This window comes from Hyphomonas sp. ske169, assembly GCF_056850855.1.
The window spans coordinates 1987410-2045080 of record NZ_CP096146.1 but is presented as its reverse complement, the minus strand read 5'-3'; the positions used below and the strand labels follow the sequence as shown (position 1 = coordinate 2045080).

At 57.0% G+C, this 57671-nt stretch carries 55 protein-coding genes (2 of these 55 cut by a window edge); 25 read left to right on the top strand and 30 right to left on the bottom strand.

Annotation, left to right across the window (positions count from 1 at the left end; all coding sequences use genetic code 11):
• Positions 1 to 819 carry the 3' portion of an O-antigen ligase family protein gene (locus tag MY069_RS09945; protein ID WP_482793628.1) on the top strand. It extends 465 nt beyond the left edge of the window, so only the last 819 of its 1284 coding nucleotides appear in the window; its start codon lies off the left edge, out of view; the stop codon is at positions 817 to 819.
• Positions 816 to 1634 (top strand): glycosyltransferase family 2 protein, encoded by an 819-nt coding sequence (locus tag MY069_RS09940; protein ID WP_482793627.1) that lies wholly within the window; start codon positions 816 to 818, stop codon positions 1632 to 1634. Before MY069_RS09945 ends, MY069_RS09940 begins: the two co-directional genes overlap by 4 nt.
• Here the strand turns inward: MY069_RS09940 and MY069_RS09935 are convergent.
• Genes MY069_RS09935 through MY069_RS09920 form a run of 4 tightly spaced genes read right to left on the bottom strand, consistent with a single transcriptional unit; the run spans position 1623 to position 6026 of the window.
• On the bottom strand, positions 1623 to 2651 hold the full coding sequence (locus MY069_RS09935) for a DUF4340 domain-containing protein (RefSeq protein WP_482793626.1): 1029 nt from the start codon (positions 2649 to 2651) through the stop codon (positions 1623 to 1625). The genes MY069_RS09940 and MY069_RS09935 overlap by 12 nt on opposite strands.
• Positions 2648 to 4540 carry a GldG family protein gene (locus MY069_RS09930; RefSeq protein WP_482793625.1) on the bottom strand — a complete coding sequence of 631 codons (1893 nt, stop codon included), beginning with the start codon at positions 4538 to 4540 and terminating at the stop codon, positions 2648 to 2650. The genes MY069_RS09935 and MY069_RS09930 overlap by 4 nt, the downstream gene beginning before the upstream one ends.
• Positions 4537 to 5304 carry an ABC transporter permease subunit gene (locus tag MY069_RS09925; protein ID WP_482793624.1) on the bottom strand — a complete coding sequence of 256 codons (768 nt, stop codon included), beginning with the start codon at positions 5302 to 5304 and terminating at the stop codon, positions 4537 to 4539. The genes MY069_RS09930 and MY069_RS09925 overlap by 4 nt, the downstream gene beginning before the upstream one ends.
• On the bottom strand, positions 5301 to 6026 hold the full coding sequence (locus tag MY069_RS09920) for an ABC transporter ATP-binding protein (protein WP_482793623.1): 726 nt from the start codon (positions 6024 to 6026) through the stop codon (positions 5301 to 5303). The genes MY069_RS09925 and MY069_RS09920 overlap by 4 nt, the downstream gene beginning before the upstream one ends.
• Before the next feature lie 356 nt (positions 6027 to 6382).
• Here MY069_RS09920 and MY069_RS09915 point away from each other — a divergent pair, with 356 nt between their 5' ends.
• Entirely contained in the window at positions 6383 to 6721 is a 339-nt protein-coding gene (locus tag MY069_RS09915; protein ID WP_482793622.1) for a DUF2794 domain-containing protein, read from the top strand.
• On the opposite strand, the gene MY069_RS09910 is transcribed toward MY069_RS09915, so the two are convergent.
• Positions 6722 to 7399 (bottom strand): ChrR family anti-sigma-E factor, encoded by a 678-nt coding sequence (locus MY069_RS09910; protein WP_482793621.1) that lies wholly within the window; start codon positions 7397 to 7399, stop codon positions 6722 to 6724. It abuts the gene before it with no gap.
• Between the two features lie 99 nt (positions 7400 to 7498).
• Positions 7499 to 8077, bottom strand: coding sequence for a sigma-70 family RNA polymerase sigma factor (locus tag MY069_RS09905; protein ID WP_482793620.1), 579 nt, complete (start codon positions 8075 to 8077; stop codon positions 7499 to 7501).
• A 180-nt stretch (positions 8078 to 8257) separates the two neighbouring features.
• Here MY069_RS09905 and MY069_RS09900 point away from each other — a divergent pair, with 180 nt between their 5' ends.
• The 9 genes from MY069_RS09900 to MY069_RS09860 all read left to right on the top strand — a co-directional run bounded on the left by MY069_RS09900 (position 8258) and on the right by MY069_RS09860 (position 20827).
• Positions 8258 to 8758, top strand: coding sequence for an invasion associated locus B family protein (locus MY069_RS09900; protein ID WP_482793619.1), 501 nt, complete (start codon positions 8258 to 8260; stop codon positions 8756 to 8758).
• Between the two features lie 98 nt (positions 8759 to 8856).
• Positions 8857 to 10104, top strand: a complete 1248-nt coding sequence (locus MY069_RS09895) for a hypothetical protein (RefSeq protein WP_482793618.1) — start codon at positions 8857 to 8859, stop codon at positions 10102 to 10104.
• A gap of 267 nt (positions 10105 to 10371) precedes the next feature.
• Positions 10372 to 15438, top strand: a complete 5067-nt coding sequence (locus tag MY069_RS09890; protein ID WP_482793617.1) for a hypothetical protein — start codon at positions 10372 to 10374, stop codon at positions 15436 to 15438.
• Between the two features lie 80 nt (positions 15439 to 15518).
• Positions 15519 to 16178, top strand: a complete 660-nt coding sequence (locus MY069_RS09885) for a phosphoribosylanthranilate isomerase (protein ID WP_482793616.1) — start codon at positions 15519 to 15521, stop codon at positions 16176 to 16178.
• A 21-nt stretch (positions 16179 to 16199) separates the two neighbouring features.
• Positions 16200 to 17411: a tryptophan synthase subunit beta gene (gene trpB, locus MY069_RS09880; protein ID WP_482793615.1), complete on the top strand. Its 1212-nt coding sequence runs from the start codon at positions 16200 to 16202 to the stop codon at positions 17409 to 17411.
• On the top strand, positions 17408 to 17731 hold the full coding sequence (gene cutA, locus MY069_RS09875) for a divalent-cation tolerance protein CutA (RefSeq protein ID WP_482793614.1): 324 nt from the start codon (positions 17408 to 17410) through the stop codon (positions 17729 to 17731). Before trpB ends, cutA begins: the two co-directional genes overlap by 4 nt.
• Complete coding sequence (gene trpA, locus MY069_RS09870; RefSeq protein WP_482793613.1) at positions 17731 to 18558, top strand: tryptophan synthase subunit alpha; 828 nt, start codon at positions 17731 to 17733, stop codon at positions 18556 to 18558. Before cutA ends, trpA begins: the two co-directional genes overlap by 1 nt.
• A 35-nt stretch (positions 18559 to 18593) precedes the next feature.
• Positions 18594 to 19580 (top strand): acetyl-CoA carboxylase carboxyltransferase subunit beta, encoded by a 987-nt coding sequence (locus tag MY069_RS09865; RefSeq protein ID WP_482793612.1) that lies wholly within the window; start codon positions 18594 to 18596, stop codon positions 19578 to 19580.
• A gap of 5 nt (positions 19581 to 19585) precedes the next feature.
• Positions 19586 to 20827: a bifunctional folylpolyglutamate synthase/dihydrofolate synthase gene (locus MY069_RS09860; protein WP_482793611.1), complete on the top strand. Its 1242-nt coding sequence runs from the start codon at positions 19586 to 19588 to the stop codon at positions 20825 to 20827.
• Here MY069_RS09860 and MY069_RS09855 read toward each other — a convergent pair.
• The 4 genes from MY069_RS09855 to MY069_RS09840 form a co-directional block, all read right to left on the bottom strand.
• Complete coding sequence (locus tag MY069_RS09855) at positions 20824 to 21609, bottom strand: SDR family NAD(P)-dependent oxidoreductase (protein ID WP_482793610.1); 786 nt, start codon at positions 21607 to 21609, stop codon at positions 20824 to 20826. The two genes, MY069_RS09860 and MY069_RS09855, sit on opposite strands and share 4 nt — an antisense overlap.
• A gap of 101 nt (positions 21610 to 21710) precedes the next feature.
• On the bottom strand, positions 21711 to 22706 hold the full coding sequence (locus MY069_RS09850; protein WP_482793609.1) for an MBL fold metallo-hydrolase: 996 nt from the start codon (positions 22704 to 22706) through the stop codon (positions 21711 to 21713).
• Between the two features lie 94 nt (positions 22707 to 22800).
• Positions 22801 to 22935, bottom strand: a complete 135-nt coding sequence (locus tag MY069_RS09845) for a hypothetical protein (protein ID WP_482793608.1) — start codon at positions 22933 to 22935, stop codon at positions 22801 to 22803.
• A gap of 136 nt (positions 22936 to 23071) precedes the next feature.
• Positions 23072 to 23650: a TetR/AcrR family transcriptional regulator gene (locus MY069_RS09840; protein WP_482793607.1), complete on the bottom strand. Its 579-nt coding sequence runs from the start codon at positions 23648 to 23650 to the stop codon at positions 23072 to 23074.
• Between the two features lie 70 nt (positions 23651 to 23720).
• Here MY069_RS09840 and MY069_RS09835 point away from each other — a divergent pair, with 70 nt between their 5' ends.
• The gene (locus MY069_RS09835; RefSeq protein WP_482793606.1) at positions 23721 to 24089 is read left to right on the top strand and encodes a hypothetical protein; all 369 of its coding nucleotides are present in this window, start codon (positions 23721 to 23723) and stop codon (positions 24087 to 24089) included.
• Positions 24090 to 24161: 72 nt separating this feature from the next.
• On the opposite strand, the gene trxA is transcribed toward MY069_RS09835, so the two are convergent.
• Genes trxA through MY069_RS09800 form a run of 7 tightly spaced genes read right to left on the bottom strand, consistent with a single transcriptional unit; the run spans position 24162 to position 34320 of the window.
• The gene (gene trxA / locus MY069_RS09830) at positions 24162 to 24479 is read right to left on the bottom strand and encodes a thioredoxin (protein ID WP_482793605.1); all 318 of its coding nucleotides are present in this window, start codon (positions 24477 to 24479) and stop codon (positions 24162 to 24164) included.
• Between the two features lie 54 nt (positions 24480 to 24533).
• Positions 24534 to 28097, bottom strand: a complete 3564-nt coding sequence (gene addA, locus MY069_RS09825; protein WP_482793604.1) for a double-strand break repair helicase AddA — start codon at positions 28095 to 28097, stop codon at positions 24534 to 24536.
• Positions 28090 to 31065 carry a PD-(D/E)XK nuclease family protein gene (locus MY069_RS09820; RefSeq protein ID WP_482793603.1) on the bottom strand — a complete coding sequence of 992 codons (2976 nt, stop codon included), beginning with the start codon at positions 31063 to 31065 and terminating at the stop codon, positions 28090 to 28092. The genes addA and MY069_RS09820 overlap by 8 nt, the downstream gene beginning before the upstream one ends.
• Positions 31062 to 31784: a nucleotidyltransferase family protein gene (locus MY069_RS09815; RefSeq protein WP_482793602.1), complete on the bottom strand. Its 723-nt coding sequence runs from the start codon at positions 31782 to 31784 to the stop codon at positions 31062 to 31064. Before MY069_RS09815 ends, MY069_RS09820 begins: the two co-directional genes overlap by 4 nt.
• A complete protein-coding gene (locus MY069_RS09810; protein WP_482793601.1) occupies positions 31781 to 32869 on the bottom strand; it encodes an aminoglycoside phosphotransferase family protein in 1089 nt (362 codons plus the stop codon). Before MY069_RS09810 ends, MY069_RS09815 begins: the two co-directional genes overlap by 4 nt.
• A complete protein-coding gene (gene tsaE, locus MY069_RS09805; RefSeq protein ID WP_482793600.1) occupies positions 32859 to 33305 on the bottom strand; it encodes a tRNA (adenosine(37)-N6)-threonylcarbamoyltransferase complex ATPase subunit type 1 TsaE in 447 nt (148 codons plus the stop codon). The genes MY069_RS09810 and tsaE overlap by 11 nt, the downstream gene beginning before the upstream one ends.
• Positions 33292 to 34320 (bottom strand): PLP-dependent transferase, encoded by a 1029-nt coding sequence (locus MY069_RS09800; protein ID WP_482793599.1) that lies wholly within the window; start codon positions 34318 to 34320, stop codon positions 33292 to 33294. Before MY069_RS09800 ends, tsaE begins: the two co-directional genes overlap by 14 nt.
• A 156-nt stretch (positions 34321 to 34476) precedes the next feature.
• Here MY069_RS09800 and MY069_RS09795 point away from each other — a divergent pair, with 156 nt between their 5' ends.
• The 4 genes from MY069_RS09795 to MY069_RS09780 all read left to right on the top strand — a co-directional run bounded on the left by MY069_RS09795 (position 34477) and on the right by MY069_RS09780 (position 37909).
• The gene (locus MY069_RS09795) at positions 34477 to 35718 is read left to right on the top strand and encodes an NAD(P)/FAD-dependent oxidoreductase (protein ID WP_482793598.1); all 1242 of its coding nucleotides are present in this window, start codon (positions 34477 to 34479) and stop codon (positions 35716 to 35718) included.
• A 15-nt stretch (positions 35719 to 35733) separates the two neighbouring features.
• Positions 35734 to 36054, top strand: a complete 321-nt coding sequence (locus MY069_RS09790) for a 2Fe-2S iron-sulfur cluster-binding protein (RefSeq protein ID WP_482793597.1) — start codon at positions 35734 to 35736, stop codon at positions 36052 to 36054.
• A gap of 139 nt (positions 36055 to 36193) precedes the next feature.
• A complete protein-coding gene (locus MY069_RS09785; RefSeq protein WP_482793596.1) occupies positions 36194 to 36988 on the top strand; it encodes a thioesterase family protein in 795 nt (264 codons plus the stop codon).
• 33 nt (positions 36989 to 37021) lie between these two features.
• On the top strand, positions 37022 to 37909 hold the full coding sequence (locus MY069_RS09780) for an ROK family protein (RefSeq protein WP_482793595.1): 888 nt from the start codon (positions 37022 to 37024) through the stop codon (positions 37907 to 37909).
• On the opposite strand, the gene MY069_RS09775 is transcribed toward MY069_RS09780, so the two are convergent.
• The 5 genes from MY069_RS09775 to atpH all read right to left on the bottom strand — a co-directional run bounded on the left by MY069_RS09775 (position 37902) and on the right by atpH (position 43176).
• Positions 37902 to 38303, bottom strand: a complete 402-nt coding sequence (locus MY069_RS09775) for a F0F1 ATP synthase subunit epsilon (protein ID WP_482793594.1) — start codon at positions 38301 to 38303, stop codon at positions 37902 to 37904. The genes MY069_RS09780 and MY069_RS09775 overlap by 8 nt on opposite strands.
• A gap of 105 nt (positions 38304 to 38408) precedes the next feature.
• A complete protein-coding gene (atpD, locus tag MY069_RS09770) occupies positions 38409 to 39995 on the bottom strand; it encodes a F0F1 ATP synthase subunit beta (protein ID WP_482796695.1) in 1587 nt (528 codons plus the stop codon).
• Positions 39996 to 40158: 163 nt separating this feature from the next.
• Complete coding sequence (locus MY069_RS09765) at positions 40159 to 41040, bottom strand: F0F1 ATP synthase subunit gamma (protein ID WP_482793593.1); 882 nt, start codon at positions 41038 to 41040, stop codon at positions 40159 to 40161.
• 32 nt (positions 41041 to 41072) lie between these two features.
• The gene (gene atpA / locus MY069_RS09760) at positions 41073 to 42608 is read right to left on the bottom strand and encodes a F0F1 ATP synthase subunit alpha (RefSeq protein ID WP_482793592.1); all 1536 of its coding nucleotides are present in this window, start codon (positions 42606 to 42608) and stop codon (positions 41073 to 41075) included.
• Positions 42609 to 42615: 7 nt separating this feature from the next.
• Complete coding sequence (atpH, locus tag MY069_RS09755; protein WP_482793591.1) at positions 42616 to 43176, bottom strand: ATP synthase F1 subunit delta; 561 nt, start codon at positions 43174 to 43176, stop codon at positions 42616 to 42618.
• A 224-nt stretch (positions 43177 to 43400) separates the two neighbouring features.
• Between atpH and MY069_RS09750 the strand changes: the two genes are divergently transcribed.
• Complete coding sequence (locus MY069_RS09750; protein ID WP_482793590.1) at positions 43401 to 44234, top strand: hypothetical protein; 834 nt, start codon at positions 43401 to 43403, stop codon at positions 44232 to 44234.
• Positions 44235 to 44594: 360 nt separating this feature from the next.
• Here MY069_RS09750 and MY069_RS09745 read toward each other — a convergent pair whose 3' ends face one another.
• The gene (locus MY069_RS09745; protein WP_482793589.1) at positions 44595 to 46205 is read right to left on the bottom strand and encodes a class I adenylate-forming enzyme family protein; all 1611 of its coding nucleotides are present in this window, start codon (positions 46203 to 46205) and stop codon (positions 44595 to 44597) included.
• Between the two features lie 164 nt (positions 46206 to 46369).
• Here MY069_RS09745 and MY069_RS09740 point away from each other — a divergent pair, with 164 nt between their 5' ends.
• The 5 genes from MY069_RS09740 (at position 46370) to MY069_RS09720 (ending at position 49686) form a co-directional block, all read left to right on the top strand.
• Positions 46370 to 46879, top strand: coding sequence for a DUF2975 domain-containing protein (locus tag MY069_RS09740; protein ID WP_482793588.1), 510 nt, complete (start codon positions 46370 to 46372; stop codon positions 46877 to 46879).
• The gene (locus tag MY069_RS09735) at positions 46879 to 47100 is read left to right on the top strand and encodes a helix-turn-helix domain-containing protein (protein ID WP_482793587.1); all 222 of its coding nucleotides are present in this window, start codon (positions 46879 to 46881) and stop codon (positions 47098 to 47100) included. The genes MY069_RS09740 and MY069_RS09735 overlap by 1 nt, the downstream gene beginning before the upstream one ends.
• 65 nt (positions 47101 to 47165) lie before the next feature.
• Positions 47166 to 47840 carry a crotonase/enoyl-CoA hydratase family protein gene (locus tag MY069_RS09730; RefSeq protein ID WP_482793586.1) on the top strand — a complete coding sequence of 225 codons (675 nt, stop codon included), beginning with the start codon at positions 47166 to 47168 and terminating at the stop codon, positions 47838 to 47840.
• Positions 47841 to 47902: 62 nt separating this feature from the next.
• Positions 47903 to 49117, top strand: coding sequence for a cytochrome P450 (locus MY069_RS09725; protein ID WP_482793585.1), 1215 nt, complete (start codon positions 47903 to 47905; stop codon positions 49115 to 49117).
• Positions 49090 to 49686, top strand: a complete 597-nt coding sequence (locus tag MY069_RS09720) for a histidine phosphatase family protein (RefSeq protein WP_482793584.1) — start codon at positions 49090 to 49092, stop codon at positions 49684 to 49686. The genes MY069_RS09725 and MY069_RS09720 overlap by 28 nt, the downstream gene beginning before the upstream one ends.
• Before the next feature lie 20 nt (positions 49687 to 49706).
• On the opposite strand, the gene MY069_RS09715 is transcribed toward MY069_RS09720, so the two are convergent.
• Entirely contained in the window at positions 49707 to 50453 is a 747-nt protein-coding gene (locus MY069_RS09715; RefSeq protein WP_482793583.1) for a TSUP family transporter, read from the bottom strand.
• A 168-nt stretch (positions 50454 to 50621) separates the two neighbouring features.
• Here MY069_RS09715 and MY069_RS09710 point away from each other — a divergent pair, with 168 nt between their 5' ends.
• Entirely contained in the window at positions 50622 to 51926 is a 1305-nt protein-coding gene (locus tag MY069_RS09710; RefSeq protein WP_482793582.1) for an acyl-CoA dehydrogenase family protein, read from the top strand.
• A 441-nt stretch (positions 51927 to 52367) separates the two neighbouring features.
• Here the strand turns inward: MY069_RS09710 and MY069_RS09705 are convergent, their stop codons facing one another.
• The 3 genes from MY069_RS09705 to MY069_RS09695 are packed head-to-tail and all read right to left on the bottom strand — an operon-like array spanning position 52368 to position 53697.
• Complete coding sequence (locus MY069_RS09705; RefSeq protein WP_482793581.1) at positions 52368 to 53114, bottom strand: glycosyltransferase family 2 protein; 747 nt, start codon at positions 53112 to 53114, stop codon at positions 52368 to 52370.
• Complete coding sequence (gene zapA, locus MY069_RS09700; RefSeq protein WP_482793580.1) at positions 53111 to 53422, bottom strand: cell division protein ZapA; 312 nt, start codon at positions 53420 to 53422, stop codon at positions 53111 to 53113. Before zapA ends, MY069_RS09705 begins: the two co-directional genes overlap by 4 nt.
• Positions 53422 to 53697, bottom strand: a complete 276-nt coding sequence (locus MY069_RS09695) for a DUF4164 family protein (RefSeq protein WP_482793579.1) — start codon at positions 53695 to 53697, stop codon at positions 53422 to 53424. The genes zapA and MY069_RS09695 overlap by 1 nt, the downstream gene beginning before the upstream one ends.
• A 112-nt stretch (positions 53698 to 53809) precedes the next feature.
• Between MY069_RS09695 and tkt the strand changes: the two genes are divergently transcribed.
• Entirely contained in the window at positions 53810 to 55774 is a 1965-nt protein-coding gene (tkt, locus tag MY069_RS09690) for a transketolase (protein ID WP_482793578.1), read from the top strand.
• Here the strand turns inward: tkt and MY069_RS09685 are convergent.
• The 3 genes in view from MY069_RS09685 to MY069_RS09675 are tightly spaced (at most 29 nt apart) and all read right to left on the bottom strand, a layout consistent with a single transcriptional unit that may run on beyond the window.
• Complete coding sequence (locus MY069_RS09685) at positions 55771 to 56643, bottom strand: hypothetical protein (protein WP_482793577.1); 873 nt, start codon at positions 56641 to 56643, stop codon at positions 55771 to 55773. The two genes, tkt and MY069_RS09685, sit on opposite strands and share 4 nt — an antisense overlap.
• A gap of 29 nt (positions 56644 to 56672) precedes the next feature.
• A complete protein-coding gene (locus MY069_RS09680) occupies positions 56673 to 57449 on the bottom strand; it encodes a HupE/UreJ family protein (RefSeq protein ID WP_482793576.1) in 777 nt (258 codons plus the stop codon).
• A 12-nt stretch (positions 57450 to 57461) separates the two neighbouring features.
• Positions 57462 to 57671, bottom strand: the final stretch of a protein-coding gene (locus tag MY069_RS09675) for a ZIP family metal transporter (RefSeq protein ID WP_482793575.1). The gene runs 624 nt beyond the window's last position; only the last 210 of its 834 coding nucleotides appear in the window; its start codon lies off the right edge, out of view; it ends in the stop codon at positions 57462 to 57464.

Sequence of the window (57671 nt, the reverse complement as noted above, 5' to 3'; positions counted from 1 at the left end):
CCAGTGAGCGAAATGCCGCAAAACATCATGCGAAACGCCAATGCGTTTTTGATGCTTTTACCGTTTTTGCTGGCTTGGCTGTGGCAGCGCGGCCCCGCACCAAAATCAACCTATATGGCGATTGCGCTTGGGGCTGTTTCCTTCCTGGCATTTGCCCTCACCGGCACCCAGACCGCTTTGATGGGCGTCGGTCTCATGCTGGTCACGATGGCAATCGTAAAACGCTACCAAGAAGGCGGGTTCAAGATCATATTTGGTACCCTTGCCGCCTATGTCCTAGCCGCGCCCCTGATTTTCTCGGGCTTGATCGCACGGCTGCGCGACCTTGGCATTCCGCTGCCAAAATCCTTCTTTTCGCGGTCTTATTCATGGGAGCTGGTCGGCACCAAGATCGCCGAGTCGCCGATTATCGGACATGGGCCCGAAGCCTCGCAAGGGTGGCAAGACAAATTTGGGGATCACCCAGAATGGCTCGCTGATGCCAGCGCGCGCTATGGGGCCGAATATGCTTGGGAAGTCTATCGGGTCATACCCAGCCACCCCCACAATATGTCGCTGCAAGTCTGGGCCGAGACAGGCTTGATCGGCGCCGCGCTGGTTGCCGCTTTTTTGGTCTTTCTAGGCTGGCGCTTGCCGCCCCCTTCGGCATGGACCTCAATCTCGCGCTATGCTGCTGCGGGCCTGATTGGTGTCTGTGTCGCGATTTGCAGTTTCGCCTACAGCATGTGGAATGAGGCCTTTTGGGGATCGGTAATCTTGGCGGCGGCGGTGATTTATTTACAAGCCCGCCATGACGGACAGACCAGCGAGGCGGCATGACCAGTGTTTCCGTCATTGTCGTGACTTATAAAACAGGCGTGCGGTTGAAAGAGTGCCTCTATGCGCTCAGCGCCGATCCGGATGTGGGTGACGTGGTCATTGTCGACAATGGCAATCCGCCGGACATGCTAGACTGGTTGAGGGCGTTTGAAGCCAAATGCGACACAGTCAGTCTGATCACGGGACATGGCAATATCGGCTTTGGCGCTGGCGTAAATCTCGGGGTTAAAACCACCGCGCAGGAGCAAATCCTGGTAATTAATCCAGATGCCGTGATTCGGCGCGGGTCAGTTCCATCGATGCAGAGCGTTGCTGCAGTCCTGCCAACCCCCTGGATTGTTGGCGGAAAAATCTTCGATCTGTGGGGGCACGAGACTCGCGGTGCCCGGCGTCGAGAATTGACCCTCTGGCGCGCCGCAGCCAGCCTGGCGGGGATGAACACTTGGACTCTAGAACAAACACCGCCGCCGGAGCACGCGGTTGAAATGCCAGTTATTTCCGGCGCGTTCTTTCTCACCTCAAAAGCCAGTCTGGCGGTGTTGGACGGATTTGATGAAGCCTATTTTCTGCATGTCGAGGATGTGGATCTCTGTCGCCGCTGCCGCGAAGCGGGCGGCACTGTGATGTATGATCCAAACGCGGGTGCGCTGCATTTTGGATCGACCTCCGACGCCTCATCAAAAACGGTGGCGAAGCATAAAGCCGATAGTTTGGTGACGTATTTCAGGAAGTTCGCGCGGTCGCCACTTGAGAAAATGCTGGTAGCGATCGCGATGCCCGTTATGCGGATCGGCATGCGCTTATCAGGGCGCTAAGGGCGCGGGCTCAACAATGCTGGTCACGCTAGGGGTTAAGTCCTGGAAATCATAATCTGAAATCCGAAACGCCCAACCCTCGGCCTTGGCGTTGATGGCCTCTGCGCGCCTTGCCCCTTCACCAGCTTCAACCGCGCGGAGGGTCACCCAAAACCCGTTCGGCTCGCGAAAGGCCTGTAAATCAATCTCGAGCCCATCAAAGGTCTCGCTGATATGCCGCGCGATTGGCGCATTGATCAAATCTGCGGCCGGTTTCACATCTTGAGGTGTCAGGCGCGTGATGGCTAAAGCGGTAGATGAGGCCGCAAGGCGAGAGATCAGACGATCATTCTGGTTGGGCGGCGCCGGCCGGAAACTGCGCGCATCATTACCTTCCGCGCGCCGCAAGTAGAGCGATCGATTCGACGAATCTGTAATACGAACTGAGCGGATCGCAGCTGGATCTATTTCCGCTATGCTGAGATCCAACCATGCGCGGCGATTGTAGAAGGGCGGCAGCGACCCATCCGCACGGAACGTCTGGGTCTCGCCGGGATTGCGGACGTATAGATCTTCATTTTTGCGCCCGATGACCACGCTTTGAGTCAGCGCATTCTCTGGACCAAAGACTTCCAAAAGGACGCCATTGCCGCCCTCGGTCGGATCCCCAAGTCCGAGCCGGTCATGCTTATACGGATCATCGGTTCGGCGGACATCAAAGCTGAGCGTTTCGAGCCCACCCGCTAGCTCCGCAATACGATCTCTGCGCACTGGATAACCGCCAGTCTCTGCCATCACCCATCCCGCCGCCGTGCGTTCCAGCGTGTAACTTTCATCCGCCAATGTGAACCGAATGCGCTGGGCCTCGGCGCGTTGCGCCCCAAAACCCGCCAAGATCGGCTCGCCCATGCGATTATGGGACGCGCTTGGCGGACTTGTGGTTAAGTGGGTCAGGCCGAGTAAGACCCAAAGTCCGACCGCGACAACAAGCAAGATCAGAACAGATTTCCGGCGGCTATTTTGATGGATCCTGCTCATGCTTCCGACCCTCTCCGTTGCCGGAAAAACAGAAGCAATCCCAAAGCGCCCATGAGCAGCGGCCCGGTCAGTATGGTGAATAGACGCAGCTGCAGTTCAAGTTGATCGATGTCAGATCGAAAATCCCGTTCGATTTGCCGCAACCGGCTCCGCGTTGTGACGATGTCGTCCCGCAAGCGCGCAAGCTCGTCGCGTTCGGCTTCGCTGAGTTCGGCATTGATATCGCCATCAAAGAAGCCGCCCGTGGCGCCAACCGTTTGTAATTCCTCAAGCCTCTGCTGCGACACAGCGAGGCGGCTTTCGAGACGCGCTTGCTCACTGAAGAATTGTGCTTGAGCTTCTTCTCGCATGCGGTCGACCGTTTCCATAGCCCGCCGCCCCGGGGCGCGGGCGCGCAGACTCATTAATTCAGAGCCGCCCGAGAGGCTATCAAGCGCGTTCAAGATGAAGGTCGCATTGTCGGCAAACGCGATACCGCTTTGCAAGTCGAGATAGAGGCCGTCATCAAGCATATCAGCATCAGACAGGATGATGATATCTGCATCCACAGCGCTAGTGGTCATATGCGGCGGCGCTTCCGCGGCAGCAGCGCGCGCAAGTTCCGCATAGATCGGATCATCTGGAATATCGGGCAAAGGCGCACCGTCTGGAAAAGCGCTAATCAGGGGCCCAGAAACCCGGACAGCCAGGGGCGCAGGCCCAAGATCGCTGGCTTGATACAGCCCAATCGCGTCACCAGCAGAAATCTCAACAGCGGCGCGCTCAGCTGGAATGGCGCTGGGGGCAGGGCCTGTTTGCATCAAAATTTCACGCGTGCCCGGCGCTCCATCGGACAAGATCAACCGACCCGGCGCGCCGAGATTGACCGTTCGGCCAAGATCCGCGGTGACAATGCTGTCGCGCGACATCAAGCTTGGCGGCACCGCCAGAAAGAGCGGGTGTTGCAGAACCGTGGTCCGGCCCTCACCGGCATCTGCCTCAATCGAAAGCGCTGTTTCCGTGTCAGCGACCGCATCATCGGCGAGGCGCACGCCCCAGACCGCAACAAAGTGATCTAAATCAGATCGGATCTGGCGGTTCGTCATATTGAACGGCCCCGTGCCTTGCGCCGTCTTCGCCGCAGGATCGAGCAGGATCAGCGCCCGGCCGGTCCGCAGGATAAATTGGTCTATCTGCCAGAGCTGCCAAGGCGTCAGTTCTGGCGGATGGACCAGCATGAGGACATCGATTTCACCGGGCAGCTCGACGAAATTCTCTTCGATCAGCTCAACCGTGAACGTCTTCGCCATTTCGCGGCGCAAAGAATAGCCCGCCTCATCGGTCAGCGCGCTCATACCGGGCAGTGTGGACAGTAGGCCCACGCGCGCCGGTTCTGGCCGATCGAGCCGGGCAATCATGCGCGTGACATCATATTCGAGACTGGTCTCTTGCTCAGGCGCCAAAAACGGGATGACGCGCTCATCATCAACCGCATTGCGACCGATCAGACCGAAATACAGCGGGTCGCCGCCATTCGTGTCGACCGCGACAAGGCCGGCAGCCAGAGCCTCGTCCTCGGCTTCAGAGAAGGGTGCAGGATCAATCTCGCGTAAGCGAATATCGGCGCCGCCAAGGGTCGCATAAGCTTCGAGCAATTCGCGGACCCGCACGGCATAAGCGCGAACGGCTGGAAACTCTTGGCCGACGCTGCGCGTGTAAACAAATGTAAGATCAATCGGTTCTGACAAGGAGGACAGGGTCGATTTGGTGCCATCTGAAAGCGTGTAGAGATTGTTCTCAGTGAAATCTGCGCGGGCACCAGCCAACATCGATTGCGCGAGCAAGTTCGCGGCGGCGAAGATTGCCGCCAACAAAAAAGTCGCGGCAATAAGATAACGGCGCGGGCTCATTGAGCACCTCCCCGTCTGTGGCCGATAAACAGCGTGTTGAGCGTGATGCACACCGCAATAAAGCCAAAATAGAAAAATAGGCCGCGCAGCTCGAGCACGCCGCGCTGGGCGGTTTCAAAATGCGTGACGAAGGAAAATTGCGCGACGGCGTCTCCAGCTTCAGGTCCGAGGGCGCTTGCAATCGCGCCTGAAACAAGCGGCCAGCCCGCAGCGGTTAGAATGAACGCCACCAGCACACCGATAATGAAGGCAAGCACCGCGCTTCTGGTCAAAGCCGACACCGCTGCACCAATGGCGAGATAAGCCCCGGCCATGATCAGGCTCATGAAATAGGTCAGCGCAATGGCTGGATTATCGGCCGGGCCGAGCACATTCACGGCGATCCACCAGGGAAAGGTCAAAACAAGCGCCAGTGCCGCGACCGTCCATGCCGCCAGGAGTTTGCCAATCACCAATCCTGACAGACTGACCGGTAAAGACAGTAATAGTTCTGAAGTGCCTTGGTTGACCTCGTCGGCCCAGAGCCGCATCGCGAGCGCCGGCATGAACAACATGAAGAGCCAAGGATGCCAGTAGAAGAAGGGGCCAAGATCCGCCGCGCCCGTATCGAAGAAGCGGGAAAGATCCCAGGTAAAGATGCCGAGCACCAAGAGAAAGATCGCGACAAATACATAAGCTAGCGGCGTCGCGAAATAGGCAGAGATCTCGCGCCGCCAAGCCGCGCGGATGCCGGTAAACAGTCCATGCCAATCGATCGCGATCATGACGCGACCACGCGACTATCAGCGAGATCAATAAACGCTTCTTCCAGTCCGCCCGGTTTGCTTTTCGCCAGATTCTCCGGCGTTTCATCAGCAACCACACGGCCTTTGTCGATCACAATCACGCGCGAACACATGGCGGGCACTTCGTCCAAAGTGTGGGTTGAGATCAGGATCGCTTTTTCCGGTGCCATTCGCGCCACCAGCGCCCTCACGGCGCGCTTTTGGATCGGGTCGAGGCCATCAGTTGGTTCATCCAGCAAGAGCACTGGCGGATCATGGATCAGCGCCGCCGCAAGGCCGACCCGCCTACGATACCCTTTAGAGAGCGAAGCAATTCGTTGTCCTGTCACATTGGCGATCCGGGCATCGGCAATCACGCGATCGACAGCGTTCTTTCGCTCACCACGTTTCAAATCATGCGCATCGGCCATGAAGCGTAGAAATGTGAGCGGCGTCATATCGCGATAAAGCGGCGCGCCTTCAGGGAGGTAGCCAATTTGGCTCTGCGCCGCGCGACGGGCTGAGGTAATCGAATGACCATTGACGATCGCGTCGCCAGTATCGGGCTCAAGCACGCCAGCAATCATTCGCATTGTTGTCGATTTACCCGCGCCGTTCTGGCCGAGAAAGCCGAGCACTTCGCCTTTCTCCAAAGCAAAGCTCAAGCCGGCCACTGCGACATGATCTTCAAACGCTTTTTCCAGATTTTGAAGCTCGAGCATTTATGGGTCGCAGTCTGTTACCAGAAGTCGGTTAACCTCATTCGTTAGCGCAGGCCAGTAAAGGGATCACCAAGCACGTGCAGCTAAATTTCTGTTCATGCATAGCGAACCATTCTCTTTTCGGAGCGCGGTCTTTAATGTTTCGTTTGTAGGAAATGTGTGTCGAGCGGCTCAAAACAGTCGCCCCGGGGGGCTGGGGGGGCTGATGGGTCCGGAAAGACTGCTAGACTTCGCCGCCCGACAATTGCAAACTGATCGTAATCGGTGACCGCGGCAAGGCGTGAATTAGGCAAAACTGCCCAATTCCGTATTAAAAAAGCGTCACGACTTTGGTAACTGTAACGAATACGCGCTTCATGAGCAAAATAACGCCTCTCAAAAAAACGCAGCGAAAGCCAAAAATCGCGTTCCAACGCAGCGAAATGAACCTAATTCTTGATGTCTATGGCCGCTTGGTCATGTCTGGACAAGCCAAAGATTATGCAGTTGGGGCGCATAAGGACCAGGCGGTGTTTGCGATCTTCCGGCGACATGCTGAGACCCCAAATTGGACTGTGGTAAAGACACCCGCACTCGCGCGCATGCAAGGTGCCTATTCTGTGCTCGGGGCGCAAGGACAGATTTTGAAACGCGGGCGCGACCTCAAACAAGTGCTTACTGTGTTTGAGACCCGAAAATTTGAGATTGTTCGCTAATTACTGTCCGACCAGACGTTGGATCAGGCCCATCACACCGGTAAATTTCAACCCGCCATCTCGCACGGCAAGCGCATAGCAGACACCATCCATGTCGCCGGTCGGCTGATGGATATCTTTCGGGCCTTTAAGGCTGATATCACCAGGCCCAAACGATCCGCTTTCATCACTGAAGCCGCCTGAGACCACTAGGGTAAACTCGCTGCCTTTATGACTATGCTTGGGAACCGTGCAGCCGGGTTCAATTCGGTAGAGCTCAACTTCCGCATCGCTTCCGGCCTCGAGTTTGAGGCGACGAATGCCTTGGGTTAGGCCTTGCCATTTATTGGTTTGGAAGGAAGTCAGCGCGGTTTCCCGAAGCGGTTCTGGCAGGTCGAGAAGCTCATCGAGGCCTTCTCCCGCCATGTGCACAGCTTGGGCACGCGCATCGGGACGACCATCCGCCTCGAACGCATCAATCATCGCAAACGCTTTATCCATCGCGTTCGCGCTAACCGCGACGCGTTGTTCGGTTTCCAAGAACACGCCAGCAATCGTCTCAGCCCGCGCGACAGCGCGCGCGACTTCAGGACGCAAAGCCGATTGGGTTTCCACCAATAGACAAAACGCTGGGTCTAAGCAGCCTGCGCCATAGCTGCTATAAACTTCGCCAAAATCGTTGATTGTCGCTTTGCCCATTGGCGTCGCGCGCTCCTCGAAACTATCCCTCAGTTTTGGCGATATTGTCGGATCAAGGTTATCGTCAAGCAAATGCAGCTCCAGATTGCAGTCATATACTCAGTGATCGCGTTCCAAGGAGCCACGCAAACGCATGAAAGCAAGCCGAATACGCGACTTCACAGTGCCTAGTGGCAACCCAAAGGTCTTTGCAATTTCAGAGTGTGAAAGCCCTTCATAGAAAGCAGCCTTCAGGAGGACGAGTTGTTCCTCTGGTAGCGTTTCAATCACGTCGCGAACTCTCGCTTCTAATTGTACGCGATTGACGGTGATATCAGGTTGTTCGGCCTCGGCCGGTTGCAGCATCCGATCTTGCGCATCGAGTTCGGGCTTATTGTTCCGGCGCAGCGTGTCGATCCGCCGGTTCCGCGCGATTCGGAAGATCCATGTTGAAACAGAGGCTTGGCGGCGATCATACTGACCGGCTTTGCGCCAAACATTGAGCATCACCTCTTGCATAATTTCTTCCGCTGCAGAGGCATCGCTGCCCAAACGCATCAAATAACTTTTCAAGCGTGGGGCGAAATATTCGAACACCGTGGCGAAGGCTGGACGCGATTGCGCGCTGGCGATTTGCTCGACGCAATCGGCCAATCGTTCGCGTTCGGATGGATCGCTGCCAGTGGTCTCGAGGGACACCTGTTTCCCCTGTGTCGCTTCACACACGTATAAAGCGCTCATACCGGAAGGATTGCAACCTTTGCGAGACAACAAACTCATAATCGCCCGTTAATCTAGTGTGTCTTATTTCAGCCCTAAGGACATTACATAAGAATTTGACCCCTGGCTATATATTTTATTGCATGTAGGAGAGTTTATATGCACCGGCTTGCTCTTGCCCTTCTTGGATCGGTTTTTGGCGCCCAATTACTAGCGGCCTCAGCGAATCCATCAGTTGTGCGGCAATATTCAGACTGGGTGGTCTTCACCGAAAATGTCGGCGGCGAGCGCCTGTGTTATGCGGCGACGCAAGCTACGGACAAAGCGCCAAAATCCGCCGACCATGGCGATGTGTGGTTCTATGTATCCAACTGGCAGTCCGGCAAAGCCCGCAACCAACCGAGCTTAAAAGTCGGGTATGAGTTGCGCGGTGACTTGCCAGGTAAAGCGAAAATTGGCCGCTCTGACTGGGCCTTGTTCGGCGTCGGGCGCGAAGCTTTTGCCCAGGATAATGATGATGCGAAACTGGTCCGCCAGCTCAAGCGCGGCAGCGAGCTGCGCGTTGAAGCCACCTCATCGCGCAACACCCGCGTGACCTATCATTTTTCTCTGAAGGGTTCGTCTGCCGCGATTGACCGGGCCGCTTCGACCTGCCGATAGGTAAAATTTCACCTTCCCCATTAGCTTTTGGATGATGTTAAGAGTTCTGTGTCAGGCTCAGCCCGAGCTTTAAAAAAATATAATTGGAGCGGGCGAAAATGAGCTATTCACAGGTGCGGGGGGTTTCCCTCCGTTCAAGCCTGGCCGCGGCGGTATGCCTTGGCCTGGCCGGAGCTGCGCATGCAGCAAATGATCTAACAGAAGCCGGAACCTCGGTTTCGAACACATTTGAGTTGAGCTATAGTGTCTCCGGCACCGCGCAACCCATCATCACCAATGACAATGTGAGCCCTCCAGCCGGTGCAACCGTGCAAGGGATACCAACATTGTTCACGGTCGACCGGAAAATCGACCTGATCGTCACCGCAACCAATAGCACGCTGGCAACCGCGGCAGGTGTGGATGCGACTTTGACATTTGAGGTTTTGAACGAAGGCAATGATACAGCCGCCTTCTCTTTCTCAATTGCTGATTTGGACTCAGGGGCGAGCACCTTTGATGCCACCGGCGTAATTGTCCGCTATTTGGTCGATGCCAATGATAACGGCACCGATGATGATGGCGCTTATACAGTCTTGACCGAGACACCGATTGGAACCGCCGCGGGATCCGCCGCGTTTACAACCGATGTCCCAAAAGGTGTGCGCGTCTTCGTTCAAGTGCAGGGCACGGTGCCCGCAGGACTCGCGGATACGACATCTGATGATATCACACTGGTCGCTGAGGTTCGGGACCCAACGGCCTTCTTAATCGAAGCCTCTGCCACGCCAGGTGAAGTCACAGCGGCGTCGGGCGGCGCCAATGTGCTGACCGGCTTAGCTCAAAACGTCCTCGCGGACGGCGTTGGTGTTGCTGCGGCCGAAACATCCGGCGTTGCGGACGGTTTGTTTGCAGCTACCGGCATCATTCGGGTCGAAGCGGCGGATTTGACGGCGACGAAAACCGTAACCGTGATTAAAGAGCCAGGCACGGATGATCCATTTGTTGGACTCACCGACTGTGACACGGCTGTAGCTGAACCGAATGCCAAAGCGGTGCCAGGATCTTGTGTTGAATATGTGATCCAGGTTCAGAATAATGGTGTCACGGCAACCGCAACCAATCTTGTGATTGACGATGTTCTGCCAGCCGAAGTCTCGTTCGTCGCGGCAAGCCTTGCGACCACAACGACGACCGGTTTCGAAGATGATTCAGGTATCGGCGGCTCTGGACCAACGCTGACCGTGCCAACGACGCCAGCTGAGAGCGATTGTAACGGCACGACGACCTGTGTGATCCAACTTTCCGATGCGACTCTGGCCGCCGGTGAAGTTGGACAAATCGTCATCCGCGCTGAAGTCAAATAAACGCCGCCCAAGCCTAAAAGACCAAAGCCCTGGCGTTTCCAAAACGCCGGGGCTTTTTCTATTTGGGCCCGTGCAAAATGGAAACGAAAACCCGCGAAATTTCATGCAAATTTCTTAAATTCCATCGAATTATCAGAGCTCTGTAAGGAGAATAGTAACCATACTCCGATAGGGTCTTTCGTATAGGGCGGCGATAGATCAGCCCAATTTATTGAGTTCGCGGATAGACCCAAAAGAGGTCACCCGCATGATGGTGGAGAATCGGGGATGAGCTTCGGGTGGAAGCGCATCGTAGCCGGTTTGCGGTGGCTTGCGTTTGCCTGCTTCGCAATGACGGCAGTGTCGCTATCGGCTATGGCTGATATTGGCGACCGTGTATCCAATACAGCGATTATTTCTCAAGATGCTGGCGCGGGCACACTCTCTTTCCCAACCAATACGGCCGAGTTTACGATCCAGCCGCGGCGTACGCCGTCTGAGATTGAGTTCTTCAGGATTATCGAAAACGCACCGGATGCCATCCGGGTCAACCTGAATGGATCTGACTACAGTCCATCCGGCGCACTGAACGGTCCCTTTCAATCCTTCGGCGTGGTCTCTGTCTTTCAGCAAAAGCCTCTCGACACATCGACACCGACCTCTCTGGTTCCCGCAGAAACCTATTTCTCTGGTGAATTAATCGTCGTTCGAGTTGTGGACTTAGGCCAGAATGGCAATTCAGATCGGATTGAAACCGTCGTCATTACGGTGACCGCAGATAGCGGTGACGAGATCACGCTTCAGCTCTATGAAGATGAACCTGATTCTGGGCATTTCTATGGGTTTTTCCCAAGCACAGCCGCCACAACGCCGCGCTTCGATGACACGCTAACAGCGCCGCAAAATACTCAACTCACAGCAACCTATATCGACCAGTTTGACGCCACAGAAGTGTCAGTCGATACGGCACTTATCGATCCGTTTGGTCGGGTCTTTGATAGCACAAACGGCACTTTGCTCGATGGCGCGCGCATCACAATTGTCGATGCCGCAACAGGCGCACCTGCTGAGGTGATGGCGATTGATGGCAGTGGCGCGTTTCCATCAACTGTCGAATCGGGCACAGCCGCCGCAGACTCAAATGGTCTGTCTTATCAGGCCTCTACCGGCACATTCCTTTTCCCGGTTTTGATGCCCGGTCGCTACCGGCTCCAGGTCGAGACGCCAGCGGGCTACGATTTCCCATCGGCGCGCGCGGAAGGAGAGCTTCAGAACCTCCCAAATGCTCCGTTTGATATTTGGACTGACGCCTCGTTTGCGGCTGAGTTTGAAGTCACCACAACTGGCCCACTCAGCCTGGATATCCCGCTCGACCCAGCGACCGACCTAAACATTTCCAAGCGCGCATCGGTCTCGCAGGCCTTTATTGGGGATTTTGTCGGTTACACCGTCGATCTAGATAATGCAGGCGCGCTCGGCGCCCCGGTCTTGGTCCAAGATACTTTGCCGCCTGGATTTCGCTACACGGCAGGATCCCTCAGGATCAACGGTGTCGCAGGGGCTGCGCCGGAGATCTCGGCAAATGGCCAAGAATTGACCTTCGCCGTCGGTCTCTTGGCTCCGGGCGAGTCTGTTCAGCTCACTTATCTCACATCGGTCGGTCCAAATGCCTCACTCGGGGACGCGATCAACACGGTGATTGCTGTGAACGGGGCCGGCGCTGCGATCTCCAATCGCGCCGATGCGGCGGTCTATATTGAAGAAGATCTTCTGACCTCGCGTTTGACGATTATTGGACGCGTGGCAGAAGCGGCCTGTCGTCCCGATGAAGCCTGGTCAAGATCGATCCTTGAAGGGAACGGCGTTCCTGGTGTTCGGCTTTATATGGAAACCGGCCGCTATGTCGTCACGGATGCAAATGGCCAGTTCCACTTTGAAGGCATTCGACCTGGAACACATGTCGTTCAAGTCGATGAAGCCACATTGCCAGCCGGATACGAGCCTGTCATTTGCGAAGAAAACACACGCTATGCGGGCAGCGCTTTGTCCAAATTTGTCGACGCGCAAGGCGGTTCAATTTGGCGCGCGAATTTCTATCTGCGCAAAACGGACGCGGTCTCCAAACCCGTCGAACAAGACGTCGCAAAAACTCGCGATGAAGAGCTTTACGACAAGCAATGGCTGAACGCCCAGACTCCATCTGGTCTCGAATGGGTCTATCCGGCGACCGACCAAGCGCCTCAAGGTCGATCGGTTAATCTGGGTCTTCTGCATGGACCAAGAGAACGTGTGCGTCTGGATCTCAATGGTCGCCCCGTACCCGGCCTGAACTATTCCGGTAAGGATCTCTCTGCGACCCGCGAAGTTGCGATCTCTCGCTGGTCGGGCGTCGATATTCAGCGGGGTGAGAATGTTTTCGTCGCTCGATTATATGACGCTGAAGGTGAAATGATTGACCAAAGCATCCGCAAAGTCTGGTTTGTGGATGAAGTTAGCCGCGCGACCCATGTGGATGACCAATCTCTCCTGGTTGCTGATGGTCGAAACAAACCGCGTGTTGCCATCCGACTTGAGGACGGGGACGGCAATCCTGTCCATGAAGGCCGTTTGGTCGAGATCAGCGTCGCCGATCCGTATCGTCTGGCGCATGAAGCTGAGGAAGAGTTTGAAGCCCCTGTGAATGCTGCCTTCTCAGCGGTTTCAGGTGTCCGCGTTGGCGCTAATGGCATCGCACATGTGGAGTTAGAACCGACCTTGGAATCTGGCCGCGTTCGGCTACAGGTTTTGCTTCAAGACGGCAGCTTTGAGGACATAGATGTTTGGCTGGCGCCGGAAAAGCGTGACTGGATACTTGTCGGACTCGCAGAAGCCGAAGGCATGGCCTCGCGGCTAGAAGGGTCTGTAGGACGTGGCGTAGAAGAATTGTCCAGCGATGGCCGGGTCGCCTTCTTCGCCAAAGGCGTCATCAAGGGTGATTGGTTGCTCACTCTTGCCGTCGATACATCCAAACGCCACGGCCAGCAGGACCGTGAAGTGTTCGACGAGATCGATCCGAATGCCTATTACACGCTCTATGGCGACCGGACCTGGCAGTATAATAATGCCGAAAGCCAATATCCGGTCTATGTGAAGCTTGAGAAAAACACGTTTCAGGCGCTGTTTGGCGACTATGAAACCGGCTTTACCGAGACCGAACTTGGCCGCTATACGCGCCGTCTCTCAGGCCTAAAGGCTGATTATGAGAGCGAGGACACTTCCTTCACAGCCTTCGCCTCAGAAACCAATCAAAGCTTCATCAAGGACGAGTTCGCTGCCGATGGCACGTCAGGACCGTACCGGCTGAGTGTCGCGCCATTGGTCCGATCTTCCGAAGTGATTAAGATCGAAACCCGCGACAGGCTGCGTCCTGATATCATCCTCAGCGAGCGTTTGCTGAACCGCTATAGCGATTATGAAATCGACTATGTCACGGGCGAACTATTCTTCCGGCAACCTGTGTCAGCGACCGATGCGGCGCTTAATCCGAACGTGATCGTGGTCGACTATGAAACGACCGAAGCCGCAGAACGCGGCATCACGGCGGGGGTTCGGGCCGAGAAGCGCTTCCTGGATGGCGCGATCCAAGCTGGCGCAACCTTAATCCACGAAGAGGATTCAGGATCTCTCGAAACTGATGGCTCTAATCTCGCAGCCGCAGATCTAACCCTGCGCCTAAGCGACAATACTGAAGTTCGCGCGGAAATTGCCAGAACCGAAACCGATTCCGACCTCGGAAAGGAAACATCAGACGCCGTTCTGTTGGTCGCGCAACACCGGACCGAGAAAATCCTCGCCACGGGGTATATTCGCGAAGAGGAAGAAGGCTTCGGATTGGGGCAGCAAACCTCTTCGACCAACGCGGTCCGCCGGATTGGCGCAGAGCTGAGTGCTGAAATTGGATCAAAAGTAAGCGAAGATGGATCCGACCGAACTGAACGGCGCGTGACCGCACAAGCCTATCAAGAAACCAATCTCAGCCAAGGCTCAGAGCGGCAAGTGGCGGACGTGGTTGTGCAGCAAGACAGCCAAACCTTTGGCATCAGCGCTGGCCTGCGCGCGGTTTCTGAAGACTTTGGCCAAGTTGCTGAGCCTCGCCAGTCGGTCTTGCTCCTCGCGGGCTTGCGCAAGACTTTTGTCGATCAAGGCCTCTCAATCAGCGCCGTCTGGGAAGAACCGATCCAAGTCGGCGGCGACAGCAATGACGAGGCGTCGCTCTTCCCGGGTCGAGCTGTGTTTGGCGTCGACAAGACGCTCGGTAAACGCGTCACCGCTAATCTGCGGCACGAAGTGACCAATGGGGCGACATCATCAGGCCAAAACACGGTTGCGGGCCTGACCTGGGAACCAAGTGGCGGAACACAGGTTCGCGCCAGCACGGACATGATCACAGGCGATAGCGGACGGCGCATCGGAGCCACTGTCGGTGTCGACCAAGTGTGGCAGGTCAATGAAGCCTGGACGGTTGGCGGCGGCCTCGCTCGCCGGGCAAATGTCGATGGCGGCGATGAGCCGCTTGACCCAACCGCCGATGCTGCGATCAGCCCGCTCGAGGATGGTGTCCGCAGCCCGCTGACCCAGGCAGAAGCCTATACGTCCGCTTATCTTGGCGCCAGCTATCAAACCGAAAGCATGGCGGGATCAGCCCGGGTCGAAGCCCGTGACAGCGCTTCAGGCAGCCGTTTGGTCGCCGTGCTTGGTGGCGCGCGGGAGATTACCAAAACGCTGTCCTTCTCAGCCGCGGCCCGTCACCAGGACGAGACGCTAGACGGTCAAGCTGACCGCACCGAAACTGATCTGCGGATTGGTGCGGCCTGGCGCCCCCGCGGCGAGGGTCTGGTGGTTTTGAACCGGCTCGACATCGGCCAATCGAATGAGGAAGGCGTTCAAGAGCGCTCGAAGATCGTCAACAATCTCGCCGTTAATGCGATGGTCACCGATCAAACTCAGATCTCGGTCTATCATGGCATCAAACATGTCGATGCGGAGTTCGAGGGCGCTAGCGCGTCGGGCACGACCAATCTGATCGGGGCAGAGATTCGCCATGACGTAACCAAAACACTGGATGTCGGCCTGCAGACCACTTGGTCCTCGAATGATGGTTCTGGCACCACCGCGTGGTCATTCGGGCCGAGCATTGGCGTCAGCCCGAAAGACAATGTCTGGGTGAGCCTTGGCTACAATGTCTCAGGCTTTGAGGATGAGGATTTCGAAGCGGCGAGATATCGTAACGAAGGTCCGTATATCAAACTCAGAGCCAAGTTTGACCAAAACACCGCTCGCAGTCTGATCAATGCACTTGGCTTCGGACAGGAGTAATCCAGAGTTTCGCACATGGACCCTGGTTTGTATGGCGATTGCGCTTGACTTCGCAGCGTGCGCCACGCACGAGACGCGCCATGGCACACGTAAAGATTTGCGGCTTGAAAGATACAGCCCATGTTCGCGCCGCTGCTGAGGCTGGCGCGGATTGGGTTGGCTTTGTGCTTTATCCGAAAAGCCCGCGCAATCTGCTGGGTGAAGGCGAAAACGGATTGGATGAAGTGTGCGCCTTGTCCGAGTTTGCGCAAGACCTCGGCCTGCAATCGGTGATCCTGCTCGTCGATCCTGATGAAGACCTATTCGAAGATGTCCTGCACGAGATTGAGCCTGACGCCATACAGTTGCACGGCAAAGAAACTCCAGATCAAGTCTTGCGCTGGTGGCGCGATTGCACCGGCATATGCGAGCTGTGGCGCGCCGTTGGCGTCGCCAATGAGGACGAGCTCGAAACGCTCGACCAATGGCGCGTGGACCGGTTTCTGATTGATGCGAAACCGCCCGAAGATGCCGATAATCCCGGCGGCAACGGCGCCGCGATGGATTGGTCGCTTTTGGACGGATTTGACCCCGGCGTTCCTTGGCTGCTAGCGGGCGGTCTAACTCCAGAAAACGTCGGAGAGGCGATTGCTGCGACAGGTGCGACCGCAGTGGATGTTTCCTCTGGCGTCGAGCGCGCGCGGGGGATAAAGGACGAGGACTTAATCCGCGCGTTCATTGACGCTGCCAAATCTGCCTAGAAAGCCCTAGAAAGCATAGTCATGGATTTGAGAAACACTTGGGACCAATGGCCCGATGAAAATGGCCGTTTTGGTGAGTTTGGAGGACGCTATGTCGCCGAAACTCTGATGCCGCTCATTCTCGATCTCGAGAAGGAATATCGCGCCGCAAAACAGGACCCGGCCTTTAAAGCCCAAATGGATGATCTCTGGGCCCATTATGTGGGCCGTCCCAGCCCGCTTTATTTCGCTGAGCGCCTGACCGAACATTTTGGCGGTGCGAAAATCTATCTCAAGCGCGACGAGCTCAATCACACTGGCGCGCACAAAATCAATAATTGTTTGGGCCAAGTCCTGCTCGCCATGCGCATGGGCAAAACCCGCATCATTGCTGAGACCGGTGCCGGCCAACATGGCGTGGCGACGGCAACAGTTTGTGCCCGCTTTGGACTAAAATGCGTGGTCTTTATGGGCGAGACCGATGTTGAGCGGCAAAAGCCGAACGTATTTCGGATGAAACTGCTCGGCGCTGAGATTGTCCCGGTCTCATCCGGCACCGGCACGCTGAAAGACGCGATGAATGAAGCGCTGCGCGACTGGGTCACCAATGTCGAAAACACATTCTATTGCATCGGCACCGCCGCAGGCCCGCACCCTTATCCTGAATTGGTGCGCGATTTCCAAAGCGTGATCGGCAAAGAAGCCCGGACGCAAATCCTTGAGCGCGAAGGGCGTCTGCCGGATGCTGTGATGGCCTGTATTGGCGGCGGCTCCAATGCGATCGGCCTGTTCCACCCCTTCATTGAGGACGAGTCGGTCCGGATGATCGGCGTCGAGGCCTCTGGCCACGGCATCGAAACCGGACAGCACGCAGCCGCCCTCAATGGCGGCGCACCAGGCATCCTGCACGGCAACAAGACCTATCTCCTGCAGACAGATGATGGCCAGATCATTGATGCGCACTCAATCTCAGCTGGCCTCGATTATCCGGGCATTGGTCCTGAACACAGTTTCTTGCGTGATACGGGCCGGGCTGAATATCTTACCTGCACCGACAATGAAGCGCTTGAAGCGTTCCAGCTCTGCACCCGCCTGGAAGGGATTATCCCCGCGCTTGAGCCAAGCCATGCGCTAGCGCGGGTCGGCGATGTCATCGAGACCCTCGATAAAGACGGCATTCTGATCATGAACATGTGCGGCCGCGGCGATAAGGATGTGTTCTCGGTCGCCGAAGCTCTGGGAGTTGAGATGTGACTGAACTGACCCTTTACCGCATCACTTGCCCGCGCCAACGCGTGGCCCGCGCCATTGCTGACGAGGCGGTCGACACGCGCGCTGCGGCGTGCGCGAATATTGAAGGCCCGATGGCGTCAACCTATCGCTGGAAAGGCGTCGTCGAACAGGCGTTTGAATTCATCCTATGGCTCAAGGCGCCGGCTGCAAACTTTGCCAAAATCGAAGCGATTGTCGCAGCCCATCACCCTTATGATGTGCCAGCCATCGTAGCGCTCGGCTGTACGCAGGTTAACGCCCCCTATCAGGCCTGGGTTTTAGAGAATACGGATACTGAATAATGCCGACTTCCCGAATAGTGACGCGCTTTGACAAGGTTAAAGGCGAAGGACGCGCAGCTTTGGTCGCCTATTTGATGGCGGGCGATCCGGACCTCGAAACATCCTACCAAGCCTTGTGCGCGGTGCGCGATAATGGTGCGGACGTCATCGAACTTGGCGCGCCGTTCACCGACCCGATGGCGGATGGCCCCGCGATCCAAAAAGCAGCCCTGCGCGCGCTTGCCAACAAGACCACACTGAAAGACGTGTTGGCCCTGGCCAAACGGTTCCGCGAAGACGATCAAGACACGCCGCTCATCCTCATGGGCTATGCCAATCCGGTGCACACGCTTGGCTATGAGGCGTTTGCAGAAGCCGCCGCAGAAGCCGGTATTGATGGCACAATTTTGGTAGACTTACCGCCCGAAGAAGATCAACCGATCCGCGACGCCTATGCCAAACACGAACTGTCCGTCATTCGCCTGGCCACTCCGACCACGGACGAGGCGCGGATGGCAAAAGTCGCCGAAGGCGCGAGCGGTTTCCTCTATTATGTCGCGGTTGCCGGCGTAACCGGCGCAGGCTCTGCCGATCCGGAAGAGATTCGCGCCGGCGTTGAGATGGCGCAGCGCGTTTCTGGGCTTCCAGTATGTGTCGGATTCGGCATCAAGACCGGCGAACAAGCGGCCGCGATGGCGAAAATTGCGGACGGGGTTGTGGTTGGTTCTGCATTTGTAGAACATGCAAGACTTGCAACTGTGGCCAAAACCACACAAATTACAGCAGAGAAGATGGGCGGATTGGCCCTTGAGTTAAGTACGGCGCTAAAGGGTGGAGTGCCAACCTAGCAAAGTCCTGGATCGGGCAAAGGGATGGTGACGAAATGAACTGGCTGACCAATTTCCGCACACCGGGCCTGAAAGGGCTATTGTCGGGGAATAAGAAAGACACGCCTGATAATCTTTGGGTGAAATGCCCGCTATCTGGCGAGCTTGTCTATCGTTCGGATCTCGAAGAGAGCTGGTATGTAACCCCTGCGGGCGCGCATTTGCGGATTTCACCGCGCCGCCGGTTCCGGCTCTTCTTTGACAATGAGCGCTGGGAACCAATCCCACTGCCGCCAGTTCCAGCCGATCCCCTCAAGTTTAAAGACGACAAAGCCTATCCGTCCCGCATCAAGGGCGCGAAAAGCAAAATCGCCAAACGTGATAAAGAAGAAGCGCCTGATTCCGGCGCTGTCGCGCCGATCGCTCAGGACGATTGTATGGCCGCGGCCTTTGGCAAGGTCGACGGCATCCCAACTGTGATCCTGGTCCAAGACTTCGCCTTTATGGGTGGATCGCTGGGCATGGCGGCTGGTGAAGCCTTTATCGCGGCCGCACAAATGGCCGTCGCGCGCAAAGCGGCCTTTGTGGTCTGCTCAGCCTCGGGCGGCGCGCGAATGCAAGAAGGGACCTTGTCTCTGATGCAAATGCCGCGCTCCACGCTAGCCATTCAGGAAGTCAAAGAAGCCGGCCTGCCTTACATCGTGGTCCTTTGCGATCCGACCTCAGGCGGTGTTTCAGCCTCTTATGCCATGCTGGGAGATATCCACATGGCCGAACCGGGCGCGATGATTGCCTTTTCAGGTCCGCGCGTGATCGAACAGACCATTCGCGAAAAGCTTCCCGAAGGCTTTCAACGCTCTGAATTTCTGCGCGAAAAAGGCGCGATCGACATTGTCGTGGATCGCCGCGAGCTGAAAGCGACCCTTTCCCGGGTGCTCGGCCATTTGATGCCGGCTCGCAGTGCAGCTGACAAAGATGTCTCGACGCTGCCGGTAGAGGCGCCCTCGGCTGATGCCCCCGCGCCTAGACCCGACAAGGCTTAAGCCCCGTGTCCGCCGCGCTTGATGCGGCCGTAGACCAATTTGAGGGCCTATATCCAGAAACGATAGAGCTATCGCTCGGTCGGATCGAAGCGGTATTGGAAACGCTCGGTCGGCCGCAGGATAAGTTGCCGCCGACTATTCATGTCGCTGGCACCAATGGCAAAGGCTCAACCTGCGCCTATTTACGCGCCATGGCCGAAGCGGCAGGCCTCAGCGTCCATGTCTACACCTCACCCCACTTAGTACGCTTCAATGAGCGAATCCGCCTCGCCGGGGAGTTGGTCGCCGATGAGGCGCTCACCACCTGGCTAGACCGCGTCTATGCGGCACTTGAGGGTCGAGAGATCACGCGATTTGAAGCGACCACAGCGACCGCGCTTCTCGCCTTTAGTGAAGTTCCGGCGGACTTGCTGATCCTCGAAGTTGGGCTTGGCGGCCGGTTTGACGCGACCAATGTGATCGATCAGCCTGCCTTGAGCGTGATTACGCCGGTTGATTTCGATCATAAACAGTTTTTGGGCTCTGACCTCGCTAAGATTGCCGGCGAAAAAGCCGGGATCATTAAACCCGGACGGCCGGCTGTGTCAGCGATCCAAGCGCGGGTCTGCGGAGATGTGATCCGGGCGCGCGCCGAAGAGCTTGCTGCGCCGCTTACCCTATTGCGGATGGAAGATATCGAAAAAGTGCCCGAACAAGTGGCTCTGCCCGGCACCCATCAGCGCTATAATGCGGCCCTCGCCGGCTTAGCGATGCGCACCTTGAAACAGCCCACCATTCCCGACAGCGCGATCTGGGCAGGGGCCCAATCGGCGGTCTGGCCCGCTCGCATGCAGAAATTGGCGCCAGGGCCGGTGACCGAGATGGCGGGCAATGCGGAGGTTTGGCTCGATGGCGGCCACAACCCACACGCGGCGACCGCGATTGCTGAGCTGCTGCGCGAAATGGGCGGCAAGACGGTGATGGTCACCGCGATGATTGCCAGCAAAGATCATGGCGGCTTCTTCCACGCCTATAAGGGCGTGATCAGTTCGGTCCACACGATGCCAAATGCGCCGGGTCATGCCGGGGCTGAACCGCAAGCCCTCGCAGATACGGCCCGGCAATTCATGCCGCAAGCGTCGGCACATGCTTCGTTGGCCTACGCCATGGCTGCCGCAGCCGCCGAGCAGCCCGACCGGATCTTAATTGGTGGCTCGTTATACCTTGCGGGCGAAGTGCTGGCGCTCAACCACGAGCTACCGGCTTAAGCGTTCTTGATCGTCAATCCGCCATCCACAGGAATCGCGGCGCCGTTCAGGTAAGACGCGGCTGGCAAGCAGCAAGATAAGGTAATATGCGCCACCTCTTCAGGGATGCCGTAGCGGCGGATCGGCACCCGGCGTTTGGCGAAAATCACTTTATGATCGTCTGGAATGGAAGCGTTGATATTCGTCTCAATCGGTCCGGGGCAAATCGCGTTACAGGTAATGCCGTCTCGACCAAGATCATTGGCCATCGCACGAGTTAGCCCGATAACGCCATGTTTGGCCGCAACATAAGGTCCATTTCCCGGTGTCGCGCCAAGCCCTTCGGTGGAGGCAATATTGACGATTCGGCCGCCGGTTTCGGTTTTCATCAAATAAGGCAGTGCCGCACGGATCATCCGTTGGTGTGCGGTCAGCATGACATTCACGCTGTCATGCCAGATGTCTTCATATTGATCCTCAGAGGGGTGAGCGAGCCGGGCAAAGCCGGCATTATTGATCAAGATATCGAGCCCGCCAAACGCCTCAACGGTGGCCGCAACCGCCGCCTTGATGGCTGCATGGTCAGAAACGTCGAGCGTATAAGCGGCCACGTGATCGATCCCTGCATCGCGGATCTCTTGAGCGACGGCCTCGACGCCTTCGGCGTGCATGTCCGTCGCCATCACATTCGCGCCTTCGCGGGCAAATAGATGGGCTGTGGCGCGCCCCATCCCACTTGCGGCGCCTGTGATCAGAACCGTCTTCCCCGCCACCGACCGGTCGAGCTGTTTATATGGGATCATGCTTGTCTCCTGAATATCGGCGCACGCTAACGCAACCCAACAACAAAAAAAGCCCCGCCGTCGGGCGAGGCCTGTTTAAGAATATCGGCGAAAGCTCTCGATCATTCCACTCTAGTTACCAAACAATGCCGATCGCCAGCGCGAGCGATGTTAAAGCCTCGGGCATAAACATCTGCCGTCTCCTCAGCATCCAAGAACCGGATCGGGTTGGTGTGATTATAGTGGATGAACTGGACCCGTGATCGGACCTCAGCCCGTTGGCCGTCCAATCGCTCCATCGTTTCCGTGACGCGCGGATGAGGGATCAGTGTCATGTCGCGGCCAGGGAGTTCATGATTGTCATAAAAAGTCGCGTCGACAAAGGCGAAGTCGACTAGCCCCAGCATATCCTCCAAACGAAGGCCAAAATCTGTGTCCCATTCGTCCCAACTATCAATGTCGGGTAGGTAGAGCGCGTTTTTGCCGTGTGTCTCGATCAAGAAGCCGACGGTCTCGGAATATTCATCTCGGTGCGGGACGCGATAGGGCGTAACCTGGATCGCCTCAGAGAGCACACTTGGCACCCGGTCTTCGAGCGGTTTCAGCTCGATATTCTCCAGATCCACCAATTGGCCCCATGGACCGTTCGATTGCAGATAGTCCGCCATGCGCGGCATCGCATAAACAGGCACGCTCGACGCGCCAGCGGCTTCTCGCCCCAAATACATCAGACCGGCATAGTGGCCGATATGGGCGTGCGTTAAAAACACCCCCGACAGAGAGAGCTTATCGCCAGACCCGGGTGCAAGCGTGTCGAGTAAGTTCATTTGCTGGGTGATCTGCGGCGTTGCGTCGAACAAGTAGCGCCGGCCAACCGCATGGTCGACGAGCGCAATCGAAGTCGGTGTGAGCCTTAGGGCTGGGTCGGCCCAGGCCGGATCGTGCGGGTTCCCAATTTGCGGCGCACCGGCATCTTGCCCCGCGCCCAGAACAATCAGTTCGATCGCGCATTCTGTTTGTTCCGGGGCGGCGGTCGCCTCTGCCCCCGCCCCATATTGGGCACATCCGGCCAAGAGGGTCGCGGAGATGCCCCCCGATATCGCTTTGCTTGGTTTCAAGAAACACCTTCCGATCTTTGCGACGACTGTCACCGTCACGCGTGTTGAGGAAGATCGGATGAAAACAGTTTTGCCGTCAATCCCTCCCGCGTATCTAGCTGGTTCCGTTTTCCTGACGCAAGTCAGGACCCATGGCGGTTGAGATCGTCAGCCAGCCGCCATGGGTGCCAACTTGCGTTGGCAAAGCGGGATGTCGGCGTTGGGTCACTCGCGAGCATACCCCGACCATTAGGCCCTCATCCTGAGCGAAGTCGAAGGATAAAGGGCCGCGCTTCCTATGTGTTTCCCTGCGAGCCCGCCTCGTCCTTCGGCTTCGCTCAGGATGAGGCTAAAAAACTGCTCCAGCGGCACATCGGCCAACGCTACTAAGGTCGAAAAGACTCAAACATCGCTTGAATCGAGTCCTCCAAAACACTCAAAGACGCGGTGCCGGTGCGAAGTTCATGCAAAGCCGTTTGCTCGACCAAAGCATTCAGAAAGGCCGCAATCAATTCGGAGTCTATGGCGCGAACTTCGCCTTTGGCCACGGCTCTATCCAAGAGCGCTTTGATAAATCTAAGACTATTTGAGTTTTCGATCGCTTTGGCTTTTTCAGGTCCCAAAGCGTTTGGACCAATCTCAAACAGAATTTTTGAAACGCTTGGGACGCGCACTTCTTCGGTCCACGCTAAGCAGGCGCCTTTTAATTGCGCCAAGGGGCTTGTGGTTTGCTGTACCTTGTCAAACGCGCGCTCCATCGCGGTGAGCGATTCCTCCGCATAGATGGCCTCTATGATCTCCGTTTTACTTTTGAAGTGATGATACATCGCGCCCTTACTCAGGCCTGTATCATCGAGGACGCTTTGCGTCGTGGTCTTGTCCAAGCCGCGATCCAAAAGCGATTTTTTGAACGCCTTTAAAATCAGAGCGCGCGTCGAATCTGATCTCTGCTTTTGGGTCGCCATTGGAATTCTTTACATTCTCGGTTTCTTTTTGTAAAACAAACCGACGGTCGGTTTTATGAAAGTGAATGAGATGTCAGCACAAGTAGACAATCTGAATAAAATGCTCGCGGTCTGGAATACGACAGACCCCGAAGAAAAGGCCGCATTGGTTGAGGCGGCGTTAGAGCATAATGTTCACTTTGCAGACCCCAATCACAACATTATCGGTCGGCAGGCCTTTCTCGACATGGTGGAACAGGTGCAGGCGCAAATTCCTGGCGCCAAATATTCTCGCGCCAGCGAACTTGACGGTCAGAACAATTTCTATCGCTATCACTGGGCCATTCACCACAATGGCGAGCTCATCATGCCAGGCTTTGACGTCACCGAGGTCAATGACTCTGGCAAAATTGTCAAAATTATCGGGTTCTTCGGGGAGATAAACCGCACGGCGGATTGAGCTTCACAGAACAAAAAAGCGCCCGTGATTATCTCACGAGCGCCTTCAGAAGTTTGGGATCCCAGTCTCGCGCTAGGTATTCTCTTTAATCCATTCCGTAATTTTCTGCTTAGACATCGCGCCTGGATGGGTCGCGGTGACTTTGCCTTGTTTGAAAATCATCAGGGTCGGCAGACCGCGAATACCATATTTCGAGGCGGCCATAGGATTATCGTCGACATTGATTTTTGCGACTTTGATATCGCCGTTTAGCTCATCCGCGACGGCATCTAGATGCGGTGCCATGGCTTTACACGGGCCACACCATTCGGCCCAAAAATCGACCACGACAGGGGTGTCGCTGGCAACGGCGTCGTCAAATGTCTCGTCAGTAATATGTTCAGCGGCCATTGTGACCTCCTCTAAATCTCTCGTGCGGCATAAAATAGGGACTCTTTGCGTGCGTCAAACCCCGCTGTCTACACGGTTTAGTGATTCTGATAATTGCTCGCCTGGAATTTCGATCAAGTGCGGACCGTCCGTATATAAAAGCGCGCACCGCACAGGGCGATCGGGATAGATATCGGACAAGACCGCCCGATAGGCGGCAAGCTGAACGCGATAGGCAAACTCAACATCGGCCGCGCTTTTTGGTGCGGGCCGGTCGGTCTTGTAATCGATGATCAGGATTTGATCGGACCCGATGATCAATCGGTCGACTCGCCCATTGACCATTTGTCCGTTCGGAAGCGTGCCAACAATTGCCGCTTCGCTGCGCCCGCCTGGCGCGAAAACACCCGCAAAGTCGGGATGGTTCAATGTGGCCATCGAGACTGAGAGCATTTCATCCACCTCTTCAGGTGTCACGTCAGGCTCCCGCGTCAGAAATTGATATCCAGCGTCCTCGCGCCCGTCTGGGGCGATCTCAGGCAGGGTCTGTAACAGCGCGTGAATCAACCGCCCGCGCCGCAATGCGGCTGCACGCCCGGCTCCGAAGGGCAAGCTGACCGCTGATCGATCTTCTGTCAGGCGAGACGGCGCAGCAAGCCGCTGCGGCGGCTGGGCGGCGGGAGCTGGCTGCTTGAGCCAATCGGGCACATCTAAAAGCGTATCACCTCGTTGATGTGCAGGCGGTGCCGTCTCCGGGGCTGGCCCAAACATCATCGGCTCTTCCGCTTCTTCATCTGGCGCCTCGTCTCCGAGTAAGGCGCGCATGGCCAAATCGCACCAGCGATACCAAGACGATTTGGCATAGCCCGACTTGCTGTTTCGCGCCCCTGCGCCGGCAATGATCAGCCGGTCCGACGCGCGGGTCAGCGCCACATAAAGCAAACGCCGCGACTCGCGCTCGCCTGCTGCATTCGCGGCTTCACGCAAAGACGCTGTTGCTGGCGCGTCGGTTCGCGAGGATGGGCTATAAAGCGGCACACCATCGGCGTTGAAAAACAAGGCATCACCAACCGGCTTAGTCCCGCTGGTCGTATCCGGCACGATCACCACTGGCGACTGCAACCCCTTAGCGCCATGAACCGTCATCACGCGAACAGCGCCATCCGGTTCACCAAGTTCCCGCTTCAAGACCGTGTCCTGGCGTTCAATTTCCGCCAAGAAGGCTTGCAGACTGCGCGCCTTGGTCATGTCATAACCAAGCGCTTTGGACATCAGCGCCTGGACAGGGTCACGGACCGGCTCGCCAAGCCTCTGGATCAGCTTATCCCACCCACTCAACCGGTCCACGTCCCGCTCGGTCAGAACGCGCGATAGAAATTCGAAGGCTGGCTGGTCTCGGTTCGTAACAAGCGCCTGACAGAACTGTTTCGCCGCATGGAACTCGCCCTGATCGACCGCTCTCAAGCGGTCCCAAAGCGAGGTGCCTTTGGGCCGTCCATAGGCCAGGGCAAACAAGTGCCGGTCGTCATCTACCAAGCCGCAAAATGGCCCGCGCAGGATTTCCGCCAACGTCAAATCGTCCTTGGGCTGAAGCGCAAAGCGGATCAGGTTGAGGCAATCCTGGACGCCCAAATTATCTAGAAACCGGAGCCGATCCGCGCCCGCCACGGGGACGTTTTCTTGCTTCAGGCTCTCAATCAGCGCGTCGAACAAATCGTTCCGGCTGCGGACGAGGATTAGCACGTCCTCGGGGCGGACGGCCTCACGTTGCCAGCTGCGATCGCTCTGCTCGCGCCAAACCGCCTCGCCTTGGTCGAGCATGTGGCGGACTTGTTTGGCGATTTTGCGCGCCAGGCGCCGGCGCGGCGCATCGGCGGGCACGTGATCGGTTGGCGCCGTCCAGGCGCTGTCTTCTTCATCCGATGGCGCGGCAATCTCAAGTGGCCAGACCTCGACGCGCCCAGGCTGATTAATTCGGCGCGGCGCGTGCGGCGTCAGATCGGCTTCTCTAGGCGGCAGCGGGTCAGTCGCAGCGTCGCCGAGCGGCACAATGGCGCGGACTTCATCTACGAACCGCAAGACTTCCGGCGTCGAGCGGAAGGACATCGCCATTTCGGGTAGATTGACTCTTCGGTCTTCAGCGGCAGCGACAATTTCTTCCCGGCGGACAAAGCTTTGGCGTTCCAATTCAAACTTTTGCTGATCCGCACCCTGGAAGGAGTAAATTGACTGTTTGGGATCCCCGACAACAAATTGCGTGCGCGGTTCCGCCAATCTCTCGCGGCCAAGTCCGGATTGGAATTCTTGCACAATCGCATTGATCAACGCCCATTGCGGCGGGCTCGTGTCTTGCGCCTCATCGAGCAATAGATGGGTCAAGCCGCCATCGAGCTGATATAAGACCCACTCAGCCGCGTTTGAGCGCGTTAGGAGCGCATGCGTGCGGGCGATCAGATCATCAAAGTCGAGCGCACCGCGCAACTGTTTCTCGCGCTTACAGGCCGCCAGAAGCGGCAGCCCGACCTGCATGAGCGCCAGACTGCGTTCACACAACGCGCTGGCCTGCAGGTCTTTCTGAACGGCTTTCATGCGCGTGATTTCGCGGCCTTCCGGCGCGCCAGATTTAAGGCTGCGACTGAACAAGTCTTCCACCAGCGGTCCGGCTTTTGAGGTGTAGGGATTGCTACCGGACGGGAAATCCCGCTTCGCGCCCGCGATCGCGGCCATATAGACTTCATAGCGCGCACGGGGTTCGGTGATCGATTTTAAGGCGGTCAGAGCATCCAGCAGCTTTAGGTCGGCTCTGCCAGGTTTCGACATCGCTTTCAAAGCATCCAAAGCCGCGTCGCAGTCGGCGTGTCGAAAATCATCTCCCATCGCGGCCCGCAAGATCTCATCCTGGGAACGGCCATCACTTCCGCTCGCCGCGCGGATGATTGGCGTGAGTTCGTCAAGCGTGGCGGCCCGTTGCTGAAGCCCTTGCAAGGCGTGTCGATGCGGCTTCAAGGCATCTAGAGCCGCGCCAATTCCTAAGCCGCCGGTTGCCTCGGACAGAATGGCGAGCGTCTCGGGCGCGATCGCCGAACTCGTCTCCAATCCTGCCGCTAGAACGCCGCGCCAAAGCTCTTCGGCTTCGTCCTCTTCAATCGCTGCAAAACCAGGAGATATCCCCGCCTCAAGCGGAAATCGGCGTAGAATCCGTGCACAGAAGGCATGGATGGTTTCGATCCGCAGACCACCAGGCGTTTCAAGCGCGCGCGCGAACAACCGTCGCGCTTCCCGTAAGTCTTCATCCGTATACGAATTTATGGCGCTCTCTTCGAGGCGGGCCAGCGAATCTCGCAAGTCCTGATCGCTCGCGACCGCCCAATCCCCAAGCCGCGCGTAAAGTCGCGCGAGCATCTCATTCGCCGCCGCTTTGGTATAAGTGATACAGAGGATGGAATCTGGCAGAGCCCCGGGACGACCATCAGGGCGCCGCAAGAGAAGGCGCGCGACGCGGTCGATTAGAACTTTCGTCTTGCCCGATCCCGCATTCGCTTCGACCCAAACCGATTGCGCAGGGTTCGCCGCATCCGCTTGCGCCCGTTTCGCCGCCTCAAAGCTTGGCGAGTCGGGGGAGAAGACAGCTTTAGTCATAGGTACTCAGTCCCGTCCATTCGGACCGCCGGGCCAAGCGCGAAAAGGCGCTTTCATAGGCCACACGCTCTGGCCGCGGCGCGCTCAAATAAGGATGATTGGGGTCTGCGAAGGCGGTTAAAAGAGAAATCAGGCCCTGCTCTGCGTCGCTGATAATGTCGGCCATAGACTTGGCCTCAAGCTTCGCGCGCGGGGCGGCGGCGCCGATATTCTGAACCTCGAACCGTGTCCCGAAGCGGATATAAGTCAGTGCGTCGACAGGCGCGCTTCCTAGCGCCTCATACCCGCCCTCGCGGGCAATCAGCCCCTGCAGCGGCATTTGCGGGCTCAACCCAGCGCGGACTTGTTTTTCGCTCGGCGGCTTACCGGTTTTAAAGTCGAGAATCGCGACACTGCCATCGGGGCGCTGTTCTATTCGGTCCGCTGTGCCTTTTAATTTAAACGCCTCGCCGGCGATATTCAGCTGAATTGCGCCGAATATTTCCGTATACGGATCACCGTCTACGGCGCGGCTTTGGTCGGCGCGCCAAACAAGATAATCCTCGCAAACCTGACGCCGGACATCACTCAATGAAATGAGATCGGCTTCATCCACACCGCCCGCGCGCAACTCCTCTTCCAGAATACGCAAAAGCGCGTCGCTTTCATTTGGCACCTTCTCGAGTTCAAACCGTTCCAGCGCTTTATGGACCGCCGTGCCGCGAACGCGCACATCTGGCGGCAGGATCAAGGGATCAAGCGGGCGCAGGCCTAGAACATATTCGCAATAGATGGCGTAAGGGTCGCGCACCAGCTGCTCAATCCGCGTCACTGAGAGTTCTTTCGGACGCGCCGAAAGCGGCGGCCGCGGCACGGGCTCTGCGGCAAAATCGTCTGGCAGAGGCGGCGCTTGTTCAATCGCATGGAGCCAATCGCGCGGGTCAGACCCTGCGGGCGGCGCCAAGGCGTCAGTAGCCGTTTCACCGAGTGCCCCGCGCGCCAGCGTTTGCAATCGCCACAACCATCGCGACGCGATTGCAGGCTTGTCGTCTCGGCGCTGACTCGACAGCAGTGTGACGTTCGGTGCTGAGGCCAATTGTGCAAAATCATGCGCCGACAAGCCAATCCGTTCATCAGGGTCGGACAGACCGATTTCGCGACGAAACACGCGCGGTAGAAAGGCGTCGGCGGGGGGCTGCTCTGGCCAAACACCCTCATTCAATCCGGCGAGGATCATCCGATCCGCGGTTTGCAGCCGCGCTTCCAACGGTCCCCAAATCGCGAGGCGCGGATGCGGCTGGCCGTCGGACACTGATTGCAATTGCGCTTCCGCCGCCAATAACTCGTTCCACGTTACGCCCGCTTGCGGTCCAAGCGGCGCGGACAATACCGCCATATCTTGGAACAATTTCGACAGGTTGGCGCCATCCTCTCCGGCCCACGGATACGGCGCAGCGCCGACAGTTTGCGCCAGCGCGTCGACCGCTTCCAACCAAGCCGCGCCCTCAATTGGCGCGCTTGAAAAGTCTTCCAATTTCACCGCATCTGGGGTCAGGGCTTCAATAATCGGATGCTGACCCAGTTTGGCCCGTAGAGCTTCCCAAGACGCCCAAGTCCGTGGCCCTCGCAGCGCAATATCGAGCGTTTGGATATCGATCTGGTCGAACTTGCTGCGTCTATGATTGAGCACCGCCATCAGCGCCACCGGGTGGGACAAGTCCAACATCCAATCCGCAACCAGCAACGCCAAACTGCCTGCATCGGTTTGCGGCAAAGGGCGCCCGGCAGAGGGCGGCACGTCGATGTGCCAGCGGCTCAGCATCGCACTGACACGCCTCGCCAGGCCTGCATCCGGCGTCACCAGGGCAGCGGTTTCACCCTCGCGTTCTAGCGTTTCCCGCATCAAGATCGCCGCGATCAGCGCCTCTTCGCTCTCATCGCTTGCATCGATCACGGTGAGGCCGTCCAATGCGTCATGCACGAAGGCGGCGGCATCCCCGTCCGGGGCGAGCTCTTTGAGATTGGTGGTCCAATCCGCTGTGCTCTGCGCAGGCGCAAGCGCTTGGTGGATTAGACGGCGACGGGCGCCCGTGTGTTCGGCTTTTTGGGGGCTCGGCCAAGCGGCCACGCGTTTGGCATCAAGACCGAGTGTTGCAAGCGCGCCAGCGAGCGCGAATTGAGGGTGAGACGGGGTCTGCAAAATTTGGTCGAGTGTAGACTCTGAAAGCTCCAAATCGAGACCTGGTAAAACAACCAAGCCCATTGGGAGTTTTAGCGCGGCTTGCATCAGCAATCGGCTGGCCGGAGTCGCACCCGTCGATCCTGCTATAATGACGGGTGATTCTGGCGGCGCCTTCTCCCATTCCGAAACCATTGCTTCCGCCGCAGCGAGACGCCTGGCATAGGGATCCATAGCCGTCATATCATCTAGTTCAGCCGGCCATTGCTCGGTGATAATTTGCAAAAATTCGAGCGATTGTTTCCAGTGCTCCGCCAGCTCGGCATGCGGCACCAGATCCTCCAATTGATCCCACGCGACCGGGCCAGAGAGCGCTGCTTGATCGAGGAGGCGCACCAATTCCCGCGCCGCCGAGAGACATGAGACGGCAGGCAATCCTGCGCCTGATCGATCGAAATAGGCCATCACCAATCGGGTCAATCGGCCCAGGCGTTCGGCGGGTGAGACGACTGGCGGCAAACCAGCCAAAGCTGCCTCGGCACTGGGCGGCGGATCGCTCGTCTCGAGATCGCCCAGCGCCCGTATGTTCGGCAACAGGCAGGCTTTACCGCCCGCCGCGCGATGGATGGCAAAAGCGAGCGCCCGCTCCGACCGCCGGTTGGGGACATAGATCAGTGCGTCGGCGAGCGCTTCAGGATTGTTAGCGAGATCAAGATCATCCGCCAGGGCACTGGCAAGATCCCCCAGGAAATCCGCGCCAGCCGGAATTGAAAAGACGCGCCGGGAGTGATCTCCGAACAGCATACTCATGCGCCATGACACCGGAGCCAGAATTCCGCATGCTTAAGCGCGTCTGGATCTCCAACGTGCAGCCAAAACCGGTCGAGCGGTAGACCATGAAGCCGCGCTTTCGGGATCAAATCATTCCAGATTCGGTTGGCTGAGAACGGTTCGACCGGTGCACCGTCATATAGCTGCGGCTTGAGAATGCGGACCCCGGCATAAGCCCAAGGTGCGGATGCGGCTTCCCCGCGCCGAGACAGAACGCCTTTGTCATCCCGGAAAAAATCGCCCGCCCCCGGAAATCCCAAACATCTCTTCGTATCCGCGAGCAGGAGCAATTCATCCATAAGTTCTATTTTGAAACTTAGTGCGAGCGCCTTGAGCGGCCCTGCGCCAGTGGGTTCCCAAAAGGCATCCGTATTCACAACAAAAATTGGGTCATCGCCGAGTAATGGACGGGCCTTGGCCAAGCCGCCGCCGGTTTCCAAGACTTGCGCCCGCTCATCGGAAATGATGATCTCAATGTCTGTACGGTTGGCAAGGTGCGCCTCAACCAGATCAGCGCACCAATGCACATTGATGACCGCGCGCGCGACCCCGGCACCGACCAAATTATCCAGCAATCGATCCAGCATGCTCCGCCCCGCCACTTCAAGCAATGGCTTTGCAGTCGAATCGGTGAGTGGCCGCATACGTGTTCCAAGCCCAGCGGCCAGCACCATCGCAGTATGAGGCATGTCGGTCATCGCAAAGTCTCCAAAACTGACGGCGCCACTTCGGTCACAAAAGCGCGCATCTCCGCGGCGCTAGGATGGGTCAGATTCTGCGCCAGCATCAATTTTTGCCGCGGCATGAAAGTCTCATATCTCGGCTTGCCATCGCGCTTCATCAACCGCGCAAAGACGCCCGCGATCCGCAGCGCATTCAAAGTCCCGATCACCGCCAATCGTTCGCGAAACGCGGTCTCGTCTTTGCCTGTTTCATCGAGATACGTTCGGATGGCGGTGTCTACAGCATCATCGGATACAGGACGGCGGGCATCCTGGGTCAGCATGGCCATATCCCACGCGTCCCAGCCCATCACCGCGTCTTGGAAGTCGAGCAATCCGATTTGACCGTCCGGCAGCCAAAGCAAGTTTTCGGCATGATAATCGCGCAGAGTGAACTCGCGTGGGAAGTCCATCGCGCGCTCAATCAGACCATCACGCACGCGCTCCCAACGAGCGCGATCCGCATCACTCATCCGCGCCGTCTCATCATAAATGTGGAACCAATCGGCAAACAGATCCGCATTCGCGCCAAGCGCAATCGCATCAAACTCCAAGATCGGCCATCGGTCTTCGCCGCCTTGAAGCACGGACGGATTGGCGTGGCGGTGCAGCTTGGCCAGATCTTTCGCTGCCTGTTGATAGAGCGGCACTTCGGCCATGCCGTTTTCGATTAAGCGCGCAAATTCCCGTTGCGTGCCAAAGTCTTCTATTATCGCCAATCCAATCGCGGCGTCGTACGCGAACACTTCAGGCGCGCGCAGGCCAGCTTGGCGGAGATAGTCAGCAATCAATACGAAAGCATCGACCCGGCTGGCTGCGAGGCGCGTCATTGCGTTCCAGCCCTTCTTCTGCCGCTCTTCCAGCGTCATTTCTGGCGTGCATGGATCACCTTCGATCCGCGGCGCGTCCATCAAGATTGCGGTTTCGCCACCCGGCCCAGTCAGCCGCGCATAGCGCCGGGTTGAGGCGTCTTGGTCAAACCAGTGAATATGCGCGCCAGCCCAGCCAGCTTCCGTCAGAAACAGAGTAATTTGCTCAGGTCGATTCGGATCAGAACTCATGCAGGCGAGTCTGCCAGTCTTCGCCCTGTGGTTCCAGTCGGGCCGTGCGAATATCCTGAGCCAGATCGATGTGCAGGTCCAAGCGCCAAGCCGGAAGGTGCGCCCCAGCACGATCTGGCCATTCAATCAAAGCCACCCCATCTTGGGTTTCATCCCAACCGAGCTCGAACACTTCACCCGGGTTATCCAATCGGTAGAGATCGAAGTGAAAGATTGGAAAAGCCGGTCCATCATAAGTTTGCACCAGCGTATAGGTCGGGCTGGGCACCTCAGTCGCTTGCCCCATCAGCGCCGAAATCAGCGCGCGCGAAAAAGTCGTCTTGCCGGCGCCAAGGCCGCCATGCAGCGCAATCACATCGCCGGCTCTAAGCCTTGGTGCAAGCCGCTGGGCGAGCGTCGTGGTGGCCGCCAGATCTGTCAGCTCAAAGGACAGCAAGGCTTGTTCCAATCGCTTGCACAAGCGCGCCTGTCGGTTCGCAACCCACCGACAGTCGAACAAACCCGTCTGGCACATCGTCCCCCCAACGGGCCCGGCGCTCAGCACTCGTATGCACGCCGCCAAAGCTGGTCGAGGCAAATATGGCGGGGCAATCATTGATAAAGGCCTCGGCTTTGTGTTCGTTCGCAAAGGTGAGGCCGATGACAAAGCCCATGCCCGGGAATTTAACCTGTTCAATCGCCGCATGACCTTCGAACAGATCCATCAGCGCCAGGGCATTGGCGCACATACGGTCAAGCCGCACCTCTAGTGTCATCAATCCGCGGTGCAGCAAGAACGCGGCAAACGGATCGGCAATGCAGCCCGAGACTTTGCGCCACTTAACCAGTTTTGCCAGAAGCGCCTCATCGCGGGTTGCGACATGCCCAAACAGGCAATCAGAATGACCTGCCATCGCCTTTGTGTCGGAGCTCACAACTAGATCCGCGCCAAGGTCGAGCGGGCGCTGCAAAAGCGGGGTCAGCGTCGTATTATCGACAACCAGCTTCGCACCAGCCGCCCGCGCCGCTTCTGCGATGGAGCGGATGCTGCAAAGATCCAAGCCCGGATTAGAAGGGGTCTCGGCCCACACCACAGCGTATCCGGACAGATCTGTCGTCGCAAAATCGCGGGTTGGGACCGCATCAAAATGGATGTCATGTTCGGAAAGGATCTCCTCCAACATGACGCGAGTGACGTAATAACCATCCGATGGCACCAAGACCCGGTCGCCGGCTTTGGTCGTCGCCATCAAACCCGCCGTGATCGCAGCCATGCCTGATGGAAAAGCCACAACCGGCGCCTCTTCCAAGGCAGAAATCGCGGCTTCTGCAGCTTCAACTGTGGGGTTGATATCTCGCCCATAGGTATAGGGCGTGTTCGGCGTGCCTGCGAGGGCATACTTCGCCGTGGTCACGATTGGCGGGCTAATCGGCTCACCATTATCAAGACCGCCCGAACGAGCATGCAGCATCGCCATGATTCTCTGGGAATTCTGATTATCCATTCGGGGCTTGTGCCACAGTCTGCATTTGTGGAAAAGAACGTGAAAACTTGCCGCAGCGTTGCGGCTTGCAAAAAAATGACGCATGCGTCATGAAAATATCGAACTCGGGAGGGTTGCAAAGCCGTGGATCTGTCAGGTGCACAACAAGTTGTCATTATCGGGGGCGGCCAAGCCGCTGCGCAAGCCTGCGCGTCTTTGCGCCTATTTGGCTTTGAAGGCGGCATCACACTGATCGGTGAGGAAGCCGCCCTGCCTTATCAACGCCCTCCGCTTTCCAAAGCCTATATGAAGGGCGAACTGGCGGAGGAACGGCTCTATTTCAAACCCGCCGCCTGGTACGAAGATCAAAATATCGACACGGTGCTATCCGTTCGCGCGACCAAGATTGATCGCAGCGCACAAACTGTGGCGCTCGAACACGGTGGATCGGTGCCCTATGACGCCCTGATTATTGCCACTGGATCGAGACCACGCGCGCTCCCGGTTGAAGGCGCGGACTTAGACGGCGTGTTCGATCTCCGCGATCTCGCCGATGTCGAGCGCATTCGCCCGCGCATGATTAGTGGCCAGAAAATGGTGATTGTAGGCGCTGGTTATATTGGGTTGGAAGCCGCCGCTGTGGCCCGTCAAATGGGTTTAGAGGTGACAGTTCTAGAAATGGAAGACCGCGTGCTTGCCCGCGTCACCAGCCCAATCATGAGCGCGTTCTTCACTGAAGAGCACACCCGCCAAGGCGCGGAGATCCGCACGGGCGCCCGTCTGGCGTCGCTGAAAGGGGCAGAGGGCAAGGTTTCCCAAGCCGTGCTCGCCGACGGCACAGAGCTCGATGCCGACATCGTTCTGGTTGGCATTGGCATTCTGCCGAATGTTGAACTCGCCGAAGCGGCGGGGATAGCTTGTTCAAACGGCATCCTGACCGACCAGGATGCCCGCACCAATGACCCGCGCGTGTTTGCCGCTGGCGACTGCGCTGCACGGCCTTTGGTTCATTATGGGCGCACAGGGCGGCTCGAAAGCGTCCACAATGCGATTGAGCAAGGCAAACTGGCCGCCGCCGCGATTATGGGCAAACCCCGACCGACCGAGGACTGTCCATGGTTCTGGTCGGATCAATATGACTTAAAACTGCAAATCGCTGGGCTCAGCCAAGGCTATGACGAATCTGTGGTGCGCGGCGATCCTGCGAGCCGTAAATTTGCGGTCTTTTACTTGCAGAACGGTAAACTCATCGCCGTTGATGCGGTCAACAGCCCGCCTGAATTCTTAGCGTCCAAGAAACTCATAATGACAGGCGCACGACTTGCATCAGAAACCCTAAGCGATACATCACAATCCATGAAAGAGATCGCGGCAGCCGCCGTATAAGGAGACCCACCAGCAATGGCCAAAATTATCTATGTCGATCACGAAGGCACAGAACGCGTCGTCGAAGCCACCAATGGCGAAAGCGTGATGGAAGCGGCGATCAAAAACTCGATCCCTGGCATTGATGCCGACTGCGGCGGCGCCTGTGCTTGCGCCACGTGCCACGTCTATATCGCGGACGGTTTTATGGACAAAGTCGGCACACCAGAAGACATGGAACAATCCATGCTCGACTTTGCGGAAAACGTTCAGGCCAATTCACGTCTGTCCTGTCAGATCAGCGTCAGCGACGAGCTCGACGGTTTGAAAGTGACAACACCAGAGAGCCAGCACTAAGTCGCTGACCTTGTCTCGAGATTGAACGCCTCTGCCTTGGCAGGGGCGTTTTCACGTTTCCTGACGTGGCGTGACATCTTGGTTCCTAAAAAGAACTGACTATTTCCACCCCAGTCACAAACCTTGCACGGGGCCTCCTATGACCAGCTATACTGAGCTGCTTGCCAGCCTGAAACGCCATGCGGATCACAGCATTGATGCGTACATTCCTGAAACCTGGATGCAAGGCCGCACGACCTATGGCGGGCTAACCGCCGCACTTTCCTTGCAAGGCGCCATGGAACTGGTTGATGATCTTCCGATCCGAACAGCGCAAGTGGCTTTTGTTGGCCCGGTCGGCGGCGATATAAAAATCAAGCCAACACTGCTTCGGCGCGGCAAGAACACAGCCTTTGTCAGCGTGGATATTACCGCAGAAACTGGCGTGACGGCCCAAAGCATATTCGCCTTCGGCAAGGCGAAGCCCAGCGCGGTGAGTTTTGATGATATGCCTATGCCCGAAGCGCCAGCGCCGGATCAAATTCAACCCTTCTTTCCGCCGAATTCCCGGCGCCCTGGCTTTACGCAAAATTTCGATATGCTGATCGCTAGCGGACAGCCGCCAATCTCAGGCTCTGATAATCCCGCGATTGGCCTGTGGATGCGCCACTTAGACCCAAAAACACCGCAAGACGCGACTGCGGTTCTGGCGATCGGCGACGCCCCGCCACCCGCCGTTTTGTCGATGCTACGCGAGCCTGCACGGATCAGCTCAATGACCTGGATGGCTGAGTTCATGACTGATGACATCACCACCGATCCTGATGGCTGGTTCTACGCCCAGCACACCGCCCAACTCGCCAAAGACGGTTATTCCAGCCAATCGATGCGCCTCTGGAACCGGCAAGGCGACCCGATCCTCGTGGGCCGCCAAACGATTGCAGTTTTTGGCTAATCGCCTATCCCGTTAAGGCGGGAGGATACGGTATTGACGACTGAGCCAGTCATTGCAGCGATTGATGCGGGCGGGACCAGTTTTAAATGCGCGCTTGTAGGTAAGGATGGGACGCTGATCGCTACCTGGCGCGTGCCAACCACGACACCCTCAGAAACTCTGGATATCTGCGCCGCTTCGTTTCGAGAACAGGCACAGAAGCACAAGGTCGATCCGATCGCGCTCGGCATCGCCAGCTTCGGACCGGTTGATACAGACCCGAAGTCACCGTCCTTCGGAAAGATCACCGGAACCGCGAAACCAGGTTGGAACAGCGTACCGATCGGCCCTCATTTGTCGGACGCCATTGGGGTCCCCTTCTATCTCGATACCGACGTCAATGCCGCCCTCTTGGCTGAGCTGAGATGGGGTAGCGCAAAATCGCTAAACAGCGCCGCTTACATGACGGTCGGGACCGGGATTGGCGTGGGTATATGTGTAAACGGCGGGCTCGTGGGACAACCCACTCACCCGGAGTTTGGCCATATCCGCGTCGCGCGGCACCTAAGCGATCAAGCCTTTGCGGGCACGTGTGCTTTGCATGGCGACTGCCTTGAGGGATTAGCATCGGCAAAATCGTTCGAAGCCCGGTGGGGCGACGCGGCGGTGGTGCCGGCAGATCATCAGGCCTGGGAGATTGAAGCCCACTATTTGGCGCAGGCCTGTCTCAATCTCTATATGATGACTCGGTTGGAGCGGATAATTCTGGGCGGCGGTCTTTTGCAGGCCGATCACCTTTATACGAAGGTGGCCGCCGCGTTCGATACATTGATGGGCGACTATCTACCCGTGAGCGGAGCAGAATTGATCACCGCGCCAGGGCTCGGCGAGCATGTCGGTGTCTTAGGGGGCGCTGTCTTAGCGCTAGAGGCGTTTAATTGACCAAAGCCGCCTTGAGGCTTTCCAGATAAGCGACCTGCTCTTCGAGCGCGACGCTGGCATCTTTGCCTTCGGCGAGCAGGGCTTGGCGCGCTTCATCGAGTTCTTTTTGGACGCTTTCAGCTGACACGCTGTCCATGTTCACAGCTTCTTCAGCCAAGATGGTCAGGCCGGCTGGGGTCACGTCCGCAAAACCGCCGCGCACGAATAAGCGCATTGTGGTTTCGCCGCCATTTTCGACGCGAACGACGCCATTCTTCAGCGTGCTCATAAACGGCGCGTGATTGACCAGAACGCCAAACTCACCGTCGGTGCCGGGGGCGATAACATGATCGACCTCACCAGAGAACAATTCCCGGGCCGGGGAGACGAGAGAGAAATGCAATTTGTCAGCCATGGCGCAATCATCCTTCGACTTCGCTCAGGATGAGGCAACCCTTTGCCTCGATCCGAAGAACGTCCTCACCCTGAGCGAAGTCGAGGGGCGAGGACGATGGGATGCTTAGGCCGCGTCAGCGAGCATTTTCTCTGCTTTGGCTTTCGCGTCATCGATTGAGCCAACCATGTAGAAGGCTTGCTCTGGCAAGTGATCATACTCACCTTCGATGAGGCCCTTAAAGCCAGCGACAGTGTCTTCGAGTTTCACCTGAACACCAGGTGAGCCGGTGAAGACTTCAGCCACGTCAAACGGCTGTGACAGGAAGCGCTCAACTTTACGCGCACGAGCCACGACGAGTTTGTCTTCTTCAGACAGTTCGTCCATGCCGAGGATCGCGATAATGTCTTGCAGTTCTTTATAGCGCTGCAGGATTTCCTGAACGCCGCGAGCGACTTCATAATGGTCCTGACCAACGATCAGCGGATCCAAGATGCGAGAGGTCGAATCGAGCGGGTCTACGGCTGGGTAGATGCCTTTTTCCGAAATTGCGCGGTTCAGAACCGTGGTCGCATCCAAGTGCGCAAACGAGGTCGCTGGCGCTGGGTCGGTCAAGTCATCCGCAGGCACGTAAACCGCTTGCACAGAGGTAATTGAGCCTTTGGTGGTGGTCGTAATCCGCTCTTGCAGGCCGCCCATATCGGTGGCCAGAGTAGGCTGATAGCCCACCGCAGAAGGAATACGGCCAAGCAGCGCTGACACCTCAGAACCGGCCTGGGTGAAGCGGAAGATATTGTCGACGAAGAACAGAACGTCTTTGCCTTCAACATCGCGGAAATACTCAGCTTGCGCGAGACCGGTCAGAGCCACACGTGCACGCGCCCCTGGAGGCTCGTTCATCTGGCCATAGACCAGCGTCGCGCGGCTTTCGCCTTCCAGATCGATCACGTTCGCGTCCTGCATTTCATAATACAGATCGTTACCTTCACGGGTCCGCTCACCGACGCCCGCAAATACGGAATAGCCGCCGAACAGTTTCGCGATGTTGTTGATTAGCTCTTGAATGAGAACGGTCTTACCAACACCGGCACCGCCGAACAGACCAATCTTACCACCCTTTGTGTAAGGGCAGAGCAGGTCGATAACTTTAATCCCGGTGACCAGAACTTCAGCTTCAGTAGACTGGTCTACAAAGTCAGGCGCTGGGGCGTGAATTGGCGCACGTAGGTCTGTTTCAACTGGGCCACGCTCGTCAATTGGCTCACCGACAACGTTCATGATCCGGCCGAGTGTGGCTGGGCCAACTGGCACTTTAATCGGCTCCCCCAGATCGGCGACAGCCTGGCCACGAACCAGACCTTCAGTCGAGTCCATCGCGATTGTGCGAACTGCGTTCTCACCGAGGTGCTGTGCAACTTCGAGCACAAGGCGGTTGCCATTGTTTTCACACTCAAGCGCGTTCAGAATGTCTGGAAGGGCGCCATCGAACTCAACGTCGACAACAGCGCCGATAACCTGGCTTACGCGGCCAGTCGCTTTTGATAGGTCCATGCGAGGCGTCTCCTTAGGAGCGGGTTTAGGTTTCGGGGCCGCCTTTGGGGCAGCCGTGGTTTTAGGAGCTGCAGCAGCAGATGCGGCAGCGGGTTTTGTTTCAGCGGTGGCGGGCTTGCAGACGCCGCACGGCCGGGCATCTTTTTGACCCAAAGCGGCCATGGCCGTCTCGGCCTCAGCAAATGTGTCAAACGGACCATGCCATTTGTCATCATCATTGGTTTGGTCGCCGCCAACACCTTGGCCATCATTGCAATAACGGCACTCGCTGGTGTGCAAACGGGCGCGCTTATTGCCAAAATTCTCGTAGATCCAATAGGCCATCTTAGAGCGCCTCCGCACCGGAGATGATCTCGATCAACTCTTTGGTAATTTGCGCCTGACGGGCGCGGTTATATTGCAGGGTAAGGCTGTCGATCAGCTCACCGGCATTTCGTGTCGCATTGTCCATCGCCGTCATCGAGGCGGCTTGCTCACCGGCAGCATTTTCGAGCATCGCAGACAGGATCTGGGTGTTCAAATAACGCGGCAGCAGAGCTTCGAGGATTTCTGGCTCAGAAGGCTCATACGCATAGATGGCGCCGCCAAGATCAATCGTCTCGGCGTCTTCTGGCGCTTCAGCTGGGATCAGCTGTTTCGCAACCGGGTTTTGCGTCAGAACGTTTTTGAACTCAGAGAAGACCAAAGTCGCAACATCGAACTCGCCGGCTTCAAACCGCTTGGTTAGGTCGAGGCCAAGGCCAATCGCGAATGGCGTGAACTTGTCTTTGGCGTCTGACAGATCGACATGATCGATGAACAGGTCCGCATAAGCGTGCTTCAGCACTTCGCGACCTTTTTTACCGACCGTGATAATCTTGACGGTTTTGCCGTCGGCTTTGAGCTCTTCGATTTTCAGCCGGGCGGCTTTCGCGGTATTGGCGTTAAAGCCGCCACAAAGACCACGTTCCGCCGTCATAACAACCAGCAAGTGAACCTTGTCATCGCCAGAGCCTGCCAGCAGCTTTGGGCCGCCAGCGCCATCACCCATAGAGGCGGTGAGGTTCGCGACGACATTCGCCATCCGGCTTGCATAAGGCTTAGAGGCCTCAGCTGCTTCCTGCGCGCGGCGCAGTTTCGCAGCGGCGACCATTTGCTTCGCCTTAGTGATCTTCTGTGTGGATTTCACACTACCGATCCGGTTTTTCAGTTCCTTAAGGCCAGACATTTGGTCAAAGGCTCCTGGTCGTGAGGGTTATCTTAGGCGAAAGTCTTCCCGAAGGCTTCCAGCGCGTCTTTGATGCCGTTTTCGACACTTTCAGAGAGCGCTTTCTCGTCACGGATTTGCTTCAGCAGGTCTTTTTTGTCGTTCCGGAGGAATGACAAAAGCTCAGCTTCGTAACGTGTGACGTCGCGAACTGGAACCGCGTCAACATAACCACGCGTACCGGCATAGATGACACAAACTTGTTCTTCGATCAGCAGCGGGCTGTACTGAGGCTGCTTGAGCAGCTCCGTCAGACGCTCACCACGGCCGAGAAGTTTCTGTGTCGCGGCATCGAGATCAGACCCGAACTTCGCAAAGGCCGCCATCTCACGATACTGGGCGAGTTCACCCTTCATCGAACCAGCGACTTTCTTCATCGCTTTGGTTTGCGCCGCAGAGCCCACACGAGACACTGACAGACCCACGTTCACCGCAGGACGGATGCCTTGATAGAACAGATCGGTTTCGAGGAAGATCTGACCGTCTGTGATCGAAATCACGTTGGTCGGGATATAGGCCGAAACATCGTTCGCCTGGGTTTCAATGATTGGCAGTGCGGTCAAAGACCCTGCGCCATTGTCTTCATTCATTTTCGCCGAGCGCTCGAGCAGGCGGGAGTGAAGATAGAAAACGTCACCAGGATAAGCTTCGCGGCCTGGTGGGCGACGCAGAAGCAGAGACATTTGGCGATAAGACACAGCTTGCTTTGACAGATCATCATAAATGATCAGCGCGTGCATGCCATTGTCACGGAAGAACTCACCAATCGTACAACCGGTAAACGGTGCAAGGTACTGAAGCGGGGCTGGCTCCGAGGCTGTCGCCGTAACGATCACAGTGTAATCGAGGGCGCCGCGCTCTTCGAGGGTTTTGACAACCTGAGCAACGGTAGAGCGCTTCTGGCCAATCGCAACATAGATACAGAACAGCTTTTCGCTATCGTCTTTTGCCGCGGCGTTGGTTTCTTTCTGGTTCAAGATGGTGTCGACGCAGACAGCGGTCTTACCGGTCTGACGGTCACCAATCACCAATTCGCGCTGACCACGTCCAACTGGGATCATGGCGTCGATCGCCTTAATGCCGGTCATCATTGGCTCATGCACAGACTTACGCGGGATAATGCCCGGCGCCTTAACATCAACCCGGTTCCGAGACGCGACGTCGGTCAGCGGACCTTTGCCGTCAATTGGGTTGCCCAGCGCGTCGACAACGCGGCCAAGCAGGCCTTTACCGACAGGTGCCGAAACGATCTCGTCGAGGCGCTTAACTGTGTCGCCTTCTTTAATGCCGCGGTCATCACCGAAGATAACCACACCGACATTGTCGCTCTCGAGGTTCAGCGCCATGCCTTTAACGCCGCCGTCAAATTCGACCATCTCACCGGCCTGAACATTGTCGAGGCCGTAGACGCGGGCGATACCGTCACCGACGGAGAGAACTTGTCCAACGTCTGAGACTTCAGCCTCGACGCCAAAATTTTCGATCTGCGACTTAAGAATGCCGGAGATTTCTGCTGCGCTAATAGACATGTGCGTCTTACGCTCCCTTCATGGCGGTGTTCATACGATCCAATTTGGCGGCAACACTGGCATCGATCAAAGTTGATCCAATACGCAATTGAATGCCCCCAATGAGGTCGGCATCGACCTCGGTTTCCAGTTCGACATCGCTACCAACTGCCTTGGCGAGCACTTGCTCAAGCCGGGCGCGTTGGTCTGCGCTCATGTCAGATGCGGTTCTCGCGACAGCGCGTTTCACGCCGCGCTCTTTCGCATAGAGTTCATCAAAATGCTTCGCCGCGCCGATAAGATCGCCGCCGCGGCCATTCTGAGCCATGGTGCCGATAAAGCCCGTAGCGGTTTTTGACAGACCCGCCTGTCCGGCGACGGCGACAAGCGCTTTAACCTTGTCCTCACGCGCGAAGGCTGGGCTTTCGAGCAAACGGGTCAGGTCTTCGCTGTCAGCCGCCAAGCTTTCAAGCGTTTTCAGGTCGCTCGCAATTGTCGCGAGTTCCCCTTTTTCTTTCGCAAGATCAAACAGCGCGCCGGCATAGCGGCGGGCGGCTTCACTAGCAGTTGTCGCGGATGCTGCGGCCAAAGCGTCGTCCGTTAGCTGTAGGGCGAAATTGCCCTGGGTCTGAACCAATAGGAATCAAGGTGTAGCGACACCCTAGTCCTGAAACTTGTGCGGGCACCTAGCACCTTGTTTGTGGACTGACAACACGTCGGATCAGCCCAGGCTGCGACCGAATCGCGCGGTCGCGAGGTTAAGCCTCGGCGATAGTCATTGCAGCGGTGGCGATGTTCTGCGATTTATGCCGCATGCCGCGCCCATTTCCCGACCGATACACGCACAATCATCAGGCCCAGAATGACGGCTCCGTGGCGTTTGAATGTTCCCGTGATAGTGCAGTCTGGCCGTGGCTAAGGTTAAGCGCGACCCATCCGATTTTGGTGCAGACGATAAATTTCTGGGCGTCAATCGATTCGGGCGAATTTCTCGGAACCTTCAATCCCGATACATGGACGGCTCTAACGCATGTGCGTTGGGAGTGCGGCGCCCCAGATGCTGGTCTACCGCATCGCGGCACGTATCAATCGATCCAAGATGCCGGCCGCGCCCGCTATAAGCTCGCCTTCTTTGATCAGGCTGATCAGATGGTCGCAGAGCTCGCTGGCCAAGGCGTGACCTTCCGCACCCGCAATTTCGAAAAATGGCGCGACGGCTCAAAAGAAAAGCTAAAGCCCCCGGCCCCGCCTTTGATGAATTATGCCTCCGCAGCCGCCGTTGGCGTGCGGTCGGCGCCTGAGAGCTTTCTCGCGCCGCTCCGCCACAGCGAGACCATCTCGACCACCGGGTTGATCACCAAAGAAAACGGCCTGCGCCCAGCCCATCCCTATATTGGCGGCTCAGGTGATCATGTGAACTCCACCCATATGGGCGAGGTCGGCCGCCAATTCGGCCAATTGCTGCTAGGTCGCCCTTTCTTTCACACAGGCGGCGAGATGGAGTTCCACCACTATGTCGAACTCGGCAGCCCGTTCGGGGTGGAACTTCTGGGACATTCCGTGGCCGAATCCCAATTCGACCTCATCGTCCGCCAAGGCGGCCGCGACTGCACCACGATTAAGATGCAATATGCGGAGGCGCAGTGAGGGGTATAGGATTAGGTGCGAACGATTCCAAATAGGCCCTGATCCTGAGCGACGTCGAAGGATAAAGGGCCGGGCTTCCCTGGACTTTGTAGTGAGCCCGCCTCGTCCTTCGACTTCGCTCAGGATGAGGCTAAGACAAGGCATCTCGTTTTACAATCTGCTCAGATGCGTTGGGCAGAGCGCTGGAAGGAGAGGTCGCGCACAAATTTAGTGATGAACTGCTTATCGGGCCCAGTCACCGGCGGTTCCTGCGGAAGCAGGAACCCATGGACGGTAATTGAGGTCGGGATTGTGGGCGCCTCTCCCTGGATACCTGCCTGCGCAGGCATCGGCGGAAAAGGGAATTTACAAACCGCGTCGCTATCCCATCGGCGTGTGTTGCCCGGCTTCAAATTCTTCCGCGAGCTTAAATTTCCGGATCTTGCCGGATCCTGTGAGGGGCCAGTCAGTAACTTGCACCCAATAAGCCGGGGTTTTTTGCGGCGACAGGCGTTCGCGGACGAACGCTTTGAGCTCCCCCGCCGAAAACGCATGGTCGCTCTCGCTGCGAATGAAGCAGGCGACTTGCTCGCCCCATTTCTCGTCCGGCACGCCGACCACGGCAACCTCATCAATCGCGTCATGTTCGAGCATGGCGTTCTCGATCTCAGCCGGGAACAGATTCTCGCCGCCGCGAATAATCATCTCTTTGACCCGGCCAGTAATCTTGACATAGCCGCGCGGGTCCATGCGCCTGAGATCGCCGGTGTGCAGCCAGCCTTCGCTATCAATCGTTGCCGCTGTCGCTTCGGGATTGTCATTATAGCCGAGCATCACACTATAAGCGCGGGCGCAAATCTCGCCCTGTTCGCCAATCGGGATGACTTTATTGCTCTGCGGGTCGCGAATAGAAATCTCTGTATAGGCGACCGGCTGCCCAATCGTCTGGGTCAGATCTTCTTCTGTATCGGTGTGCCAGGCTTGGGTTAGCACCGGCGATGTCTCGGTCTGGCCATAGACGATCTGAATCGCGGCGCCAAAGGTTTCAAACGCGTCGCGGCACAGCTGCGGCGGGACCATGGAGCCACCCGATATGATACACTCGATCGATGACATGTCGGCGCCGGACTGACGCACTTCATGGATCAGTGCGACCAACATTGTCGGCACGCCCAAGATGAAGCGGGCTTTTTCGCGCTCAATCACGCGAACAACGGTCGCCGGATCAAACATTGGAGCGAGCAACATCGTTGCCTGCCGGCCAAATCCACCGAGGACGAGAATGGCACACCCGGTCGTGTGGAAAAGCGGCATATGGTGAACGAATACGTCGCCCGGCTGCAGGTTGCCGCGGGTTAGCGTGTCGACGCCGTTTCGGACCAAGCCATTATGATGGAGCAGCGCCCCTTTCGGAAATCCGGTGGTTCCGGACGTGTACTGAATCTGCACCGCATCGCTTGGCTTTGGGTCTCGAAGTTCGCCTTGATCAGCGCCAGCATAAAGCGCGTCATGGTCCGTCAGCAGAATACGATGCGTGATGGCTGGGATTTCATCGCAAACCGAGTCGGCAATCTCTTGCATCGGGTTGCCGCGGAAATCGGCGACATAATAGATCGCTTCAGAGCGCGATTGTTCGAGCACATATTTCAGCTCGCGCTTCTGATAGGCCGGGTTCACGGTGACCAGGATCACGCCAGCAAGACCGCAGGCCAGCTCCAAGAGCACCCATTCAGGGACATTATTTGCATAAATCGCAATCCGCGCGCCTTCTTCGTGGCGGGTGGCCAAGGCACGCGCGAGGCGCTCGGCATCAGCGAGCAATTCCTTATAGGTCCAGGTGCGCCCAATCTCACCGTCAAAACCGAGCTCTTTAAGGGCCGGCAAATCAGGCGCAGCAGCGACAGAGTTGCGCAACATCTCGCCAATCGTCATCGCCGGTGGCTCGTCGCCTTGTGCTGGAAAATAAGAGTCTGTGAGATTGACGTTATACATGTTCTGGGCCTCCCGAGCCGAAACTATCGACTCTCAAAGGGCATCCGGCAATCCCTCGCGCAGGGGAATTGAGACCTAGGGCGTAGAAAATATCTCAAATGCATAAAAAATTATTGTATAGCAATAATTAATTGAGTATATGCTCCTCAAGTTAGGAGTTCCCAATGACCGACACAGAGATTCAAAAAACCCGCGACACCCATAGAGATCTCACCTATGTGGCGTGGGTCGTGGTTGGCATCTTAGCGCTCAACGTCTCTTACTTCGTCGGTGAAGAAGTCGGCGAGATTTGGTACACCTCATCGTCAGATCTTTGGGCGATAAACAAGGCGCTCTGGATTGGCATTATCAAAGCCATGCCAACCATACTCATCGCCTGGGCGGTTGCGGATTTTGCGTTTCTCTTCCAACGCTGTTCCGAAGGCGAGGTCCTGACAGACGAGAATGTCAAAACGGTCGAACAAGCTGCATTTGGCTTGATCGGCGCTGGCGCTTGGGCGGGTATTATTTCCCCAACGCTCCAAGACTGGCTGACAGAGCGCGTGCGCGGCGTGCTTTTCGAAATGGGTGACCTCGCATTGGCGACGGCGATGATGGGCGTGATGCTCTATGGCCTGTCTCTGGTGCTCAAAGACGCTGTTGCGGTAAAAGCCGAAAATGACGAGTTCGTCTAATGTCCGCTGAGATCATTGTTACGCTCGATGTCATGTTGGCGCGTCGGAAACGGCGGGCCAAAGACCTCGCGGCGGAGATCGGCATGACAGAAGCGAATCTTTCTCTGCTGAAGTCCGGGAAAGTCAAAGGAGTCCGGTTCGATACATTAGCTAAACTGTGTGAAGCGCTCGAATGCACACCAGGAGAGCTTTTGGAAGTTACAGTGACTGACGCAGAGTGAGGCTTGCCTCCCGTTACGGGACAGCACCTACCGGTTTAAGTTCTTAACTCTCTGGAGGACCGATCATGAGCGCGCCAGCCACTATCGAAATCAAAGACGAAATCGCGATCATCACTATGGATGATGGCAAAGCCAACGCGATCAACCCGCCTATGCTTGAAGCGCTTAATGCTTGCCTCGATCAAGCCGAGAAAGACGCAAAAGTCCTTATCATTACCGGACGCGAAGGCCGGTTCTCTGGCGGCTTTGACTTGAAGCTCATGATGAGCTTGCCGGGTGAAGACGTGAAAGCTTTGGTCGATGGCGGTGGCAAGCTGGCGCATCGCCTCTACAGTTTCCCGATGCCAGTGATCGCCGCCTGCAATGGCCATGGTGTGGCCATGGGCTGTTTCATCTTGCTGTCTTGCGATGTGCGGATCGGTACAGCCGGGGCGTTTAAAATCGGCGCCAATGAGACCCAGATCAACATGGTGCTACCAATCTTCGCGTCCGAGCTGGTCAAGGCCCGCGTCGCCAAAGATTTCCTGACCCGGTCAATGGTGTTTGGCGAATTGTTTGACCCTGAGACTGCGGTGAAAGCCGGTTATCTCGATCAAGTCGTTGATGCCAGCGCCTTAATGGCGACCGCACAAGGCTATGCCGATGGGTTAAAACCTCTGAGCAGCCCGTCCCTGACCGGCAATAAGCGCCTGCTGCGCCAAGAGACGCTGGCAACCATCGGCGCGTCGTTGCCGGATTAAACCGCAGGTTCGATACAGCCGGCTCTGTTGTCGGCAGGGCCTGCCCGCGATAGATATTTCGCATGCGCAAGCTCGATATCAGCTCGCTCGCCTTCAAATCAGCCCCGCATGAGGTGCTCGCTGAGGCTTTAGAGGCCGGACCGTTTGCACAGGTGAAAGTGCCTTTGCTCGGAACTTTCAAAGCGGCACTCACCCATGAGGCGGTTCATAAAGTCCTGAAAGAGTCCGAAACCTTCGCGGTTGATGCAAGAAATGCAGGGCATCGTAAGCCGTTTGGGTTACCCTTCATTCCAAAGTCTCTGCGGCTATTATCGCAGAATCTCTTATCTCTGGACGATCCGGATCACCAACGCCTGCGCCGCTTGGCGGATGCGCCATTCCGCCGGGCCGCGATTGAATTGCAACGGACTGAAGTCGGAGCGCTGGTCGATGCTTATTTGGATCAAGTCGCGCATATGCCCGGGCCCAGTGTCGACCTGATTGATCAGGTTTTTCGTCCATTACCGCTGACGGTGATCAGCCACATGCTTGGACTGACGGAAGACGCTAAAGCACGTCTGGTTAAGACGATGTCTGGGTTTTCGGGCGCAGCAAGCGGTTGGGGCATTTTCCGAGCGATTATGGGCATGGGCGGTGTCATTAAACAATTGCGCGAGGAGATCGAATTCGCGCGCCAAAACCCGCGCCCCGGCCTGCTGAAAGACCTGATCGCAGCGGAAGCTGATGGCGGCAAGATGAGCGAAGATGAGCTCATCTCCCTCGTCCTTGTATTATTTGTCGCCGGTCATGACACGACAACCAATCTGCTCTCGAGTGGGCTCCATGCTTTGCACACTGAACCCGGCGCCTGGGAGACAGCGAAAGAGCTGGATGCCGACGGATGGCGTGTCGCCGTGGATGAGCTGATGCGCTTTGCGATGCCTATTCACATGACGAAACCGCGCTTTGTCCGACAAGATGCCGAGATCTGTGGCGAAACCTTCAAGCGCGGCGAGAAAGTGATCGCCCTCCTGGGCGCCGCCAATGTCGATCCAGCCGTGTTCACCGCCCCGCTGACGCTTGATCTCGCGCGCCGGCCCAATCGTCATACCGGATGGGGCGGAGGCCCACATATCTGTCTCGGTCTTCATTTGGCCAAAATGGAAACCGAACTTACCCTTTCCAAATTGGTTGAGCGCTGGCCAGAGATGGCTCTGAGCACGCCTTTAACTTGGTCAAAAAGGATCGGAACGCGAGGGTTTGAGCAGATGTGTGTGCAATTGAAAGCCTCACCGTGATTTATCTCACACGCCATGGGCAAACTCAGTTGAACGCGGCTGGTCGTTTGCAGGGACATTCGGACTCGCAATTAACAACTAGGGGAATCAGCCAAGCCCATGCCGTAGGGCACAAGCTTAAAGCGCTGATTGGATCAGGTCCTATTGATCTCTGGATCAGCCCCTTGGGGCGCGCCCAAGAAACAGCCGCCATCATCGAATCCTATCTGGCGGTCGCTCAAGTAAAAACCGATGACCGGCTCGCTGAGATTAGCCTCGGCGATTGGGAGGGCATGACCATGGAGGATATTGAATTCACCCATCCTGGTATGCTCGACGGTTCATCACGATTCGATTGGGCTTACAGAGCCCCAAAAGGCGAATCAGAAACGGCGTTTAGCGCTCGATTGCAGAGCTGGCTTGCGGAGATTGAGCAATCAAAAGCGCGATCGGTTGTTGTTTCCCATGGCTGGGCTGGCATGGGATTGCGATCCTTATATTCAGGCCTCGCGTTTGAGCAGGTCAGCGCCAAAGGAGACTCCCACGAAGCCGTGTTTGAGTTCTCAGCTGGAACGATCCGAGAACTCTAATATCGGACGGCCACGAGCCCTTAATAAAGCCCAGCTGCCCGCAGCAATAAGACGATCCCGATCGCGGTGACCAACCATTTCATCCATTGGCGGAAATTCACATCATTCATGCGCTCGAGCACGCGCTTGCCGAGCGTGGTTCCGAGCATGGAGAGTGGGATAGCGGCCGCGAACAACCACCAAGGCGGCAGTGCGCTCCAACCCGCGGCAGTGACCACAGGCACGCTCCAAAACCCAATCTTGACCAAATGGCTCAGCGCTTGAGTCACTGATTTGGTCGCCACGATTTGTTGGCGAGTCATCTCGGCGCGCACAAAAAACAAATCGAGCATCGGCCCCGCAACCCCGGCGAGCGTGTTCAAACCTTGCACCCCAAAGCCCGCAAAAATTGCGTGGTCGGCACGCTTGATGTCGAGATGTAAGCGTTCTTTTGGCAGCCAAACCAGCATCGGGGTGAGGCCGAGCAAAAGATACAGCGCTCTCTTATCCGGCGTCCAACTGACGAAGAATAAAGCGGTAATGCCAGCGGTCGCGCCAATGCAGTAATATCCGAACACGCGCCAATCGATATGCGCGCGCAGTAAGAAAGCGCGATAGCCATTGGCGAACATTTGGATGCCGCCATGGACGATCATCGCCATCGCAACGCTAACCAGAGCGACCAAGACAGCCATCAAAATGATGCCGCCCGCCATGCCGAAAATCCCGGATATGAAAGACGTCACCAGGGTTGTCGCAAGGATGATTATGGCTGCGAAAAGACTCATCGGCGCCCTCGTGCGCTGAGTCTCTGCTTGCGGCAAACCACCCTCGTATGTTCCCGGAGTGACCGTTCGTCTCAGTTGAGTTCACCTTACCCCGCGAGACGGTTTTACAAGTTTACGTGCGCGTCATACCGTGTGGGCAGTTGATACGTGAATACGAGGAAAAGTGATATGCCGTATACCGAAAGTGGGCCTGGTGAGCTGAATGATGACCTGTTCGACCTGCGAATGTCAGACGACGCGCGACCACTCTATGATCATGTGAAGAAATTCATTGCTGATGTGGTCGACCCGATGTCGATCAAATTCCATGAGCTCGATAAGAATAAAACCGACATCTGGTCGTATGCGCCAGGTCAGCTTGAAGTGCTGGAAGAGGCGAAAGACGAAGCCAAGAAGCAAGGGCTTTGGAACTTCTTCTTACCAGACGCTGAAACCGGCGAAGGCCTGAAGAATCTCGATTATGCGTATATTGCGGCCGAGCTTGGCAAGAACGCGCTCGCTTCTGAGACAATGAACTGCTCAGCGCCTGACACCGGCAATATGGAAGTACTTGAGCGCGTCGGCACACCGGAACAGAAAGAGCAATGGCTGAAACCGCTGCTCGAAGGCAAGATCCGCTCCGCCTTCGCGATGACAGAGCCTGCCCTGCCAAGCTCTGACGCCAAGAACATCTCTACCCGCGCTGTGCTCGAAGGCGACGAGTGGGTGATTAATGGCGAGAAGTTCTACATTTCCGGCGCCGGCGACCCGCGCTGTAAGATCATGATCACCATGGTCAAAACCAGCCCGGATGCGGAGCCGCATAAACAACAGTCGCAAATCCTGGTGCCAACTGACGCGCCTGGCGTTAAAATCTTAGACGGTATGCAAGTGTTTGGCGATTATGATGCCCCGCATGGTCACATGCATATCGTGTTCGACAATGTTCGCGTCCCGAAAGAGAATATGCTGCTCGGCGAAGGCCGCGGCTTTGAGATTTCTCAGCTCCGTCTTGGGCCTGGCCGTATTCACCACTGCATGCGCTCCATCGGTGCCGCAGAACGTGCGCTTGATATGATGGTTGTCCGCGGCATGACGCGCCAAGCCTTTGGTCGCGACTTGATCAAACTGGGCGGAAATATTGAGAAAGTCTCTCGCGCTCGGATCGATATTGAATCCATGCGGATGATGGTTCTGAAAGCCGCGAAAGCCATGGACGTGCTCGGCAATAAAGAAGCTCGCGTTTGGATCTCTATGGTCAAAGCCATGGTTCCAGAGAAAGTCTGCCGCATTATCGACGAAGCCATCCAAATGCATGGCGCAGCAGGGGTCTCTCAGTGGACGCCGCTGGCACGTCTTTACACTGGTCAACGGACGCTGCGTCTGGCGGATGGTCCGGATGAAGTGCACCATATGGTGGTTGGCCGCGCCGAGACGCGCAAGTATTCTGGTGAAGAAGAAGATCCAGCTTTGGCCTCTGTCTGGCGCAAATAAGCCAGCGCCACCAACCAGAAATTGAGAAGCGCGGCCCTCGGGTCGCGCTTTTTTCGTGACCGCCTAAGAAAAATGGGATGCACCAAACAGGTGCATCCCAAGTGGGTGGCCGGGTTAGAGGGGCGGATGAACCCAGGCCTTGAGCTTGTCCGGTACGGTCATGGAGTAACCGCCTGCGACAGATTTCTACTTAAGCGCGAGTTGCTAACAATTCGTAAACACTTGATTTTTCTACGCCTAAACATGTAAAAACCTGCTTCAGTAAGCACAACTATTATTTATATAAGTAAATATGAGTCTAAAAAGAATCTTGTGAATTTCGATTCTTTGGATTCGCTGTAGAACACGTGTTTCGAACTATCTGCACTAATCTATCTCAAAAACTACTTTGGGTAGAATACCGTCTCTCTGGCGATTCTGCGTGCTTTTGATTGGAGCGCCTTAGTCCGCGCGAGGATCATTCCACTCGCTCGCGATGCCCTGCCCGCCGCGCCGGGTCAGCCAGAACATCCCGAGCAAGTCGAAAATCCCGGCGCCTAGCCGCCCGAGGAAACCATACTTTGATTGGCCATGCCAACGCGGGCGATCATTGACCAGCTCTTCGCGCACATCCCATCCGGCTCGCTTGATCAAGGCCGGCAAGAACCGGTGCATAGAGGCAAAATAAGGAAGCTCTTTAAACGCTTCGGTTCGGATCAGTTTCCACCCGCAGCCAGTATCGGTCGCATCATCGCGCAGCATAAACCGGCGAACGCCATTGGCCACGCGCGACTGCAACCATTTAAACCCGCTATCATTTCGGCTTTTTCGTTTGCCCGCGATAATCCCGAGCTTTCCAGTGTCTTGGCCTGCAATCAAATCTGCCCAGAGCCGGGCTGTATCATTGATGTCATTCTGCCCATCGCCATCGATCAGTTGGGTCCAGGTGCCGCGGATCGATTTGAGGCCGGTGAACAAAGCGGCCGACTTTCCCGCGCGTTTCACATGGGTGAACACATTGACGGTTTCGGGCCAGCGCGCCACAGCTTCCGCGAGCTCTTTCTCGGTTGCGTCACTCGAACAGTCATTGACGCAGATCACGTCGAACGCGATCCCGCCAAGGGCCTCATGCACTTCTTCCAATAAGGGCAGCACATTTCCTTCTTCATTATAGAAAGGAATTAGGACGCTTAGCTCAGGCGCGCTCATTTTCCGGACTCGATCCTCGCCGCCAAGGCTTCAATCCGGGCGGCGGTATCAGTCAGCGCTTGTGCGGCGCGTTGGACATCCGGGCCCGCTTCGGCAGCTTGCGCTCGGTGCGACGCGTCGAGCTCGTCCAGAAGCGCTAAGGACGCGATGAGCAACAATCGGTCGTCGCCGATATTGCCAACCGCTTTGGCGATTTCTTCGATCCGCGCATCGAGTTGACGCGACAATGCGATCAGCCGCTCTTCTTGTCCCGGGGCACAGGCCACTGAATAGGGACGGCCGCGAAGTCTTATATCCGCCTTCGCCATTAGCTCTGGCCCTCACGCCCAAGCGCAGCGCGGACTTCCGAAATCGCGGCACCAAGCGCTTCAGAGGCTTCGTCGGCGAGTGCCTGTAATTCTTTTTCGCGGGCCAGCGATTCATCAAGCTGTTCCGCCAGCCGGGCGCGATCTTCCATCATCACCGTCAGTTCTTGGCGGAGCACGGACGGATCCCCTGAACGCTCGAACAGGCCTCCGACCGCGCCTTCTAGTCGGGTCAGTGCTTTATCCAATCGAGATGCGGCAGCTTCGATAACGCTCATAGTCTCTCGTTTGCGCTCATTACGTCGAAAACTCAATAGTCACCGATGCTAAGTCTTGACAGCGATGGCCACGCTGTCCATTCCCCGGGCGAAATAATACAGGACAAGAAGCATGACAGTTTCCAATCGGGACATGGCCAATGCCATCCGCGCTTTGTCAATGGATGCGGTTGAGGCCGCCAAATCTGGACATGTCGGTTTGCCGCTCGGAATGGCCGACGCAGCGACCGTTCTGTATCGTAAGTTTTTGAAGCACAATCCGGCCGATCCCGATTGGGCGGATCGCGATCGGTTCGTTCTGTCGGCGGGCCACGGCTCTATGCTGGTCTATTCGCTGCTTCACCTCACCGGCTATGACAGTGTCAGTCGCGATGATATTCGTGCGTTCCGCCAGCTTGGTCGCACCACCGCTGGCCACCCAGAGAATTTTGTCACCAAAGGCGTCGAGACGACGACGGGTCCGCTCGGCCAAGGAATCACCACAGCGGTCGGCATGGCCATGGCCGAGCGACATCTGAATGCACGCTTTGGCGATGAGCTGGTCAATCACAAGACCTATGTCATCGCTGGCGATGGCTGCCTGATGGAAGGCATCAGCCAAGAAGCGATCACGCTGGCGGGCCACCTCAAGCTTTCTAATCTGATCGTTCTGTTCGATGACAACGCGGTGACGATTGATGGCGGCACCGATATGGCCGACAGCACCGATCAATGCGCCCGCTTTGAAGCGTCCGGCTGGGTCACCAAAAAAGTCGACGGCCATGATGCCGATGATGTCGAGGCGGCGCTGACTTGGGCCCAGGATCAAGACAAGCCAGTCATGCTGGCGGTCAAAACCATTATTGGTTACGGCGCCAAGCGAGCCGGCACAGGCCCGGCCCACGGCGGACCTTATGGCGAAGAAGAAGTCGCCACGGTACGCGAAAGCATTGGCTGGCCGCATGCCCCATTTGAAGTGCCGGCTGACATCGAAGCGGCTTGGGCGGATGCTGGAAAGCGCGCGCATGCTGAGCACCTGGCTTGGAAAAACCGGCTCGATAATCATGCTGACAAAGCCGCATTCGAAGCTGCGATGGCAGGCGCGCTGCCAGCAAACCTCTCCGACATCGTCAACGCGCACAAAAAATCTGTGGTCGAAGGCGGCAAAGACGACGCGACCCGTAAATGGTCGGGGGCGGCGCTTGAGCCTTTGACCGAAGCCATTCCAGAAATGATTGGCGGCTCGGCCGATCTCACCGGCTCAAACAATACCAAGACCAGCCATACCGCGCCGCTTGGCCCGGACAATTGGGCCGGTCGTTACGTCCATTATGGCATCCGTGAACACGCCATGGCGGCGGCGATGAATGGCATGGCGCTGCATGGTGGCGTGATTCCCTATTCTGGGACTTTCTTGGTCTTTGCGGACTATTCCCGCGCGGCGATCCGCCTCGGGGCTCTGATGGGCGAACGCGTCATCCATGTGATGACCCACGATTCCATCGGCCTCGGGGAAGACGGCCCAACCCACCAACCTGTCGAACATGTAGCGAGTCTCCGCGCGATGCCGAACATGACCGTCTTCCGTCCTTGTGACGGCGTCGAAGCGGCGGAATGTTGGGAATTGGCCCTGCGCAATGAGACGGGCCCAAGCACGCTGGCGCTCACCCGCCAGAAAGTGAAATCGGCGCGAACAGCGCACACGGATGAGAATCTCTCGGCCAAAGGCGCTTATGTCGTCTCCGACGCGGATGGCGCGCAAGCTGTGCTCATCGCCACCGGGTCTGAAGTTGAAATCGCTCTCGCCGCCCAATCCGCGCTTGCTGAGAAAAATATCCCGGTCCGCGTTGTTTCAATGCCGAGCATGGATCTGTTCGAACAACAGACTGGCAGCTACCAGACCGAAACGCTTGGTGGCGACCTACCGAAGGTTGCGATTGAAGCTGGCGTTCGTTTTGGATGGGACCGCTGGATCGGCCATGATGGCGGCTTTGTCGGCATGAGCTCTTTTGGCGCTTCCGCGCCATATCAAGATCTCTACAATCACTTCAACATCACCGCCGATGCAGTCGTCGCCGAAGTCGAGCAGCGCGTTTAGTCGGCGAGTTTCGGCACGCCGGGCAGAAGACGCGCCGGCGAATAACAAATATCGATCTGCGACCCAGGATGGCCATGGCCGCGATCGGGTCTGGCGAGATAGGCGGCCAAACTGGCTTGCGCCGCGGCATCGAATTCGCTGCGGGTCAGTTTGGTCGTGATCTGCCCAAGTGAGCGCCGCGCGAAACAGCGATGCAAGTCGACATAGCGCATGTCAGCGACATCCTGCCCTGTTCGCGCCCGGCGAAAGGCCATCCGCATCGGATCGCGCGCAAAAGTTAGCGTGGCTGGCCACCCGGCCCCAAACGGCACCGCCACCCAAGCCGCTTGGATCCCGGTATCCTCATCAACCTGACTAAAATAGAGCTGATAGATCATACCATCTTCGGTCGGCTCAGCGTGAACCGATACATGCGGATGGCGCTCAAGCCGGGTCCGCCAAGCTTCGATAAATTGATCGCGCTGACGCCAAGCGGCTTTGGTTTCACCTGCAGCCAGAAAGGTTGAAATCGCATAGAAATTGGAGAGCCGGTCGGTCATTGGCCCAGCATTCGCAAAATGGCTGGCCGCCCGTTTGGCCTCTCCAAGATCCGCCGCCGCAATACCAGCGATACGGCTAGCGTCATAGAATTCTGGGCGGTCTGGACAGGTATCCAGAAACGCCTCAGTGACGGCCGAAATATGCTCAGGGCTTTGTTCAATCTGCTGATCGTGAAGCGCCAATTGCCAATCCATGGCATCTTGCAATCCGCAGTCTTGCGCAGACGCCTTATTGATCGTGTTCATCGCAATAAAGCTGGTCACCCCAGCCGCGATCGCTGCACCAATATATCGCCGGGTGCGCCGGCTCAGAAGTTTTTTTCCGCCCATTGGGGGACGTATTGCAAAGCCAGTGCCGTTTACCCTGACAGAACGCGCTCGACCGCCCAATAAGCGCCGATCAGTCCGATCACGCCGCTCGCTGGCCAAACAATGGCGGTCCGGTAAAGCCCGTCAGAAATGCGGTGACGCAAGGGCCAAAGCAGCAGCGCCGCCAGCGCGATCACAGACAGCTGACCCACCTCGACCCCGACATTAAAGCCGATAAGAGCACTCCAAAACTGGCCCTGGGGCAAGCCGAGCGAGCCAAAAAAGCCTGCGAAGCCCATGCCATGGATCAAACCAAAGCCAAACACGACCAAGGGCCGCCACCGCGTCATGTCTTTGAAAAACAGGTTCTCTATCGCCACAAACGCGATCGTCGCCGCAATCAAGGGTTCCACGATACTTGCAGGCGGTGCGAACACGCCCGCCGCAACCAGACCAAGCGTGATTGTGTGCGCGACCGTAAACGCCGATACTTGGATTAAGAGCGGTCGTAATCGACGGGTCGAGAAGAACATCGCGAGCACAAACAGGATATGATCCAGCCCGCCGGGCAGAATGTGCTGAACCCCAATTTTGATATAGAGCACGAAGGTCTCAAATGCGGGGCGCTCGAAATCAATTGTCTCTGTTTCGGTGAAGTCGGCGGTGTACGTATCTCCGCTGGCGGGGCGATCCATTTCTTGCAACGCCTGACACAGCGCCGGATCCATGCCGCCATCGAGTGTACAAAACTCATCTTCGGGGTGCGCCGTCGCGGTTGAAACGAGAATGAGACACGCCGCAAGGCTGAGTAAGAACAGTCGGATCACAAGGGTCTTCCTTTAGCGAAAGACCGGCTGCGTGCGCTCCGCGTGATCATGTTCATGCTCATGCTCTTGGTCGTGATGATCGTGCTCGACGCCAATATGCGCGTGATCGTGTCCAGGGAGGGGCAACATAAACAATGCGACCGCGATCGCCACCCCAACCGACAGCGCTGCAAGGCCGCGTGACGGTTTCATCTCTCGTAGCGGCGCCATTAGCGGCCCAGT

Coding starts and splice junctions, on each gene's coding strand:
- MY069_RS09820 (WP_482793603.1), bottom strand. CDS start 31,065: ATGAGTATGCTGTTCGGAGATCACTCCCGGCGCGTCTTTTCAATTCCG.
- MY069_RS09910 (WP_482793621.1), bottom strand. CDS start 7,399: ATGGGCAAAGCGACAATCAACGATTTTGGCGAAGTTTATAGCAGCTAT.
- MY069_RS09930 (WP_482793625.1), bottom strand. CDS start 4,540: ATGAGCCCGCGCCGTTATCTTATTGCCGCGACTTTTTTGTTGGCGGCA.
- trpA (WP_482793613.1), top strand. CDS start 17,731: ATGCCGACTTCCCGAATAGTGACGCGCTTTGACAAGGTTAAAGGCGAA.
- MY069_RS09685 (WP_482793577.1), bottom strand. CDS start 56,643: ATGGGCGGAAAAAAACTTCTGAGCCGGCGCACCCGGCGATATATTGGT.
- MY069_RS09750 (WP_482793590.1), top strand. CDS start 43,401: ATGCCGCGCCCATTTCCCGACCGATACACGCACAATCATCAGGCCCAG.
- MY069_RS09900 (WP_482793619.1), top strand. CDS start 8,258: ATGCACCGGCTTGCTCTTGCCCTTCTTGGATCGGTTTTTGGCGCCCAA.
- MY069_RS09725 (WP_482793585.1), top strand. CDS start 47,903: ATGCGCAAGCTCGATATCAGCTCGCTCGCCTTCAAATCAGCCCCGCAT.
- MY069_RS09765 (WP_482793593.1), bottom strand. CDS start 41,040: ATGTCTGGCCTTAAGGAACTGAAAAACCGGATCGGTAGTGTGAAATCC.
- MY069_RS09815 (WP_482793602.1), bottom strand. CDS start 31,784: ATGACCGACATGCCTCATACTGCGATGGTGCTGGCCGCTGGGCTTGGA.
- MY069_RS09715 (WP_482793583.1), bottom strand. CDS start 50,453: ATGAGTCTTTTCGCAGCCATAATCATCCTTGCGACAACCCTGGTGACG.
- MY069_RS09695 (WP_482793579.1), bottom strand. CDS start 53,697: ATGAGCGTTATCGAAGCTGCCGCATCTCGATTGGATAAAGCACTGACC.
- MY069_RS09865 (WP_482793612.1), top strand. CDS start 18,594: ATGAACTGGCTGACCAATTTCCGCACACCGGGCCTGAAAGGGCTATTG.
- atpD (WP_482796695.1), bottom strand. CDS start 39,995: ATGGCCGCTTTGGGTCAAAAAGATGCCCGGCCGTGCGGCGTCTGCAAG.
- MY069_RS09810 (WP_482793601.1), bottom strand. CDS start 32,869: ATGAGTTCTGATCCGAATCGACCTGAGCAAATTACTCTGTTTCTGACG.
- MY069_RS09710 (WP_482793582.1), top strand. CDS start 50,622: ATGCCGTATACCGAAAGTGGGCCTGGTGAGCTGAATGATGACCTGTTC.
- MY069_RS09915 (WP_482793622.1), top strand. CDS start 6,383: ATGAGCAAAATAACGCCTCTCAAAAAAACGCAGCGAAAGCCAAAAATC.
- MY069_RS09705 (WP_482793581.1), bottom strand. CDS start 53,114: ATGAGCGCGCCTGAGCTAAGCGTCCTAATTCCTTTCTATAATGAAGAA.
- tkt (WP_482793578.1), top strand. CDS start 53,810: ATGACAGTTTCCAATCGGGACATGGCCAATGCCATCCGCGCTTTGTCA.
- MY069_RS09740 (WP_482793588.1), top strand. CDS start 46,370: ATGACCGACACAGAGATTCAAAAAACCCGCGACACCCATAGAGATCTC.
- MY069_RS09745 (WP_482793589.1), bottom strand. CDS start 46,205: ATGTATAACGTCAATCTCACAGACTCTTATTTTCCAGCACAAGGCGAC.
- MY069_RS09775 (WP_482793594.1), bottom strand. CDS start 38,303: ATGGCTGACAAATTGCATTTCTCTCTCGTCTCCCCGGCCCGGGAATTG.
- MY069_RS09790 (WP_482793597.1), top strand. CDS start 35,734: ATGGCCAAAATTATCTATGTCGATCACGAAGGCACAGAACGCGTCGTC.
- MY069_RS09925 (WP_482793624.1), bottom strand. CDS start 5,304: ATGATCGCGATCGATTGGCATGGACTGTTTACCGGCATCCGCGCGGCT.
- addA (WP_482793604.1), bottom strand. CDS start 28,097: ATGACTAAAGCTGTCTTCTCCCCCGACTCGCCAAGCTTTGAGGCGGCG.
- MY069_RS09895 (WP_482793618.1), top strand. CDS start 8,857: ATGAGCTATTCACAGGTGCGGGGGGTTTCCCTCCGTTCAAGCCTGGCC.
- MY069_RS09835 (WP_482793606.1), top strand. CDS start 23,721: ATGTCAGCACAAGTAGACAATCTGAATAAAATGCTCGCGGTCTGGAAT.
- MY069_RS09935 (WP_482793626.1), bottom strand. CDS start 2,651: ATGAGCAGGATCCATCAAAATAGCCGCCGGAAATCTGTTCTGATCTTG.
- MY069_RS09730 (WP_482793586.1), top strand. CDS start 47,166: ATGAGCGCGCCAGCCACTATCGAAATCAAAGACGAAATCGCGATCATC.
- zapA (WP_482793580.1), bottom strand. CDS start 53,422: ATGGCGAAGGCGGATATAAGACTTCGCGGCCGTCCCTATTCAGTGGCC.
- MY069_RS09735 (WP_482793587.1), top strand. CDS start 46,879: ATGTCCGCTGAGATCATTGTTACGCTCGATGTCATGTTGGCGCGTCGG.
- MY069_RS09890 (WP_482793617.1), top strand. CDS start 10,372: ATGAGCTTCGGGTGGAAGCGCATCGTAGCCGGTTTGCGGTGGCTTGCG.
- MY069_RS09845 (WP_482793608.1), bottom strand. CDS start 22,935: ATGGTCGGGGTATGCTCGCGAGTGACCCAACGCCGACATCCCGCTTTG.
- atpA (WP_482793592.1), bottom strand. CDS start 42,608: ATGTCTATTAGCGCAGCAGAAATCTCCGGCATTCTTAAGTCGCAGATC.
- MY069_RS09785 (WP_482793596.1), top strand. CDS start 36,194: ATGACCAGCTATACTGAGCTGCTTGCCAGCCTGAAACGCCATGCGGAT.
- MY069_RS09885 (WP_482793616.1), top strand. CDS start 15,519: ATGGCACACGTAAAGATTTGCGGCTTGAAAGATACAGCCCATGTTCGC.
- MY069_RS09920 (WP_482793623.1), bottom strand. CDS start 6,026: ATGCTCGAGCTTCAAAATCTGGAAAAAGCGTTTGAAGATCATGTCGCA.
- trxA (WP_482793605.1), bottom strand. CDS start 24,479: ATGGCCGCTGAACATATTACTGACGAGACATTTGACGACGCCGTTGCC.
- MY069_RS09855 (WP_482793610.1), bottom strand. CDS start 21,609: ATGATCCCATATAAACAGCTCGACCGGTCGGTGGCGGGGAAGACGGTT.
- MY069_RS09840 (WP_482793607.1), bottom strand. CDS start 23,650: ATGGCGACCCAAAAGCAGAGATCAGATTCGACGCGCGCTCTGATTTTA.
- MY069_RS09940 (WP_482793627.1), top strand. CDS start 816: ATGACCAGTGTTTCCGTCATTGTCGTGACTTATAAAACAGGCGTGCGG.
- MY069_RS09800 (WP_482793599.1), bottom strand. CDS start 34,320: ATGCTGCATGCTCGTTCGGGCGGTCTTGATAATGGTGAGCCGATTAGC.
- trpB (WP_482793615.1), top strand. CDS start 16,200: ATGGATTTGAGAAACACTTGGGACCAATGGCCCGATGAAAATGGCCGT.